49 protein-coding genes (1 of these 49 cut by a window edge) are annotated in these 56,503 nt (G+C 73.9%); 33 read left to right on the top strand and 16 right to left on the bottom strand.

The annotated features are described in order from the left end of the window. Positions 1 to 857 carry the 3' portion of an acetyl-CoA C-acyltransferase gene (locus H9623_RS05750; protein ID WP_193719108.1) on the top strand. It extends 304 nt beyond the left edge of the window, so 857 of the gene's 1,161 nt are visible here — the last part of the coding sequence; its start codon lies off the left edge, out of view; the stop codon is at positions 855 to 857. Positions 858 to 948: 91 nt separating this feature from the next. Here H9623_RS05750 and H9623_RS05745 read toward each other — a convergent pair whose 3' ends face one another. Beyond that, positions 949 to 3,825: a lysylphosphatidylglycerol synthase transmembrane domain-containing protein gene (locus tag H9623_RS05745; RefSeq protein ID WP_227748238.1), complete on the bottom strand. Its 2,877-nt coding sequence runs from the start codon at positions 3,823 to 3,825 to the stop codon at positions 949 to 951. A 126-nt stretch (positions 3,826 to 3,951) separates the two neighbouring features. On the opposite strand from H9623_RS05745, the gene H9623_RS05740 reads away from it, so the two are divergent. The 5 genes from H9623_RS05740 (at position 3,952) to H9623_RS05720 (ending at position 10,896) form a co-directional block, all read left to right on the top strand. Then, complete coding sequence (locus H9623_RS05740) at positions 3,952 to 4,971, top strand: HdeD family acid-resistance protein (protein ID WP_193719107.1); 1,020 nt, start codon at positions 3,952 to 3,954, stop codon at positions 4,969 to 4,971. A 252-nt stretch (positions 4,972 to 5,223) separates the two neighbouring features. Then, positions 5,224 to 6,861 (top strand): ABC transporter substrate-binding protein, encoded by a 1,638-nt coding sequence (locus H9623_RS05735; RefSeq protein WP_193719106.1) that lies wholly within the window; start codon positions 5,224 to 5,226, stop codon positions 6,859 to 6,861. Between the two features lie 147 nt (positions 6,862 to 7,008). Continuing rightward, entirely contained in the window at positions 7,009 to 8,121 is a 1,113-nt protein-coding gene (locus tag H9623_RS05730; RefSeq protein ID WP_193719105.1) for an ABC transporter permease, read from the top strand. A gap of 1 nt (position 8,122) precedes the next feature. After that, the gene (locus H9623_RS05725) at positions 8,123 to 9,172 is read left to right on the top strand and encodes an ABC transporter permease (RefSeq protein WP_227748237.1); all 1,050 of its coding nucleotides are present in this window, start codon (positions 8,123 to 8,125) and stop codon (positions 9,170 to 9,172) included. Then, positions 9,169 to 10,896, top strand: a complete 1,728-nt coding sequence (locus H9623_RS05720) for a dipeptide ABC transporter ATP-binding protein (protein ID WP_193719104.1) — start codon at positions 9,169 to 9,171, stop codon at positions 10,894 to 10,896. Before H9623_RS05725 ends, H9623_RS05720 begins: the two co-directional genes overlap by 4 nt. Before the next feature lie 106 nt (positions 10,897 to 11,002). Here the strand turns inward: H9623_RS05720 and H9623_RS05715 are convergent, their stop codons facing one another. Next, positions 11,003 to 11,878 carry a CPBP family intramembrane glutamic endopeptidase gene (locus tag H9623_RS05715; RefSeq protein ID WP_407671845.1) on the bottom strand — a complete coding sequence of 292 codons (876 nt, stop codon included), beginning with the start codon at positions 11,876 to 11,878 and terminating at the stop codon, positions 11,003 to 11,005. Positions 11,879 to 11,994: 116 nt separating this feature from the next. Between H9623_RS05715 and H9623_RS05710 the strand changes: the two genes are divergently transcribed. The 7 genes from H9623_RS05710 (at position 11,995) to H9623_RS05680 (ending at position 17,840) form a co-directional block, all read left to right on the top strand. Continuing rightward, positions 11,995 to 13,158 carry a hypothetical protein gene (locus H9623_RS05710; RefSeq protein ID WP_193719103.1) on the top strand — a complete coding sequence of 388 codons (1,164 nt, stop codon included), beginning with the start codon at positions 11,995 to 11,997 and terminating at the stop codon, positions 13,156 to 13,158. A gap of 229 nt (positions 13,159 to 13,387) precedes the next feature. After that, positions 13,388 to 14,125, top strand: a complete 738-nt coding sequence (locus tag H9623_RS05705) for a hypothetical protein (protein ID WP_193719102.1) — start codon at positions 13,388 to 13,390, stop codon at positions 14,123 to 14,125. After that, a complete protein-coding gene (locus H9623_RS05700) occupies positions 14,118 to 14,423 on the top strand; it encodes a transcriptional regulator (RefSeq protein ID WP_193719101.1) in 306 nt (101 codons plus the stop codon). Before H9623_RS05705 ends, H9623_RS05700 begins: the two co-directional genes overlap by 8 nt. A 56-nt stretch (positions 14,424 to 14,479) precedes the next feature. Beyond that, on the top strand, positions 14,480 to 15,607 hold the full coding sequence (locus tag H9623_RS05695) for an ABC transporter ATP-binding protein (protein WP_227748256.1): 1,128 nt from the start codon (positions 14,480 to 14,482) through the stop codon (positions 15,605 to 15,607). After that, positions 15,604 to 16,407, top strand: coding sequence for an ABC transporter permease (locus tag H9623_RS05690; RefSeq protein ID WP_193719100.1), 804 nt, complete (start codon positions 15,604 to 15,606; stop codon positions 16,405 to 16,407). Before H9623_RS05695 ends, H9623_RS05690 begins: the two co-directional genes overlap by 4 nt. Before the next feature lie 183 nt (positions 16,408 to 16,590). Further along, entirely contained in the window at positions 16,591 to 17,541 is a 951-nt protein-coding gene (locus H9623_RS05685) for an SPFH domain-containing protein (RefSeq protein WP_193719099.1), read from the top strand. Further along, complete coding sequence (locus H9623_RS05680) at positions 17,538 to 17,840, top strand: hypothetical protein (protein ID WP_193719209.1); 303 nt, start codon at positions 17,538 to 17,540, stop codon at positions 17,838 to 17,840. The genes H9623_RS05685 and H9623_RS05680 overlap by 4 nt, the downstream gene beginning before the upstream one ends. A gap of 102 nt (positions 17,841 to 17,942) precedes the next feature. Here H9623_RS05680 and H9623_RS05675 read toward each other — a convergent pair whose 3' ends face one another. The 3 genes from H9623_RS05675 to H9623_RS05665 form a co-directional block, all read right to left on the bottom strand. Then, positions 17,943 to 20,576, bottom strand: coding sequence for a heavy metal translocating P-type ATPase (locus H9623_RS05675; protein ID WP_227748236.1), 2,634 nt, complete (start codon positions 20,574 to 20,576; stop codon positions 17,943 to 17,945). A gap of 264 nt (positions 20,577 to 20,840) precedes the next feature. Continuing rightward, positions 20,841 to 21,209, bottom strand: coding sequence for a heavy-metal-associated domain-containing protein (locus tag H9623_RS05670; RefSeq protein ID WP_193719098.1), 369 nt, complete (start codon positions 21,207 to 21,209; stop codon positions 20,841 to 20,843). Between the two features lie 26 nt (positions 21,210 to 21,235). After that, entirely contained in the window at positions 21,236 to 21,577 is a 342-nt protein-coding gene (locus H9623_RS05665) for a metal-sensitive transcriptional regulator (protein WP_193719097.1), read from the bottom strand. A gap of 222 nt (positions 21,578 to 21,799) precedes the next feature. Between H9623_RS05665 and H9623_RS05660 the strand changes: the two genes are divergently transcribed. Then, positions 21,800 to 22,387: an HdeD family acid-resistance protein gene (locus H9623_RS05660; RefSeq protein WP_193719096.1), complete on the top strand. Its 588-nt coding sequence runs from the start codon at positions 21,800 to 21,802 to the stop codon at positions 22,385 to 22,387. A gap of 129 nt (positions 22,388 to 22,516) precedes the next feature. Here the strand turns inward: H9623_RS05660 and hemL are convergent, their stop codons facing one another. The 6 genes from hemL to hemE form a co-directional block, all read right to left on the bottom strand. After that, entirely contained in the window at positions 22,517 to 23,887 is a 1,371-nt protein-coding gene (hemL, locus tag H9623_RS05655) for a glutamate-1-semialdehyde 2,1-aminomutase (RefSeq protein ID WP_193719186.1), read from the bottom strand. Positions 23,888 to 23,892: 5 nt separating this feature from the next. Then, positions 23,893 to 24,855: a porphobilinogen synthase gene (hemB, locus tag H9623_RS05650; RefSeq protein WP_407671850.1), complete on the bottom strand. Its 963-nt coding sequence runs from the start codon at positions 24,853 to 24,855 to the stop codon at positions 23,893 to 23,895. Positions 24,856 to 24,887: 32 nt separating this feature from the next. Next, positions 24,888 to 25,880 (bottom strand): uroporphyrinogen-III synthase, encoded by a 993-nt coding sequence (locus tag H9623_RS05645; protein ID WP_193719094.1) that lies wholly within the window; start codon positions 25,878 to 25,880, stop codon positions 24,888 to 24,890. Then, a complete protein-coding gene (gene hemC / locus H9623_RS05640; protein ID WP_193719093.1) occupies positions 25,880 to 27,031 on the bottom strand; it encodes a hydroxymethylbilane synthase in 1,152 nt (383 codons plus the stop codon). Before hemC ends, H9623_RS05645 begins: the two co-directional genes overlap by 1 nt. Positions 27,032 to 27,191: 160 nt before the next feature. Further along, entirely contained in the window at positions 27,192 to 28,688 is a 1,497-nt protein-coding gene (locus tag H9623_RS05635) for a protoporphyrinogen/coproporphyrinogen oxidase (RefSeq protein ID WP_193719092.1), read from the bottom strand. A gap of 54 nt (positions 28,689 to 28,742) precedes the next feature. Next, on the bottom strand, positions 28,743 to 29,852 hold the full coding sequence (gene hemE, locus H9623_RS05630; protein ID WP_193719091.1) for a uroporphyrinogen decarboxylase: 1,110 nt from the start codon (positions 29,850 to 29,852) through the stop codon (positions 28,743 to 28,745). A 49-nt stretch (positions 29,853 to 29,901) separates the two neighbouring features. On the opposite strand from hemE, the gene H9623_RS05625 reads away from it, so the two are divergent. Next, entirely contained in the window at positions 29,902 to 31,311 is a 1,410-nt protein-coding gene (locus tag H9623_RS05625; RefSeq protein ID WP_193719090.1) for a glutamyl-tRNA reductase, read from the top strand. A 50-nt stretch (positions 31,312 to 31,361) separates the two neighbouring features. Here H9623_RS05625 and H9623_RS19950 read toward each other — a convergent pair whose 3' ends face one another. Beyond that, positions 31,362 to 31,787 carry an NUDIX hydrolase gene (locus tag H9623_RS19950; RefSeq protein ID WP_193719089.1) on the bottom strand — a complete coding sequence of 142 codons (426 nt, stop codon included), beginning with the start codon at positions 31,785 to 31,787 and terminating at the stop codon, positions 31,362 to 31,364. Between the two features lie 273 nt (positions 31,788 to 32,060). On the opposite strand from H9623_RS19950, the gene H9623_RS05615 reads away from it, so the two are divergent. The 4 genes from H9623_RS05615 (at position 32,061) to H9623_RS05600 (ending at position 35,879) form a co-directional block, all read left to right on the top strand. Next, positions 32,061 to 33,290, top strand: a complete 1,230-nt coding sequence (locus H9623_RS05615) for an SHOCT domain-containing protein (protein WP_193719088.1) — start codon at positions 32,061 to 32,063, stop codon at positions 33,288 to 33,290. A gap of 10 nt (positions 33,291 to 33,300) precedes the next feature. After that, positions 33,301 to 34,617 (top strand): TFIIB-type zinc ribbon-containing protein, encoded by a 1,317-nt coding sequence (locus H9623_RS05610; protein WP_193719087.1) that lies wholly within the window; start codon positions 33,301 to 33,303, stop codon positions 34,615 to 34,617. A gap of 5 nt (positions 34,618 to 34,622) precedes the next feature. Next, on the top strand, positions 34,623 to 34,892 hold the full coding sequence (locus H9623_RS05605) for a hypothetical protein (protein ID WP_193719086.1): 270 nt from the start codon (positions 34,623 to 34,625) through the stop codon (positions 34,890 to 34,892). A 63-nt stretch (positions 34,893 to 34,955) separates the two neighbouring features. Beyond that, on the top strand, positions 34,956 to 35,879 hold the full coding sequence (locus tag H9623_RS05600; RefSeq protein WP_193719085.1) for a Ppx/GppA phosphatase family protein: 924 nt from the start codon (positions 34,956 to 34,958) through the stop codon (positions 35,877 to 35,879). Positions 35,880 to 35,944: 65 nt separating this feature from the next. Here H9623_RS05600 and H9623_RS05595 read toward each other — a convergent pair whose 3' ends face one another. Continuing rightward, positions 35,945 to 37,387: a DUF2252 domain-containing protein gene (locus H9623_RS05595; RefSeq protein ID WP_193719084.1), complete on the bottom strand. Its 1,443-nt coding sequence runs from the start codon at positions 37,385 to 37,387 to the stop codon at positions 35,945 to 35,947. A gap of 199 nt (positions 37,388 to 37,586) precedes the next feature. Between H9623_RS05595 and H9623_RS05590 the strand changes: the two genes are divergently transcribed. Beyond that, on the top strand, positions 37,587 to 38,954 hold the full coding sequence (locus H9623_RS05590) for an FAD-binding oxidoreductase (protein WP_193719083.1): 1,368 nt from the start codon (positions 37,587 to 37,589) through the stop codon (positions 38,952 to 38,954). A gap of 139 nt (positions 38,955 to 39,093) precedes the next feature. Here H9623_RS05590 and H9623_RS05585 read toward each other — a convergent pair whose 3' ends face one another. After that, positions 39,094 to 40,761 (bottom strand): glycoside hydrolase family 10 protein, encoded by a 1,668-nt coding sequence (locus H9623_RS05585; RefSeq protein ID WP_227748233.1) that lies wholly within the window; start codon positions 40,759 to 40,761, stop codon positions 39,094 to 39,096. A 261-nt stretch (positions 40,762 to 41,022) separates the two neighbouring features. Between H9623_RS05585 and H9623_RS05580 the strand changes: the two genes are divergently transcribed. Then, positions 41,023 to 41,421, top strand: coding sequence for a PadR family transcriptional regulator (locus tag H9623_RS05580; RefSeq protein ID WP_193719082.1), 399 nt, complete (start codon positions 41,023 to 41,025; stop codon positions 41,419 to 41,421). Further along, positions 41,418 to 42,467, top strand: a complete 1,050-nt coding sequence (locus H9623_RS05575; protein ID WP_193719081.1) for a hypothetical protein — start codon at positions 41,418 to 41,420, stop codon at positions 42,465 to 42,467. The genes H9623_RS05580 and H9623_RS05575 overlap by 4 nt, the downstream gene beginning before the upstream one ends. An 87-nt stretch (positions 42,468 to 42,554) precedes the next feature. Here the strand turns inward: H9623_RS05575 and purB are convergent, their stop codons facing one another. Further along, positions 42,555 to 44,027: an adenylosuccinate lyase gene (purB, locus tag H9623_RS05570; RefSeq protein WP_193719080.1), complete on the bottom strand. Its 1,473-nt coding sequence runs from the start codon at positions 44,025 to 44,027 to the stop codon at positions 42,555 to 42,557. A gap of 175 nt (positions 44,028 to 44,202) precedes the next feature. Between purB and H9623_RS05565 the strand changes: the two genes are divergently transcribed. The 6 genes from H9623_RS05565 to H9623_RS05540 all read left to right on the top strand — a co-directional run bounded on the left by H9623_RS05565 (position 44,203) and on the right by H9623_RS05540 (position 50,284). Then, positions 44,203 to 44,490, top strand: coding sequence for a hypothetical protein (locus tag H9623_RS05565; RefSeq protein WP_193719079.1), 288 nt, complete (start codon positions 44,203 to 44,205; stop codon positions 44,488 to 44,490). After that, on the top strand, positions 44,487 to 45,983 hold the full coding sequence (locus H9623_RS05560) for an alpha/beta fold hydrolase (protein WP_193719078.1): 1,497 nt from the start codon (positions 44,487 to 44,489) through the stop codon (positions 45,981 to 45,983). Before H9623_RS05565 ends, H9623_RS05560 begins: the two co-directional genes overlap by 4 nt. A gap of 180 nt (positions 45,984 to 46,163) precedes the next feature. Next, the gene (locus tag H9623_RS05555; protein ID WP_193719077.1) at positions 46,164 to 47,120 is read left to right on the top strand and encodes an ABC transporter ATP-binding protein; all 957 of its coding nucleotides are present in this window, start codon (positions 46,164 to 46,166) and stop codon (positions 47,118 to 47,120) included. Then, complete coding sequence (locus H9623_RS05550) at positions 47,117 to 48,121, top strand: ABC transporter permease subunit (RefSeq protein ID WP_193719076.1); 1,005 nt, start codon at positions 47,117 to 47,119, stop codon at positions 48,119 to 48,121. The genes H9623_RS05555 and H9623_RS05550 overlap by 4 nt, the downstream gene beginning before the upstream one ends. A 64-nt stretch (positions 48,122 to 48,185) precedes the next feature. Further along, positions 48,186 to 49,610, top strand: coding sequence for a sensor histidine kinase (locus H9623_RS05545; protein WP_193719075.1), 1,425 nt, complete (start codon positions 48,186 to 48,188; stop codon positions 49,608 to 49,610). Then, positions 49,607 to 50,284 carry a response regulator transcription factor gene (locus tag H9623_RS05540; protein ID WP_193719074.1) on the top strand — a complete coding sequence of 226 codons (678 nt, stop codon included), beginning with the start codon at positions 49,607 to 49,609 and terminating at the stop codon, positions 50,282 to 50,284. Before H9623_RS05545 ends, H9623_RS05540 begins: the two co-directional genes overlap by 4 nt. A gap of 58 nt (positions 50,285 to 50,342) precedes the next feature. Here H9623_RS05540 and H9623_RS05535 read toward each other — a convergent pair whose 3' ends face one another. After that, positions 50,343 to 50,732: a phage holin family protein gene (locus H9623_RS05535; RefSeq protein WP_193719073.1), complete on the bottom strand. Its 390-nt coding sequence runs from the start codon at positions 50,730 to 50,732 to the stop codon at positions 50,343 to 50,345. A 164-nt stretch (positions 50,733 to 50,896) separates the two neighbouring features. Here H9623_RS05535 and hisC point away from each other — a divergent pair, with 164 nt between their 5' ends. The 5 genes from hisC (at position 50,897) to H9623_RS05510 (ending at position 56,407) form a co-directional block, all read left to right on the top strand. Next, the gene (gene hisC / locus H9623_RS05530; protein WP_227748251.1) at positions 50,897 to 51,970 is read left to right on the top strand and encodes a histidinol-phosphate transaminase; all 1,074 of its coding nucleotides are present in this window, start codon (positions 50,897 to 50,899) and stop codon (positions 51,968 to 51,970) included. Positions 51,971 to 52,025: 55 nt separating this feature from the next. Then, positions 52,026 to 52,307, top strand: coding sequence for a DUF805 domain-containing protein (locus H9623_RS05525; RefSeq protein WP_193719071.1), 282 nt, complete (start codon positions 52,026 to 52,028; stop codon positions 52,305 to 52,307). Between the two features lie 355 nt (positions 52,308 to 52,662). Then, the gene (gene pdhA / locus H9623_RS05520; protein ID WP_321575312.1) at positions 52,663 to 53,841 is read left to right on the top strand and encodes a pyruvate dehydrogenase (acetyl-transferring) E1 component subunit alpha; all 1,179 of its coding nucleotides are present in this window, start codon (positions 52,663 to 52,665) and stop codon (positions 53,839 to 53,841) included. Further along, positions 53,838 to 54,842 (top strand): alpha-ketoacid dehydrogenase subunit beta, encoded by a 1,005-nt coding sequence (locus tag H9623_RS05515; protein ID WP_193719069.1) that lies wholly within the window; start codon positions 53,838 to 53,840, stop codon positions 54,840 to 54,842. Before pdhA ends, H9623_RS05515 begins: the two co-directional genes overlap by 4 nt. A 68-nt stretch (positions 54,843 to 54,910) precedes the next feature. Beyond that, positions 54,911 to 56,407, top strand: a complete 1,497-nt coding sequence (locus H9623_RS05510; RefSeq protein ID WP_193719068.1) for a dihydrolipoamide acetyltransferase family protein — start codon at positions 54,911 to 54,913, stop codon at positions 56,405 to 56,407. Positions 56,408 to 56,503: the final 96 nt, after the last annotated feature.

The following is a 56,503-nucleotide window of genomic DNA, read 5'->3' as shown; positions in this document are numbered from 1 at the left end:
CGGGCGAGGCGCAGGTCGTGGTGGCCGTGGGGCAGGAGTCCATGAGCCTCGCGCCGCACGCGTGGGTCGGGTCCCGTGCGGGCCGGAAGCTCGGCGACGTGACCCTCGTCGACACGCTCGCGCACGACGGGCTGCGTGACGCGTTCGAGCAGGACTCGATGGGCCTCAGCACCGAGCGGCACGGCGAGGGGCTCGCGATCAGCCGTGAGGCGCAAGACGCGTTCGCCGCGTCGTCGCACGCCCGCGCCGCCGCCGCGGCCGACTTCCTCCGGGGCGAGATCGCGCAGTTCCAGGTGCCCGGGCGGGGCGGGAGGCTCGTCGAGGCCGACGACGGCGTGCGCCCCGACACCACGGTCGAGGGCCTGGCACGGTTGCGCCCCGCCTTCCGCGAGGACGGCACCATCACGGCCGGGAACGCCTCGCAGATCTCCGACGGCGCCGCAGCACTGGTGCTCGTGAGCGACGAGGAGGCCGCACGGCGCGGACTGGCGGGTGCCCGCATCCTGGGGCACGCCCTCGTCGCAGGACCGGACGTCTCGCTGCACGCGCAGCCCGCCAACGCGATCCTCGCGGCCTGCGCGCGGGCCGGGCTCGGCGTCGACGAGCTGTCCGCGATCGAGATCAACGAGGCGTTCGCCGCGGTGGCCCTCGCGTCCGTGGACGCGCTGGGCGTCGACCCCGCGATCGTCGACGCCCACGGGGGCGCCATCGCGCTCGGCCACCCCATCGGGGCGTCCGGGGCGCGGATCGTCGGGCACCTGGCTCGGCGGCTCGCGGCCCTCGGCGACGAGGCCGTGGGGGCGGCGGCGCTGTGCGGCGGCGGCGGGCAGGGCTCGGCGGTGGTGCTGCGCGCGTAGGGCCGACGACTGCGGCGGGTGCGGGCCTCCGGGACCGGGGGGCCCGACGCTCAGGCGCGCCTGGCCGGGGGCCGGCTGAGGGGAGGGCGCGCTACAGGTCGCCCTTGCGCTGCAGGTACCGCATCGCGGCCCAGCCGATCGGGATGCGCGCCCAGTACGTCGCGACGCGGAAGAGGATCGTGGCCGAGGTGGCGAGCGGGCTCGAGACGCCGGCGGTCGTGAGCCCCAGGATGAGGGCGGTCTCGATCGCGCCCAGGCCACCGGGGGTGGGGACCGCAGCACCTGCCGCGTTGCCGACCAGGTAGATCACGGCGACCTCGATGAGGGTCAGGTTCACCCCGAACGCCGCGAGCGCTGCGTCGAAGGCCAGCACGTAGCCCAGCGTCATGACGATGTTGCCGCCGACGCCCACCGCGAGGCGGCCCGGCTGGCTCAGCATCTCGGACAGGCGGGGCCACACCTGCTGGAGCATCGGGCGGAGCTTCGCGACCGCCCACCGGCGCACGGCCGGGACGAGGAGCGTCGCGACCACGGCCAGGGCCACCCCGGTGATGGCGATCAGGACCGTCGTCGAGGGCAGGTTGACCAGGCCGCCCGAGCCGGTCGAGACCGACAGGATCGCCAGCAGGAGGATCGTCACGACGAACTGCGACACCTGGACCAGGGCCACGGTCGCGACCGCCATGGGCGTCGAGACGCCGCGCTTGGTCAGCATCCGCAGGTTGAGCGCCGCCGGGCCGATCCCCGCGGGGGCCGCGAGGGCCACGAACGAGCCCGCCATCTGGGTCAGCGTCGCCCGCACCATGGGGAGGTTCACGGGCGAGAAGGCCACGAAGGTCAGGGCCGCACCGAACCACGTCAGGACGCCCAGGGCGAACGAGACGACGGCCCACCAGGGGTTGGCCGAGCTCACGGCCTCGGCGATCTCCTGGAAGTTGATCGTCGTGACGACCACGGTCACCGCGACGATCGTCAGGGTCAGCGTGATGATCGTCCGGGCCCCGAATCGCGTGATGCGCTGGGGCTCGACGTCGGTCTCCGGCAGTCGCTCGACGAGCGCTGCGCGCAGGTCCTTGAAGAGCTCCTTGTTGGCGCGCATCTCCTCGCGCGTGCTCACGGGCAGCGCGATCGACTGGAGCAGGGGGCCGATCGCCGCGATGTCCTCGTTGGGCAGCACGCTCACGGCCGAGGCCACGGCGCGCTGGGCGCCCACGCGCAGCGCGAGCAGCGCGACCATCTGTGTGAGGTCCATGCGGCGCGAGAGCTCGGAGGACGCGATGTCGCCCTGCTCCCAGCCGGTCAGCCAGACCTTGACCTCGGAGTCGTCGGGGCCGACCGCCGGGTCGTCGGGGTCCGCGGGCGCGGTGGACCCCTCGGCGGTGCCCGCACCCGGACCGGTCCCGGCGGGGTGGGTCGCGGCGCCGCCGGGCTCGCCCCGGCTGACGAGCATGACGTCGGAGGTGAGTGCCCGGTGCGAGAGCCCGGCGTCGTGCGCGAGCTGGATCTGGTGCCACGCCTCGGTGAGGACGGCGTCGGTGACCTCGTCGTCGGGCAGGTCGCGCAGCGACACGGCGCCCACGGCGTGCTCCTGGACGAGGATCATCGAGTCGTCGGCCTCGGCCACGCCGAGCAGCCGCGGCGTGCGGACGCCGGCCGCGCGGGCCGCGTAGGCGAGGAGGGCTGTGCGCTCGGCGACGGCCTTGAGCGAGATCGCGGCGCGGCCCTCGATGCCGCGCAGCCGGAGCGAGCGCCAGAACCGGGTGATGACGCCCACGACCTGCCGGTCGCCGTCGAGCACCACGACGTCGCGGCGCACGCCGTCCTCGGTGAACATCGCGTAGACGCGGTTGTCGCCGGACCGGGTGAGGGCGATCGCGGCGGGGTCCGACGGGGCCTCGGCGGGCTCGCGGACGCCCTCGCCGAGTGCTCCGGACAGGTGGTCGCCCGCGATCCGCGCGTCGGCGGTCAGGGCCGAGTCCTCGTCGGACCCGGCGATGCGGACCACGCCGACGTGCACCTCGCCCGTGATCTCGCCCTCGGCGTTGACCTCGGTGATGGGGTCCTCGGCGGCCTCGGCGAGCTCGGCCGGCTGGGACACGTCGCGCACGCGCACGAGCGCGGTGGGCGAGTAGCCGGCACGTCGTACGCCGTCGACCAGGTGGGGACCGTACGCGCGCTCGCTGCGCACGCCGGACACCCAGCGCACGGTGTTGCCCGCGATGCGGCCCAGCAGGAGGGTGATGATCACGCCGGGCAGCGAGACCTGGGCCGTGATGAGGACGACGCCGAGCGCGACGAACAGCAGGTTCCAGGACCAGGCGACCGTCCGGCGCCGGGTGCGGGGACCCGCTGCGGTCAGGAGCCCGCTGATCGCGGCGACGTACCAGGGGATGCTGATGGCCCAGACGCCCTGCTTGCGGACCGAGAGCCCCTGGATGAGGTCGTCGGACCCGAACGTCAGCACCGAGAAGGTGAGGGCGATGCCGAGCAGCATGCCGACGGCTGCCGCGGCGATCGACTCGACGACCTGGCGGCCGAGCTTGCGGATGCCGAGCTCGATGAGGACGGCCGTGGGGATCACGAGGGTCACGAGCCCCTCGAGGACCGCGACGGGGATGATGAGGATCGTGGCGAGGAGGTCGGAGAACCCCTGGACGTCCTCGGCGACGCCCGCGGTGGTGCCGTGCGCGTAGACCGACATGAACATGACGAGCGCGATGCCCAGTGCGCACAGCACGATCCCGACGAGGTCGCTGGGGTGGCGGACGCGCGACTCGGGGGTGTCGACGATCCGGACGGTCGGGTCGGTCCCGTCGCCCACGGGGCGCGGGGTCGTGAGGAACGCCCGGAGGGATCGGGGGTCGGGCGCGGCGGGCTCGGTGCGGCCGCGGGCACCGACCTCGTGGACCTGAGGGCCTGGCTCCGCCGCCGCCGCGGGTCCGGCTGGGTCGTGAGCGCGCGCGGGCATGCTTGCGAGTCTAGGGCGGGAGGTCCCGGGAGGCGCGGTATTTCGCCACTTTCGACGGGTGATTTGCCCGCTTGGTCCTGGTGTTCGGCGCCCTTCGGCGCGCGAGTGTGACCAACCTCCAGCACCATGAACCGCAGGCAGCGCTCCCACGCCGGGTCGCCCCGGCAGAGCGCACGACGCGGACGGCGGTGGCTCGTGGCACGAGGCAGGGCACGGAGCAAGGCACGGAGCGAGGACGCGGCGGGCCTCCCGGAGCAGCCCCACGCGTTCAAGAACGTCTGGTGGCTCCCGGTCGTGCGGGGCGTCGCCCTGGTGGTCCTGGGGCTGCTGCTCATGATCCAGCCGCTCGAGCAGCTCGAGACGCTGCGATGGGTGTTCGGCGCGTTCCTCGTGGTGGACGCGGTGCTCGTCGCGGCCCAGGGGCTGGCGCACCGCCGGCAGGTGGGGTGGCGGTGGTGGCTCGCGCAGGCGGTCGTCGACGTCCTGTTCGCGCTCGCGGTGACGTTCTGGCCGGACCTGAGCGTGGTCGCGCTCTACTACGTCCTGGTCGTGTGGGTCCTGGTGCTGGGGGTCACGGCGATCGTCGGGGCGGCGGGCCTGGTGCGCAACCGCGACCTGGGGTGGTCGTGGATGCTCACGTTCGGGATCGTGTCGGCGCTGTTCGGCCTGCTGCTCGTGACGCGCCCGGTCGACGCCGGAGACGTCCTGAGCCTGACGGTCGTGGTGTTCGGGCTGTACGCGTTCGTCGCGGGGGCGATCCACGTGGTCTCGGGCTTCGGGGTGCGGTCGGTCGCGCGCGAGCTCGCGGACCTGCGGGCCCGGGCGGTCGCGGCGGGGGTGGTCGTGACGGGAGGGTCGGTGCTGGGGGCGGGGCCGTCGGCACCGGTGGTCGCGGAGGCCGCGGCAGCGCCCGCCCCGGTCGGGGGAGGTCAGGCGGGCCCGACGGCGGAGATCACCCCGGGCGGCGAGGTCCAGGTCGGCGAGGTCCCGGGCGCAGCGGCGCCGGGGGAGGCGGCCCCGGGGGAGGCGGCCCCGGGGGAGGCGGCCGAGACGGGAGGCGTGGCCGCGCGTGACGTCGCGCCCGAGGAGGTGACCCGGCCGCCCGAGCCGGGGTCCGACGTCGGGCAGGGGACGTCCGGTCGGTGAGCGGCCCGCTCCGAACAGGGCGTGACGCACCGGAACGTACTCCTGGGTAACTTCACCCTGTGATCCGTCTCACCATGTGGAGGCGGGAGTTACGACCCGGTAACAACATGACCGGAACCGCACCATCTCGCCCTTCGGGGGTGCTTGACCGAAACAACGATGTGTTAGACATCACGCACCTTGGTCACAGTGCCAGGCCGTGGGAGCGCCACCGCGCCCCTGCCCCAGGACCCCGAAGAAGAGGTGTGACGGATGACGACCGTTTCCAGGAAGCGGCTCCTCGCCGCAACGGCGGGCCTCGCCGTCGTGACGTTCACGCTCACGGCGTGCGGCGACGGCGGCAACGACGACGGCGGCGGCAACGCGAGCGCGGGCGGCGCGCTCACCATCGGCACGACCGACAAGGTCACGACGCTCGACCCGGCCGGCTCGTACGACAACGGGTCCTTCGCGGTCATGAACCAGGTGTACCCGTTCCTCCTGAACACCCCGTACGGCAGCCCCGACGTCGAGCCCGACATCGCGGAGTCGGCCGAGTTCACCGCGCCCACCGAGTACACCGTCAAGCTCAAGCCCGGCCTGACGTTCGCCAACGGCAACGAGCTCACGTCCTCGGACGTGAAGTTCACGTTCGACCGGCAGGTCGCGATCAACGACGAGAACGGCCCCTCGTCGCTGCTCTACAACCTGGCCAGCGTCGCCGCGCCCGACGACACGACCGTCGTCTTCACGCTCAAGTCGCCCGACGACCAGGTCTTCCCGCAGATCCTGTCGAGCCCCGCCGGCCCCATCGTCGACGAGGAGGTCTTCGCGGCGGACGCCCTGACGCCCGACACCGAGATCGTCGCCGGCAAGGCGTTCGCGGGCCAGTACTCGATCGCGAGCTACGACTTCAACAACCTCGTGTCCTACGAGGCCTTCGCCGACTACCAGGGCGTCCTCGGCCCGGCCGCGACCGCCAAGGTCAACACCAAGTACTACGCCGACGCGTCCAACCTGAAGCTGGACATCCAGGAGGGCAACATCGACGTCGCCTTCCGCAGCCTGTCCGCGACCGACATCGACGACCTCCGGGGCAACGACAAGGTCAAGGTCGTCGACGGCCCGGGCGGCGAGATCCGCTACATCACGTTCAACTTCGACTCCCAGCCGTACGGCGCGAAGGCCGAGGGGGCGGACCCCGCCAAGGCGCTCGCCGTGCGCCAGGCCGTCGCAGACCTGATCGACCGCGACGCCATCGCGACCCAGGTCTACAAGGGCACCTACACGCCGCTGTACTCGTACGTCCCCGCGGGCCTGACCGGCGCGGTCGAGCCCCTCAAGGAGCAGTACGGCGACGGCCAGGGCGGTGCCGACGCCGACGCGGCCAAGGCGCGCCTCGAGGCCGCGGGGGTCACGGTCCCCGTGGCGCTCGACCTGCAGTACAGCAACGACCACTACGGTCCGTCGTCGGGCGAGGAGTACGCGCTCATCAAGGACCAGCTCGAGGAGAGCGGCCTGTTCGCGGTCAACCTGCAGACCACCGAGTGGGTCCAGTACTCCAAGGACCGCACGGCCGACGTCTACCCCGCCTACCAGCTCGGCTGGTTCCCGGACTACTCCGACGCCGACAACTACCTGACGCCGTTCTTCCTCCAGGAGAACTTCCTCGCGAACCACTACTCCGACCAGGAGGTCAACGACCTGATCCTCCAGCAGGCCGCCACGCCCGACGCGGCAGCCCGCACGGCCCTCATCGAGGAGATCCAGACCAAGGTCGCCGAGGACCTCTCGACCGTGCCGTACCTCCAGGGTGCGCAGGTCGCGGTCGTCGGAACGGGCGTCGAAGGGACCGAGGACACGCTCGACGCGTCCTTCAAGTTCCGCTACGGAGCCCTCTCCAAGGGCTGACCCCACAGCGCTCGGGGTGGTCCGGCCGACGGCGTCCGGCCCGCCCCGAGCACTCTCGCCGGGGCTCCCGTCACGGGAGCCCCGGGCCCGCGCAGCAGGACCGCAGGCCACCGAGCAGCGCGGCTCGGACCACGACGAACGGACGACATGACCACGACGACCGACCAGGTGACCACGGCCGACCCGCCGGGCACCGGGACCTCCCGCTCCACACCCCCGCGGAAGAAGACGTCCGGAGGAGGTGGGCTGGGGCGGTACGTCCTGGTCCGGTTCCTCCTCATCATCCCGACCGTCTTCATCCTCGTGACGACCGTGTTCGTCGTCATGCGATCGACGGGCGACCCCATCACGGCCGCGCTCGGCGGGCGCCTGCGGGCGGACCAGCTCGCCGAGCGCATCCACGAGGCCGGGTACGACCGTCCGCTCGTCGTCCAGTACCTCGAGTACCTGGGCGGGATCGTGCGCGGCGACTTCGGGACCACGATCAGTGACAACCGTCCGGTGTCCGAGGTCCTGACGACCTACGGCGCCGCGACGCTCGAGCTCGCGGTCTACGCGCTGATCATCGCGTTCCTGGTCGGCGTGCCGCTCGGGCTCGTCGCGGCGCACCACCGGGACCGGATCCCCGACGCCGTCCTGCGCATCTTCGCGATCCTCTGCTACGCGACGCCCGTGTTCTTCGCGGGCCTCCTGCTCAAGCTCGTCTTCTCGGTCGGTCTCGGGTGGTTCCCCGTCGCGGGCCGAGCGTCCACGGGCGCCGAGCTGCAGATGATGGCGCTGCCCGACCCGTCGGGCTTCTACGTCGTCGACGCGATCCGCACGGGCGACCCCGCGGTCCTGGGCGACGTGCTCCTGCACGCCGTCCTGCCGGGCGTGGCGCTGGGCCTGCTGACGGCGGGGGTGTTCCTGCGCCTCGTGCGCACCAACGTGATCGGCACGCTCGCGACCGACTACGTCGACGCGGCCCGCTCGCGCGGCGTCTCCGAGGGCCGGCTCGTCCGCACGCACGCGTGGCGTCCAGCCCTCATCCCGATCATCACGGTCATGGGCATGCAGATCGCGATGCTCCTGGCCGGGGCCGTCCTGACGGAGACCACGTTCGAGTGGAAGGGCCTGGGGTTCATGCTCGCGCAGTACCTCCAGGCCCGTGACTTCGTCGCGGTCCAGGGGATCGTCGTCCTGCTGGCCGTGATCGTCGCGGTCACGAACTTCCTCGTGGACGTCCTCGCGGCGCTCATCGACCCGAGGGTGAGGTACTGACATGGCCCGCCGACTCTCCTGGGGCCGCCTGCCCGTCGTCCACCAGCTCCGGCAGAGCGTGGGCCTGCAGCGCGGCATGCTCGTCGCGGGCCTGGTCGTCACGGCGATCTTCCTGCTCACCGCGATCGCCGCGCCGTGGCTCGCGCCGTACGGCTTCAGCCAGCTCCGCGCGGACGGTGTCCTGTTCGGGGCGCAGCAGCCGCCGTCGGCCGAGCACCTGCTCGGCACGACCGTGGGCGGGTACGACGTCCTGTCGCGCGTGATCTGGGGCGCGCGGACCGCCGCCCTGGTGATCGTGGTCGCGATCGCGGCGTCGATCGTGGTCGGGGTCCTGCTGGGCCTGGTCTCGGGGTACTTCGGGGGCTGGCTCGACCGCGTCCTCGTGGTCGTGTGCGACGCGATCTACGCGTTCCCGTCGCTGCTCCTCGCGATCCTGCTGGCGATCGTCATCAGCGGCGGCCAGTCGGACCTGTGGGGCGGCAGCCTCGCCGCCGCGTTCTCGATCACGGTCGTGTTCATCCCGCAGTACTTCCGCGTGATCCGCGCGGAGACGGTGCGGATCAAGGCCGAGGCGTTCATCGACTCGGCGCGCGTGATCGGGACGCCGCACCGCCGCATCATGGGCCGGCACGTGCTGCGCAACGCGACGCGCACCCTCCCGCTCATCGTGACGCTCAACGCGTCGGAGGCGATCCTCACGCTCGCGGGGCTCGGCTTCCTGGGCTTCGGCATCGAGCCGACGGCGGCGGCCGAGTGGGGCTACGACCTCAACAAGTCGTTGTCCGACGTGACGAGCGGCATCTGGTGGACCGCGCTCTTCCCGGGCCTCGCGATCGTGCTCGCGGTCCTGGGCATCACGCTCGTGGGCGAGAGCCTCAACGACCTGGCGGACCCGCGCCTGCGCAGCCGCCGGGCGGCCGCGGTCGGTGCGGGCGAGGTCGCGGAGACGTCGGTCGTGCCGGGCGGTGCGCTGACGGCCGGCCCCGCGGGGCTGGGCGGTCTGGAAGGTTCGGGGACGCTGGGCGACGAGGGAATCGAGGTGCGCCCGTGAGCGCGCAGGCACCAACCACCGGCCCGACGGCGTCGCGCGCCTCGGGTGCGGTCGTCACCGTCCGGGACCTCACGGTCTCGTTCGCGACCGACGCCGGACCGATCCTCGCCGTCGACGGCGTGGACCTCGAGGTGGCACCGGGCGAGGTGCTCGCGGTCGTCGGCGAGAGCGGCAGCGGCAAGACCGTGACCGCCAAGACGATCCTCGGCCTGCTCCCGGAGACCGCGACGGCGCGTGGCGCCGTCGTGCTCGCGAACAAGGCGGGGACGAGCGAGTCCGACGTCGTGAGCCTGAGCCGCTCCCAGCTGCGGGCCGTGCGCGGCACGGACGTGGCGATGGTCTTCCAGGAGCCGTCGGCAGCGCTCAACCCGGTCTTCACCGTGGGGTGGCAGATCGTCGAGGGGCTGCGGGCGCACCGGCGCGTGCGGCGCGCCGAGGGGCGCGAGCAGGCGATCGACGTGCTGCGCCGGGTCGGCATCCCCGACCCCGAGACGGCTGTGGACAAGTACCCGCACCAGTTCTCCGGCGGGCAGAAGCAGCGCGTCGTGATCGCGATGGCGCTCGCGCTCGACCCCGGGCTGATCGTCGCCGACGAGCCGACGACCGCGCTCGACGTGACCGTGCAGGCCGAGATCCTGGACCTCCTGCGGCGCTGCCGCGACGAGTTCGGGACGGCGATCGTCCTCATCACGCACAACATGGGCGTGGTCGCGGACCTCGCGGACCGCGTGGCCGTGATGTACCAGGGCAAGGTCGTCGAGCAGGCCGACGTCCGGACGCTGTTCGCGGACCCGCAGGCCGAGTACACGCGCACCCTCCTCGCGGCCGTGCCCCGCGTCGGTGGCGGCGTGGTCAACGCGGCCGCCCGCGTCGAGGCGCGTGCCGAGGGGTGGGCCGAGGGTGCGCCCGTGGTCGTGGCCCAGGGGCTGCGGATCGAGTACCCGGGCCGGTTCCGCAAGCCCGCGTTCCTCGCGGTCGACGACGTCGACCTGACGATCCGCCCCGGCGAGGTGCTGGGGCTCGTGGGGGAGTCGGGCAGCGGCAAGACGACCATCGGCCGGGCGATCGGCGGTCTCACACCCGTCACGGGCGGGTCGCTCTCGGTGCTCGGCGTGGAGATGTGCGGTGCGCGCGAGCGTGCCGTGCGGCCCGTGCGGCCGCGCATCGGGTTCGTGTTCCAGGACCCCGCGTCGAGCTTCAACCCGCTCCTCACGATCGCCGAGTGCGTGGCCGAGCCGCTCGTGGTGCACGGCCGGGCCGCTGACGCGGCGGACGCGCGCGGCCGGGTCGACGAGCTGCTCGAGTCGGTCCAGCTCCCGCGCTCGTACGGCGACCGGTACCCGCACGAGCTCAGCGGCGGGCAGCGTCAGCGCGCGAGCCTCGCCCGGGCGCTCGCGCTCGACCCCGAGCTGCTGGTCGCGGACGAGCCGACGTCGGCGCTCGACGTGTCCGTGCAGGCGCGCGTGCTCGAGCTGTTCGCCGAGCTCCAGCGAGAGCTGGGGTTCGCGTGCCTGTTCATCAGCCACGACCTCGCGGTCGTGGACCTGCTCGCGGACCGGATCGCGGTGCTCTACCGGGGCCGGCTCGTCGAGGAGGGGACGTCGGCCGAGGTCCTCGGGGCGCCGCGGCACACGTACACCAAGCAGCTCCTGGCGTCGCTGCCCGTGCCGGACCCGGTGCTCCAGGCCGAGCGCCGGGAGGAGCTGCGGGCGCTGCGGGTCTGAGGGCCCGCGCGCCCGCGCGCTGAGTGCGGAGCAGTTGCTGCCGAACAGGAGTTCTGACGACAACTGCTCCGCACTCGGCGGCGCGTGGGTGGCCTGGCGGCGGCGGTCAGCCGACGCCCAGCGCCTCGAGCCACTCGCGCGGCAGCAGGGCATAACCCACGAACGCGACCACGTCGAGGAGCGTGTGGGCGATCACGAGCGGCACGACCCGGTGCCGCCCCCACCTGCTCGTGTAGAACCACGAGAACACGACGCCCATGACGACGTTCCCGATGAACGGTCCGATGCCCTGGTACAGGTGGTACGAGCCGCGCAGCAGCGAGCTCCACACGACGAACTTCACGCGTCCCCAGCCCAGGTCCTTGGTGCGCTCGAACAGGTACGCGACCGCGATGACCTCCTCGAGCAGCCCGTTCTGGAGGGCCGCGAGGATCAGGATCGGCACCGTCCACCAGTAGTCGGCGAGGTTGGCGGGGTTGACCTGGACCGTGATCCCCAGCGCACGGCCGGCCACGTACAGCGCGAGCCCGGGGATGCCGATGACCGCGGCGAGCGCGAACCCCCAGCCCGTGTCGCGCCACGGCCGGCTGCCGTCGAGCCCGATCGCCCGGGTGACCGACCGGCCGCGCGCCGAGAGCAGGTAGAGCGCGAGCGCGACCGGCACGAGCGCGAAGCCGATGCTGAGGATCTGGTAGGTCAGGTCGAGGTAGGGGCGGGGTGACTGGCTGTTGTTGATGCTCGCGCTCTGCTCGGCGAGCGGGGTGCCCTCGGTCAGCCGCGCGACGATGTTGACGACCGCGTACACGCCCGAGCGCCCCAGGCTCAGGCCCAGCAGGATCCAGATCTCGGCACCGATGCGCCGGCGGGTCTCGGGGCGGTCGGCCGTCGTCGGGGCCCAGCGCGAGCGCCTGCCGTCGGCCGACGCTCCGGGGGTGGTGTCTGTGCCGGCGGCCGTGCCGGGCGGGCCGGGGGGAATGGTCACCTCGTCGTTATAGCACCGGTTGATGCCGACTGCCGCACGGTCTTCACAGAATCCTCGTCGGCTGGCCAAGGGGCGTACGAGCGGCCTGCAGACGACCTTCCTACCCTGGAAGGACCGTGACTTCTCAGACTCCTCCCTCCATCCGCCCGACCGCCCCGGACGCCTCGGCGTCGAACGACCCCGACGACGACCTCGACGAGAAGCCGCCAGGCCTCTCCGTCACGCAGGTCGTCGCGAGCGCGCTCGCCGCCGTGAGCTCGACGGTCCTGCTGTCGTACCTGGGGGTCGCCGGGACGATCATCGGTGCGGGCGTCGCCTCGGTCCTGACGGTCGTCGGGAACAACCTCTACACGCGCTCGATCCTCAAGACGCGGCGCCAGATGAAGGCTGCGCTGCAGGCGGGCGTGGTGCTGCCGGTGGGCAAGAACGGGCGCAAGGTCCTGCGGCCGACGCTCGCGCCGTCCCGGTCGACGGGCGGCTCGTCGGGCTCCGACGGGGACGGGCGGACCGACGACACCCTCGAGAGCACCGCGGTCCTGCCCGCGGTCGACGGCACGCACGACCCGGACAGCACCGTGGTCCTGGACCCGACGGACCTCGACGGCACGCCGCTGGGCGACCTGCACACCGCGGCGGCCGACGGGCCCGACGGCGTCGCGGACGGTGGGCAGGACGGCGACGGCCCGGACGAGGGTGCGGACGGCGACGAGGCGGACGGTGCGACCTCGCGTCGCCCGAGCCGCAAGACCCTGATCCTGTCGGCCGTCGGCGTCTTCGCGGTGATCCTGCTGGGCGTGACCCTGGTCGAGGTGATCGCGGGGCGCCCCCTGAGCGAGATCCTGCGCGGCGAGGAGGGCTCGGGCACGTCGATCAGCCACGTCGTCTCGCGTGCGCCCGCGTCGACCGACGACACGACGGGGGACACGACGGGCGACACGACGGGCGACACCTCGACCGACTCGCCGGGCACGGGCAGCACGCCCGCTCCGAGCGAGTCCGTGCCGGCCCCGGCCCCGAGCGACCCCGCGACCACGGTCCCGGACCCCGAGCCGACCGCGCCGGTGTCCCCCGAGCCGAACCCGACGCCGGGGACCGGTGAGGAGTCGGGCGGCACCGGTTCCGGTGCGGGGACGGACGGCTCGGGCGCGGGCGCGGGCTCCGGCTCGGGAGCCACCGACCTCGAGGAGCTGCCCGGTACGGGAACCGGCAGCGGCACGGGGAGCGGCACAGGTGCCGAGAGCCTGCCGGGCGGCGTCTCGGGGGCGGGGGCCGCGCACTAGGCCTGGGCTCCGGCACCCCGGGTTCGACGCTGCTCCTGACGGTGCCCCCGGCGCGACGCGCCCCACGACACGAGAGGCGTCCTCTGCGGAGGGCGCCTCTCGTCGTCTGCCCGGCCATGTCTGCCTGGCCGTGCCCGTCCGACGGATCCCGGTCGACCCCTTGCGCAGACCCCGCTCCTGCTGTCAGGCTACAAAGTAGTTTGCAGTACAAACCTCAGGAGGAGCCGCCGTGCCTGCCCAGACGCCCGACCAGACCGCCGGACCCACCCAGGGGTCCGACGACGACCTGCCGCTCGACCCTGCCGAGAGCCTGCGACTCATCGCGGCCCAGCAGGAGAAGGCCAAGGACGTCGAGCCCGACGGCCGCGTCCTCTACGGGGTCTGGGGGCTGGCCTGGGTGCTGGGCTACACGACGCTCTACGCGAGCTCGCTGCGCACGGCGGACGCGGCAGCGACGGCGACCGGAGCGGCCGGGCCGGGCGGCGCCGTCGGGCAGCCCGAGCCCTGGGCCTTCCTCGCCTTCACGTTCCTCATCGTCTCGGCGGTGGCGGTCACGATCGTGCACGTCCTGACCCGCACCAGCGGGCTGCGCGGCACGGGTGCCCGCTCGGGCGCGCTCTACGGCTGGGCCTGGTTCATCTCGTTCGCAGCCATGAGCATGGTCCTCGCCGGCCTCGCCCGTGCGGACGCGAACCCCGAGGTCATGGCGCTCGCGAGCAACTCCCTGTCGTGCCTGGTCGTCGGGATCATGTACCTCGCGGGCGGGGCCATGTGGCAGGAGAGCCGCCTGTACGTCCTGGGCGTGTGGATCCTGATCGTCGCCGGAGCCGCGACGATCGTGGGCCTCCCGGGCCTCTACCTCGTCATGGCTGCCGCAGGGGGAGGCGGGTTCCTGCTCATGACCCTCGTCGAGCAGGTCCTGCGCGTGCGGACCCGCCGCCGGATCGCGGGAGACGTCCGTGCCTGACGTCGAGCTCGACCCGGTCATCCACGCCCAGTCGCGGCTGCGCGTCGTCGCGACCCTCGCGGCCCTCGGCACGGGCGACCAGATCGCCTTCCCCCGGCTCCGCAAGCTCCTCGACATGACGGCGGGCAACCTCTCGACGCACCTGCGCAAGCTCGAGGACGCCGGGTACGTGACCGTCACCAAGACGCACGAGGGCCGCACCCCGGCCACCTACATCAGCCTGACCCCTCGCGGGCGACGCGCCTTCGAGGTCTACACCGAGTCCCTGAGCATGCTCCTGAGAGGAGCCGGATCGTGACCAGCCAGCAAGCCGACGCCGCAGAGGGCGCCCGCGGGGAGCCCTCAACCCCGTCGCTGTCCAGCCAGGCAGCACCGCGCACGGCGCTCGTCTCCGTGCAGCACGTGACCCGACGCTTCGGCGACGTCGTCGCGCTCGACGACGTGACCCTCGAGGTCGGGGCCGGTGAGCTCGTGGGCCTCCTGGGCCCCAACGGCGCCGGGAAGTCGACGCTGCTCTCGCTCGTGAGCGGGCAGCGCAAGCCCGACACGGGCGTCGTCCGCCTGTTCGGCGGCGACCCGCGCGACGCCTCGTCCCGCCAGGGGCTCGGCCTGACACCCCAGGAGACCGGCCTGCCCGCGACGCTCAAGGTCCGCGAGGTCGTCGACTTCGTCGGCAAGCACTACGCGAACCCGGTGCCCACGGGAGAGTTGCTCGAGCAGTTCGGGCTGTCCGAGCTCGCGGGACGCCAGACCGGGGCCATGTCCGGCGGGCAGAAGCGCCGCCTCGCGGTCGCGCTGTCGCTCGTCGGCCGGCCCCGGGTCGTCCTGCTCGACGAACCCACCACGGGCCTCGACGTCGGTGCGCGGCAGGCGCTGTGGGCCGCGATCCGCGAGTATCACGCGAACGGCGGGACCGTGCTGCTCACGAGCCACTACCTCGAGGAGGTGCAGGCGCTCGCCCAGCGCGTCGTCGTGATCGACCAGGGCGTCGTCAAGGCCGACGACACGCTCGACGCGATCCTGCGCCGCGTCGGGCTGCGGCGGGTCGTCGTGCGCAGCACCGCGGACCTGGGGACGGACCTGCCGGGCGTCGTGCGGTCCGAGCGGACCCCCGACGGCCCGGCGGCCAGGACCGCCGGGGCCCCGGACGCCGTCGGTGGCACCGCGGCGGCAGGGGCTGCCGGGTCCGCCGGGTCCGCCGGGTCTGCCGGGGGCTGGCGCTACGAGCTGTTCACGGCCGACGCCGACGAGCTCGTCCGCACGCTCGTGACCTCGGGACTGCCGTTCCACGGCCTCGAGATCCGGGGCGCGAGCCTCGAGGAGGCGTTCGAGCAGATGGTCGCGCGCGCCCCCGCGGGTACCGCTCCGCCCGGCGCCCGACCTGGCGCGACCACCGCACCCGGTGGGGCGCCGACCCCGACGGGCGCGACGCCGTCGGGCACCCTGGACCGGCGGACCTCCGAGGAGGAGAGCGCGCGATGAGCACCCCCGACGCAGTCACCACGACCCCCGGCGTGAGCGGACGCCCGCCCGGCGCCGCGACCCTCACCTGGATCCACCTCAAGTACCAGTTCCTCGAGACCGTGCGTGTGCCCATCGCGGTCCTCGGGAACCTGCTCTTCCCGGCGCTCGCGATGTTCTTCTTCGTCGTGCCGCAGCCGACCGTCGCGGGCGACCCCGTCGCGGCGACCATGGCCGTCGCGTCGCTCGGGCTGTTCGCGATCTGCTCGGCGAGCCTTTTCACCTACGGCCTGGGCGTCGCGGAGGACCGTGCGCTGCCGTTCGACCCGTTCCTGCGCTCGCTGCCCGCGGGCCCCGCGCCGCGCATGATCGCGCGCATCCTCAACGGCGGGATCTTCTCGCTGTTCGGGCTCGTGCCGCTCATCCTCATCGGGTGGCTGTTCACCGCGGCCTCCGTGACGTGGTCGCAGCTCCTCGCGGGCGTGGGGACCGTGCTCCTCGTGTCGGTGCCGTTCGTGCTGCTGGGCATCGCGATCGGCTACTCGCTCTCGGCCAAGGCCGCGCTGCCCGTGGTGCAGGTCATCCTGTTCCCGCTCGCGTTCCTGGGCGGGTTGTTCGTGCCGCCGTTCCTGTTCCCCGACTGGCTGAACACGATCTCCGAGGCCACCCCGACGCGCGCGGGCCGTGACCTGATGATCCAGGCGCTCACGGGAGAGCCGGCCTACGGGCTCGCGTGGGTCGTGCTGCTGGGGTGGACCGTGGTGTTCGCGGCGCTGGCGGTGTGGGCGTACCGGCGGGACGAGGGGCGCCGGTTCAGGTAGGCGCGTCTCGTGGTGTCGAGAACGAGGTTGCGGTCGTCGTCCGGTGGATGGCGACCGCAACCTCGTTCTCGACGGGGCGCGAGCGGGACGACCGTCCTCTCGCTTCCACCCGTCGGGGTAAATGTGATATCACTTTGATAGATGCGGGACGCGAGGCGCCGCAGCCCGACGAGAGGAACCGTCATGAGCGACACCACCGTCCCCCCGCAGGAGTCCGTGGGCGGCGAGCCGAGCGGGCGCCCCGTCGGCCACGACGGCACACGCGTCGACGTGACCGAGCGCCCCGCCTGGTCGACCGGTGCGGGCGGCGCCCTGGTCGCGCTGCTCGGCGTCGCGCTGCTCGCGGTCGGCGCGGTCGCGCTGTTCGCCGTGGGAGAGGGGCCCGCGGTCCTGGGCGGCGTCGTCGTGTCGGTCCTCGCGATCCTGCTGCTCACCGGGCTCGGCGTCGTCAACCCGGGCCAGACGCTCGTCGTGCAGCTCTTCGGCCGCTACCTCGGCACGATCCGCCGCACGGGGCTCGTCTTCACCGTGCCCCTCACGACGCACAAGCGCGTCTCGGTGCGCGTGCGCAACTTCGAGACGAGCGAGCTCAAGGTCAACGACGCCGACGGCAACCCCATCAACATCGCCGCGATCGTCGTCTGGCAGGTCGCCGACACCGCGAAGGCCACGTTCGCCGTCCAGGACTACCAGGACTTCGTCCGCGTCCAGTCCGAGTCCGCGCTGCGCCACGTCGCCATGTCCCACCCGTACGACCAGGCCGAGGAGGGCGAGGAGTCCCTGCGCGGCGCGACCGAGCTCGTGTCGGCGGAGATCGCTCAGGAGGTCGCGGCGCGCGTCGTCATCGCCGGTGTCGAGGTCGTCGAGGCCCGCATCTCCAACCTCGCGTACGCCCCCGAGATCGCGCAGGCCATGCTCCAGCGCCAGCAGGCCGGGGCGATCATCGCGGCCCGGTCGAGGATCGTCGAGGGCGCGGTGTCCATGGTCGAGGACGCTCTCCAGCGTCTCGAGGCCGAGTCGATCGTCACGCTCGACGACGAGCGCCGCGCCGCGATGGTCTCGAACCTGCTCGTCGTGCTGTGCAGCGACAGCCGTGCGACCCCCGTCGTCAACGCGGGGTCGCTGTACTCGTGACCCCCGAGGTCCCGGCGCCCGCTCCGGGCGGGGAGCCGGGGGACGGCGTCCCGGAGCCCGACGCCGCCGCGTCCGCCGCGGGGACGGGTGCGGCCCGGCGGGCGCGGACCGAGCGGAAGCAGGTCCTGCTGCGCCTCGACCCGGCGGTGCACGACGCGCTCGCACGGTGGGCGTCGGACGAGCTGCGGAGCGTCAACGCGCAGATCGACATGGTGCTGCGCCGCGCCCTCGACGCGGAGGGCAGGTTGCCGCGCGACGTCCGTCCGGCCCGGCGCCCGGGGCGTCCTCCGGCGGAGTAGCCGCCGGCGCCTGGCCCGCCCCCCGTGCCGAGAACGAGGTTGAGGTCGCCATCCCGGGGATGACGACCTCAACCTCGTTCTCGACCGCGCGGAACGTCGGGTTCAGCCCGCCCGGCGCAGCCGCAGCGAGTTCCCGACCACGAGCACCGAGCTCATGGCCATCGCGGCCCCGGCGATCATGGGGTTGAGCAGGCCTGCCGCGGCGAGCGGGATCGCCGCCACGTTGTAGGCGAAGGCCCAGAACAGGTTCTGCTTGATGACGCGCAGCGTCTGGCGCGAGAGCCGGATCGACGTCGCGGTCGAGCGCAGGTCGCCGCGCACGAGCGTGATGTCGCTCGCCTCGATCGCGACGTCGGTGCCCGTGCCCATGGCCAGGCCGAGGTCGGCCCCGGCCAGCGCGGCGGCGTCGTTCACGCCGTCCCCGACCATCGCGACGACGCGGCCCTCTGCGCGCAGGCGGGCGACGACGTCGACCTTGTCCTGCGGCAGGACCTGCGCGATCACGTCCTCCTCCGCGATGCCGACCTGGCGGGCCGCGACCCGGGCCGCGCCCGCGTTGTCGCCCGTGAGGAGGAGGGGGCGCAGGCCGAGCTCGCGGAGCTCGGTCACGGCCTGGGCCGAGGTCTCCTTGACGGGGTCACGGAGCACGAGGACGCCCTGCGCGGCGCCGTTCCAGGCGACGACGACGGCGGTCGCGCCCGTGGACTCGGCCTCGTCGAACGCGCGGCGCAGGTCCGTCCCGCCCGCGGAACCGTCCGACGCGTCGAACGCGATGCCCTGCTCGGCGAGCCAGGTCGGGCGACCGACCAGGACCCGCTGCGCGTTGAGCGCCCCGTCGGGGGACAGGCCCGAGTGCGCGGTGCGGACCAGGCCGCTCACGCCGCCGCCGGGTGAGCTCACGAAGTCGAAGACCTGTGCCGAGCCGATGACGACTCCGTCGGCCCCGGTCTCGACGGTCGCGGGCTGCGCCGCCGTGTTCTCCGGCGTGGCCGACCCCGTGGCCGACCCCGCGACCGACCCTGCGGTCGACCCCGCGACCCGGGCCGCGGCCGCCGCGACGGCCTGCGCGATCGGGTGCTCGCTCAGTCCTTCCACCGCGCCGGCGAGCTGCAGGGCGTGGTGCGCGGCGCCGTCGGGCCCGGGGGCGGGCGACGCCAGGTCGAGCGAGCCCTCGCGCGTGACCACGCGCTCGAGCGCCATGCGGCCCTGCGTCACGGTGCCGGTCTTGTCGAGCACGATCGTGTCGACGCGGCGCGTGGACTCCAGGATCTCCGGGCCCTTGATGAGGATCCCGAGCTGCGCTCCGCGGCCCGTGCCGACGAGCAGGGCGGTCGGCGTCGCGAGGCCCAGGGCGCACGGGCACGCGATGATGAGCACGGCCACCGCGGCCGTGAACGCGAACTGCGTGCTCGCCCCCGCGAGCAGCCAGCCGCCGAGGGTCAGCACCGACAGCACGAGCACGATCGGTACGAACACGGCCGAGATCCGGTCCGCGAGGCGCTGCACGGGCGCCTTGCCCGTCTGCGCCTGGCTCACGAGGCGCCCGATCTGGGCGAGCGTCGTCTCCTCGCCCACGCGCGTCGCGCGGACGAGCAGGTGGCCGGAGGTGTTGACGGTCGCGCCCGTGACGTCGTCGCCCGGCGTCACGTCGACGGGCACGGGCTCGCCCGTGAGGAGCGAGGTGTCGACGGCGGAGCTGCCCTCGACCACGACGCCGTCGGTCGCGACCTTCTCGCCCGGGCGGACCGTGAACAGGTCGCCCTCGCGCAGGGCGGAGACGGGCACGCGCTCGGTCACGCGCTGACCGTCGGGGTCGGTCGTGACACGCTCGGCGTCCTTGGCGCCCATCGCGAGGAGCGAGCGCAGCGCGTCGCCGGCCTTGCGGCGCGAGCGGTGCTCGGACCAGCGGCCCGCGAGGAGGAACGTCGTGACGACCGCAGCGACCTCGAAGTAGAGCTCGGGCATGGAGCCGTGCTCGCGCGAGGGCAGCAGCGAGACGGTCATGCGCATCCCGATCTCGCCCGCGCCGCCCAGCAGCAGCGCCCACAGGGACCACAGGGTCGCGGCGATCACACCGATCGACACGAGCGTGTCCATGGTCGAGGCGCCGTGGCGGGCCGCGCGGAACGCCGCGGTGTGGAAGGGCCACGCGCCCCACGTCACGACGGGCAGGGCCAGGGCCGTCACGACCCACTGCCAGCCGGGGAACTGCAGCGCCGGGACCATCGAGAGCAGCACGACGGGCAGCGTGAGGATCGCGGCGACCTTGAGGCGGCGACCGAGGTCGGCGCCGCGGTCGCGCGTGGGGGCCGAGGTGTCGGCCGCGTCGGGCGCCGGGGCGGTCGGGGGTGCGATCGAGGGGGCGGGCCGGGTGTCGGGCTGGTCGTCACGACGAGTGGTCGCCTGCGGGCTCGCAGGTCCTGCCGCGGGTGCGGGTGCGGGGGCGGCGGCGCCCGCGGCCTTCGCCGCGACGGCCGGGGTCGCGGCGCGGCGCCCGGTCACGCGTGCCTGGTAGCCGGCCTTCTCGACGGCGGCGACGAGCTCGGCGTCGGTCACGCCCTCGGGCAGCACGACGTGCGCGCTCTCGAGCGGCAGGTTCACGGTGGCCTCGACGCCGTCGACGCGGTTGAGCCTCTTCTCGACGCGCGCGACGCACGACGCGCACGTCATGCCCTCGATCGCGAGGTCGACCTCGACGAAGGTCGGGCCGGCGGTCAGGCCGGTGGGGGTGGTCATCTGTGCTCCTCGGAGGTCCGGTGGTGCGTCCGGCGGGTCCCGCCGGGGTGGGGTCTCCGCCGCGGTCCGCTGTGCGCGGGCGGGGGCGGTGGGCGCACTCCGGGTGGGGGGGTGCGCGGCGCGGGCGGCCTGGGTCGGCGGCGTGAGGGGCGCGGCTGAGGTGTCGGCAAGCGGCCTGCGGGGTGGAGCGGTGCCCGACGACGGGGCGTGGGCCGGGAGTCCGGCCGGTGCTCCGTCGTCGGGCGGGTGCGTCGGTCGAGGTGGTCAGGCCTGCGGGACCTGGAGGTCGTACGTCTTCTGGGCCGGCGCGGCGTCCGCGGCGGAGTCCGTGCCGCAGCCGCAGCCGCAGTTGTGGGCCTTGCGGTCGGCGGCCTGCTCGGCGGACTGCGCGGCCTGCGCGTTCAGCTGGACCTCGTAGCTCGCGACCTCGTAGCCCGCCTCGTCGACGGCCTCGCGCAGCGCGGCCTCGTCGAGCGGCTCGTCGGAGAACACGGTGACCTCGGAGGCGCCGCCGACGTTGAGGTCCACGGTGATGTTCTCCACTCCGGGGACTGCGCCGACGTCCTTGGTGACGTGCGAGACGCAGTTGCCGCAGGTCATGCCGGTGACGCCGAGGGTGGTGACGGTGCTCATGGGTGCTCCTTGGGAGGGGTGGGGTGTCAGCTGCGGACGAGACGGGCGATGGCTTCGGACGCCTCGCGGACCTTGGCGGCGCCCTCGGCCTCGGAGGACCGGGCGGCGTCGACGACGCAGTGACCGAGGTGGTCCTCGACGAGTCCGATGGACACCGCCTGCAGGGCCTTGGTCACCGCGGAGACCTGGGTGAGGATGTCGATGCAGTAGACGTCCTCGTCGATCATGCGGGCGATCCCTCGGACCTGGCCCTCGATGCGGCGCATGCGCTTGAGGTAGGCCTCCTTGTCGGAGGCGTACCCGTGCGGGCCGGTGTGGGCAGGGGTGGCGCCCGGCTCGACCGGGTGCTGGGTGGTCGTGTCGCTCATGCTGGGCCTCCGTGATCGCTCGCTCGGATACCCCTGTGGGGTACCACTGGTCCAAGGTACCCCCGAGGGGTATGCGGTTGTCAAGAGGGCGAAGGTCCTGCCACGAATGCGCCGTTCGCCACGACATGGAGGCGTTTCGGGTGTTCGATGAGAATCGAACAGCCCGCACGGACGGTGCTCCAGCGTTCCCGGCGGGACACGACCCGACGGCAGGAGCCCGCCATGGCCACGCAGGACCCGATCCTCACCGCCTTCTCCACGACCGCCAAGCAGGTCTGGTACTGGCCCGTGATCCGCGGCCTCGTCGCGATCCTCTTCGGCATCGTCGCCCTCGTGTGGCCGGAGATCACGGCGGTCGTCTTCATCTGGATCGTCGCGATCTTCACGCTCGTCGACGGCCTCTTCGAGATCGTCGAGGGCATCCGCCGCCGGGGGACCGGCGGCACCGCGGCGCTCGTCACGGTCGGCCTCGTGAGCGTGGCGGTCGGCGTCGTGCTCCTCGTGTGGCCCGGCAAGACGGCCGAGGTCCTCGTGTGGATCGTCGGTCTGTGGGCCGTGGTCCTCGGGATCTTCCAGACCGTCGCGAGCATCGAGCTCCGCAAGGTTCCCGGCAGCGGCTGGGGCTGGGGGGTCTTCGCGGGCCTGCTGTCCCTCGTGTTCGGTCTGCTGGTGCTCTTCAACGTGGGCGCGGGCGTCGTGTCGATCGTGTGGATCCTCGCGATCCTGGCCCTCGTGTGGGGTGTGTCGCTCGTCCTGTTCGGCTTCCAGATCCGCAGCCTGGGCCGCAAGGTCGGGCAGATCAGCTACTGACCGAGCCGAGCCGCCCGCCGAGCCGTTCGCCACGGCGCGGTCGGGCGTGAGGTGAGCGGCGCCGTCGGGCACGGAGGAAGGTGCCCGACGGCGCAGCTCACGCCGCCGGGACACCTCGCCCCGCGCGGGCTAGCGCTGGGCTCGCGCGGCCGCCCTCGCGCCCGCGGGCAGGGCCGCGAGGATGCGCTCGACCGCGGTGTCGTCGTGCGCGGACGACACGAACCACGCCTCGAAGACCGACGGCGGCAGGTTGACCCCGGCGTCGAGCATCGCGTGGAAGAACGCCTTGTAGCGGAACACGTCCTGCGCCTGGGCCTGCGCATAGTTGCGGACCCCGGCTGCGGCGGCGAAGTCGCCGAACATGATCGAGAACAGGTTGCCCGAGCGCTGCAGGGCGTGCGGGACCCCCTCCGCGGCCAGGGCCGCGCTCGCGGCGTCCCCCACGACCTGGGCGACGTGGTCGACGCGGGCGTACACGGCGTCGTCGGCCAGGCGCAGCGTCGCGAGGCCCGCCGCGACCGCGACCGGGTTCCCCGAGAGCGTGCCCGCCTGGTAGACGGGGCCGGCGGGTGCGAGCTGGTCCATGATCGTGGCCGGTCCGCCCAGGGCCGCGACGGGCATGCCGCCGCCGACGACCTTGCCGAACGTGAAGAGGTCGGGCGTGTACTCGGGGGTGTCGCCCGAGGCCGCCCCCGACTCCAGGCCCCACCAGCCGCTCGGGCCCACCCGGAAGCCCGTGAGGACCTCGTCGAGGATCAGCAGCGCGCCGTGCTGGGACGTGATGCGGCGCAGGCCCTCGTTGAAGCCGGGCCCGGGCGGCACGATGCCCATGTTCGCCGGGGCGGCCTCGGTGATGACCGCGGCGATCTCCGAGCCGCGCTCGGTGAACGCCTCCTCGACGGCCTCGAGGTCGTTGTACGGCAGGACGAGCGTCTCGGCCGCGCTCGCCTCGGTCACGCCCGCCGAGCCGGGCAGCGCGAGCGTCGCGACGCCCGAGCCCGCCTCGGCGAGCAGCGCGTCGACGTGCCCGTGGTAGCAGCCCGCGAACTTGACGACCAGGTTGCGGCCCGTGACGCCTCGCGCGAGGCGCACCGCGGTCATGGTCGCCTCGGTGCCCGTCGAGACCAGGCGCACGCGCTCGGCCGCGGGGACCCGGCGCCGCACCTCCTCCGCGAGGTCGACCTCGCCCAGCGTCGGGGCGCCGAACGACAGGCCCCGCGCCGCGGCGTCCTGCACGGCCGCGACGACCGCGGGGTGCGCGTGGCCCAGGAGCGCGGGGCCCCACGAGCACACGAGGTCCACGTACTCGCGGCCCGTGACGTCGGTGACGTACGCGCCGCGTGCGCTCGCGATGAACCGAGGGTCGCCGCCGACCGAGCCGTAGGCCCGCACGGGCGAGTTCACGCCGCCAGGGATCGCGCCCTGGGCGCGCACGAACGCCTCGTGGTTGTCGTGGAGGGTGGTCGCGTGCGCCGGCGAGCCGGCGGGGTGGATCGTCATCGGTGTCACCGAATCCATTCTGCGATCTCGAGGGCCCAGTAGGTCAGGATGATGTCGGCGCCCGCCCGCTTGATGCCGAGCACGGACTCCAGGACGGCACCGCGCCGGTCGATCCAGCCGTTCGCGGCCGCCGCCTCGATCATCGCGTACTCGCCCGAGACCTGGTAGGCGGCGACGGGGACGTCGCTGCGCTCGGCCACGGCCGCGAGCACGTCGAGGTACGAGCCCGCGGGCTTGACCATGACCATGTCGGCGCCCTCGGCGAGGTCCAGATCGGCCTCGCGCAGGCCCTCGCGGAAGTTCGCGGAGTCCATCTGGTAGGTGCGGCGGTCGCCCTGGAGCGTCGAGTCGACGGCCTCGCGGAACGGGCCGTAGAACGCGCTCGCGTACTTGGCGCTGTACGCCAGGATGCTCACGCCCGTGTGCCCGGCGTCGTCGAGGGTCTCGCGGATCACGGCGACCTGGCCGTCCATCATGCCCGACGGCGCCACGACCTCCGCGCCCGCCTCGGCCTGGGTCAGGGCCATCGAGGCGTAGCGGACGAGGGTTGCGTCGTTGTCCACGACCAGGTCGCCGTCGGGGCCGGCCGTCAGGACCCCGCAGTGCCCGTGGTCAGTGAACTCGTCGAGGCACAGGTCGGCCATGACGACGGGGCCCGGCCGGCCCGTGCCCGCGGCGGCGTCCCGGGCGGCGTCGCGCGCGATGCGGATCGCGCGGTTGAGGATCCCGTCGGGGGCGTCGGCCTGCGAGCCGGTCGCGTCGCGGTGCTCGGGGATGCCGAACAGCATGACGCCGCCGACCCCGGCCGCGGCGGCCTGCGCGACGGCCTCGGCGAGGCTCTCCTCGGTGTGCTGCACGATGCCCGGCATGGAGCCGAGGGGCTTGGGCTCGGTCAGGCCCTCCTTGACGAACAGGGGGAGGACCAGGTCGGCGGCGTGCAGCCGGGTCTCGGCGACGAGCCGGCGCATCTGCGGGGTCGAGCGCAGGCGGCGGGGACGGATCACGGGTGGTTCCTGCCTTCTGTCGGGGATGCGAGGTCGGCACGGGCACGGCCCGGGCCGGGTGGTGCGGGCGAGGTGGCGGCGACGCGCAGCACCGCGGCGGCCAGGGCGTCGTCGGTCGCCTGCTCGGCCACCGCGTCGACCCGCAGCCCGACCGCGTGCGCGGCCTCCGCCGTCGGCTCACCGATCGCGACGCCCGCGACGCGCGGGTCCGTGCCGAGCTGGGCCGCGACCTCGCGCGCCACGCTGCCCGACGTCAGCACGACCACGTCGACCGTACCGGCCTGCCACGCCTCGACGACGTCCGGGGAGAGCGCGTGCGCGACGGTCCGGTACGCGGTCACGACGTGGACGTCCCCGCCGCGCTCGCGCAGGCCCTGGGACATGGTGGGCTTCGCGAGGTCGCCCTGGGGCACGAGCACGCGCCACGGGGCGCACGGGGCGGGGAGCGCGTCGAACGCCGCGAGCAGCCCGCGGGCCGAGTTCACGGGCGCCTCGAGGTCCACGTGGACCCCCGCGGCCTCCAGCGCGCGCCGCGTCGCCGGACCGACCGCGGCCCACCGCGTGCCGGGACCTGCGGGACCGCCAGGCCGTGCCCGTCCCGACAGCTCGGCGAGCGACAGGCCACGACGGGCGGCGCTCGCGGCCAGCTCGTCGATCGCGTTGACGCTCGTCACGACGACCCACGCGAACTCCCCGAGGTCCGCGACGGCGACGTCCATCGCGGCCGTGTCCTCGATGGGGGCCCGTTCGATCGCGGGGCTCACGAGCACGGTCGCCCCGGCGGCGCGCAGCCGTGCCGCGAGGGCGGCGGCCCGCTCGGGGGAGCGGGGCAGCAGCACGGTCTTCCCCCGCAGGGGCAGGGCGCCGGTGTCCGCGCGGTTGCCGTCGGGCCCGACGGCGTCGCTCGCCGGGGCGGCGTCCGTCACGGGGGCCGGCGGCAGCGAGGGCAGGTCCCGCCCGCGCTGCGGGTCGCGCAGCCGCCCGGGCATCAGCGCTGCTCCGGGTCCACGGGGGCGTCGGTGCCGCCGGCCGTCAGCGGCTCGTCGGTCCCGACCCCGCCGTCCGTCGGGGCCGTGCCGGGAGCCCAGAGCGAGTCGGTGCGAGCGCCCGGCCCGGTCGCGCGCAGCGGTGCGAGCTCGGCGGCCCCGCCGGCGAGGAGCGCGTCGGCGACCTGGACGCCCAGGCCCCGGGCGAGGGAGTCGGCCGTGCCGGCGTCGCCGTGCGTGCCACCGGCTCCCGCCCGGCCTGCGGTCGAGGGCAGCGAGACCCGGGCCGCGTGCGTGAGGACCTGCGCCCCGTCGAGCCGGGCGACGACGGCCGAGAGCCGGATCTCGTCGTCCTCGACCACGGCGTGCGCGCCGACGGGCGCTGCGCAGCCGGCCTCGAGGCGGGCGAGGAGCGCGCGCTCGGCGAGCACGGCGAGGCGGGTCGGGAGGTGGTCGAGGCCCGCGACGACGTCGGCGAGGTCGAGGGGGCGGTTCGTGCCGCCGTCGGGCAGCAGGTCGAACGAGGACAGCGGCGAGAGGTCCGCGGTCCTGACCTCGACCCCGAGCGCGCCCTGCCCGGGCGCGGGGGCCATGACGCGTACGTCGATGACCTCGGTCACGGCGTCGAGGCGGCCCAGGCGGGACAGTCCCGCGTAGGCGAGGACGACGGCGTCGAGGTCGGCGTCGGGGCCGAGGGCGCGGGCGAGGCGCGTGTCGACGTTGCCACGGATGTCGAGCACCTCGAGGTCGGGGCGGACCGCGAGGAGCTGGGCCGCGCGCCGGGGCGAACCCGTGCCGACCCTGGCGCCGCGTGGCAGGGTCTCGAGCGTCCGGCCGTCCCGTGCGCACAGGACGTCCCGCGGGTTCTCGCGCTCGGGGGTCACGAGGGTCAGGCCCTCGGCGGCCCCGGTCGGGAGGTCCTTGAGGGAGTGGACGGCGACGTCGCAGCGACCGTCGAGCAGGGCCTCGCGCAGCGCGGTCACGAACACCCCGGTGCCGCCCATCTGGGCGAGCGAGCCGGTGCGGACGTCGCCCTCGGTGCGGATGCGCACGATCTCGACCGGTTGCCCGGTCAGCGTCTCGATGCGCCGGGCGACGAGACCCGTCTGGGTCGTCGCGAGGGCGCTGCCACGGGTTCCGACACGAATGCTCACGGTCCCAGTGTCCTCTGCGGGTGGGGCAACCCGAAATGCGCACGCACCCGTTCGGTGCGGCTTTCCGGGGAATTGTCCCGGGAGTGACATTGACCTGACATCACGTCATGACGAGAAGACGAATTGTCAGCACGTCCGGAATGGGTCCCGGAACAATTGTTCAGAGCTGCTCCGCGCACTCCTGGGCGTGCCCCACGATCGCCGCGAGGCCCGTGCCCGCGATCCATCCGCCCGTGACCCCCAGGCCGTCCACGTGCGAGACCCGCTCGACGAACGCCGCGACCTCGCGCCGGTACACGGGCGTGGGCGGGGGGAGCGACCCGTTCCAGCGCGTCGACAGGTGCTCGCGCACCTTGCCCTCGAGGTCCACGCCCAGCAGCACCGACGCGTCACGCACCACCTGCTCCAGGGACGGCTCGACCGTCTCCCCGATGCGCCCGTAGCTCAGCCGCACCACGTGGTGCCCCGGGCCGACGGCGCCCGCCACCCGGGCGGCCAGCCACGGCCACTTCGCGGTCGAGTGGGTCAGCGCCTTGGCCTGGACCGGGTCGTGCGCGCCCGCCCGGTGGTTCTCGTCGCGCGTCGACCACGTACGGGGCTTCGGGGCCACGAGCATGCCGCTGCCGCGCGGGGCGCCGTCGAGCTCGGGGGCCTCGAGCAGGAGCGTCACGAGCCGGATGTCCGCTCCCGGCTCGGGGTCCGGGACCGGGTCGGCCGTGCGGCCCGCGAGCGGGGACACCAGGTCCACGACCGCGGGGGTCGTCACGAGCAGGCGCGGGGAACGGAAGGTCACGGGACCGCCGGGGCCCTCGGCCTGGACGGCCCAGCCCCCGTCGGGGGCGTGCTCCAGGCCCACCACCTCGTGGCGCGTCCGGAGCTCTCCGGCCGGGCCGACGCCCCCGGCCGGAGCCGCGCCGTCGGGCCCGTCGCCCGTCACGGCCACCGTGAGCTCCTCGACCAGGCGGTGCATGCCACCCTCGATGCCGCGGACCGCGGAGCCCGCGGGGGCCTGGGCGCGCAGCGCCGCGACGGCCTTGCTCAGCGAGCCCTCGCGGGCGTAGGCGTCGCGCAGGCCCGGGGCGACGGCGTCGATGTCCAGGCGCTCGAGCGGCGCCGAGTGCACGCCCGCCGCGACCGGCGCGACCAGACGCTCCGCGACGCGGCGGCCCAGGCGCGAGCGCGTGAACGTCTCGAGGTTCTCCTCGTCGACCCAGCGGCGCGGCTTGATGCGGTCCAGGCCCGCGCGCAGCGCACCGGGCCAACCGACGGCGCGGCGCACGTCGGCCGCGAACGGGTGGGCCGGGATGCCCATGATCCCGGCCTGCGGCAGCGGGAACGCACGGCTCGCGGCGTAGCCCCACGCGCTGATCGGCGCAGGCTCGACGACGGTCAGGCCCAGTCCCTCGACGAGGTCGCCGACCGCGGACCCACGGGCTGCGAAGGACTCGGCGCCCACGTCGACGGACAGCCCCGTCGAGCCCAGCTTGTCGCCGTGCACGGGGCCACCTGGGCGGTCGGCCGCCTCCAGGACGAGGACCCGCAGGCCCCGACGGCGCAGCGTGCGCGCGGCGGTGAGGCCGGCGACGCCGGCGCCCACGACGACTGCGTCGTACGTGGTGGAGGACGGGCCGGACGATCCATCAGCAACGGGATGCACACGTCAAGTGTGCCCCCGCCGCGAGGGTGTGTCAGACCAGGCGCGAGCCCGGGGTCACGCTGGTTCTGACGCGTTCCGGACGGAATGGACCAGCTCGACGACCCGGGTCAGGACCGTCGGGTCGGTCTCGGGCGGCACGCCGTGCCCCAGGTTGACCACGTGCCCCGGGGCAGCGCTCCCACGACGCAGGACGTCGCGCACGTGCGCCTCGAGCACGGGCCACGGCGCGGCCAGCAGGGCCGGGTCGATGTTGCCCTGGACCGGCACGTACCCGCCGAGCGTGCGGGCCGCCTCGTCGAGCGGCGTGCGGTAGTCCACGCCCACGGTCGGGTGGCTCACGCCTGCCTCCGTGAGCACGTCCCGCATGGCCCCCAGCAGGTGCCCGGTGCCCGTCCCGAAGTGGATCGCGGGCACCCCCAGGTCGCTGACCTGCGACAACGCGGCAGTGCTGCCCGGCTTGGCGCCCACGAGGTAGTCCTCCAGGGACAGGCTCCCGGCCCACGAGTCGAACAGCTGGGCAGCGCTCGCCCCCGCCAGGACCTGCGCCCGCAGGAACGCACCCGTGATCTGCGCCGTCCACGCCGTCAGGCGGGCCCACGACTCCGGGTCGGCGTGCATGAGCGTGCGCGCCGCGAGGTGGTCGCGCGAGGGCCGCCCCTCGACCAGGTATGCCGCGAGCGTGAACGGGGCCCCGGCGAACCCGATGAGCGGCGTCGACCCGAGCGCCGCGACCGTGAGCGCGACGGCCTCCGTGACGGGCGCGAGCGACTCCGGGGTGAGCTCGTGCTCGACCAGGCGCGCGACGTCGTCGGGCGTCCGGTAGGCCTGCCCCATGACCGGGCCCACGCCCGGGACGATGTCCACCTCGACCCCCGCGAGCCTGAGCGGGATCACGATGTCCGAGAAGAAGATGCCCGCGTCCACGCCGTGGCGGCGGACCGGCTGGAGCGTGATCTCGCTCGCCATGTCCGGGCGCAGGCACGAGTCGAGCATCCCGACGCCCTGGCGCAGCTCGCGGTACTCGGGCAACGAGCGGCCCGCCTGGCGCATGAACCACACCGGGGCGGTCTCTGGCCGCTCTCCGCGCAATGCGCGCACGAGCGGGGAATTCGTCGTCCGACCGTCGACGAGAGGATGGTTGTCGGAAAGCGCGGTGAACGTCACAAGAACCGATTCTGCCCCGCACAGGCAGCAATGATTGAATCGGAGCACTGTGGTTCTCCTGTCGATGACTGCAAGTCACCACGAGCTGGACATGTCCACCCTCGAGCTCCTGTCCACGGGCGCCGGGTCGGTCGGACGGACGGCCGTCGCGACCTGCGAAGCGATCACCGGTGCCGTCGTCGTCGCGACGTGCAACCGGTTCGAGGTGTACCTGGACGTCGACTCGCCCGTCGACGGCTGGGGCGTCCAGCACGCCGCGCACGAGGTCGCGCGCCTCGTCGCCGCCGCCTCGGGAGTCGCGGAGGACGTCGCCGTGCGGGCGTTCTCGACCCGCACCGGGCCCGACGTCGCGGCTCACCTCTTCGAGGTCGCCGCCGGCCTGGACTCCATGGTCGTCGGCGAGCGCGAGATCGCCGGGCAGGTCAAGCGCGCCCTCGAGGAAGCCCGCGAGGGCGGCGTCACGTCGTCCACGCTCGAGCTCCTGTTCCAGACGGCCTCGCGGACCTCCAAGAAGATCAGCAACGAGACCACCCTGGGCGGGAACGGCCGGTCGGTCGTGTCCCTGGGGCTCGACCTCGCGAGCGCCGAGCTGCCGCCGTGGCGCCAGGTCCGCGCCGTGCTCATCGGCACGGGCTCCTACGCCGGGGCCTCGCTCGCGGCGCTGCGAGCCCGCGGCTGCGACGACGTGCGCGTGTACTCGGGATCAGGGCGAGCCGAGCAGTTCGCGGCAGACCGCGGCGTCGAGGCCGTGACGGACCTCGTGGAGGCGCTCGAGGACGCCGACCTCGTGGTCTCGTGCAGCGGGGCCCGCGGACGGGCGCTCGCCGCCCGGGCCGAGGCGCTGCCCGCCGAGGGGGACGTGCTCGCGGGGGGCGGTGACGCGCTGGGGCACGTCCTCGACGCGGCCGCGGTCGTCCGTGCCCGCTCCCGCGCGGCAGAGGCCGCCGGGGACGAGGCCCCGCACCGCCCCATGGTCGTCCTCGACCTGGCCCTGCACCGCGACGTCGACCCGCGGGTCGCGGACCTCGACGGGGTCCTGCTCTACGACCTGGCCTCCCTCAAGGCGCACTCACCCGCCCTGGGGTCGCTCGTCGTCGGGCAGGCCCGGAGGATCGTGGACCGGGCGACGCAGGACTTCGAGGAGACCCGCCTGGGACGCGCGGCCGACACGGCGGTCGTCGCACTGCTCGACGACGCCGACCGGCGCATCGCGGACGAGGTCGCCGAGCGCGTGACCGAGAGGCGTGCGGCCGGGGCCCGGGTCGAGGAGGCCGAGGAGGAGGCGCTCGCCCGGTCCGTCCGGCGGCGCGTGCACGCCGAGCTCCACGACGCGATCGTCGCCGCCCGGTCGTCCGCGCTGGCCGCAGCCCGCGAGGAGGCCTCGGCAGTGGTGGCCGACGCCGAGGCGGTCCTGGGCGCCGAGGCCGCGGGGCGCGACGAGGTGCGCGCAGGACGCTGAGGCGCCGCTGCCCGCTGCTGCCCGCTGCTGCCCGCCGGCGAGCAGACGAGCTAGGCCGCCAGGACCCCTGCCTCCACCAGCCGCTCCAGGACGATCCGGCCCGCGGGCGGGACGCGGTGCGCGTCCCGCGCGCCGATCCAGGTGAGCTCTCCGATCTCCGCCTGCGGGGCGGCGTCCGGGGAGCCGGGCAGCGGGTCCGCGTAGAAGCAGTGCATGCGCACGAGCCTGCCGCTCAGGCCGTGCCCGGGCGCCTCGGCGACGAACCCGGACCTGACCGTGGCCGGGTCGAGCAGCACGCCGAGCTCCTCCTCGATCTCGCGCACGAGCGCCTCGGCGTCGCTCTCGCCGGGGTCGAGCTTGCCGCCCGGCATGAAGAACAGCTCGTTGTCACGGCTGCGGACGACGAGCAGCCGACCGTCCCGGACGTGGATCCAGCCGACGGTCCGGAGGGGGGCTGCGGGGGTGTCGTGGGGCACGACGCCATTCTTCCACCGAGCCGCCCGCCGCCTCGCCCCCCCCGGTGAGCACCACCGGTGAGCACCACCGGGTGCGGGCGTCGTGCCACCGGTGCGGCCTGGTGCTGGGACGCCGATGTCCGCACTGCGAGAGCAGAAGGCCCCATAGCGGCCGAGCGTGACGTTCCAGGGCGAAACTCGATACTGTGCCCATCGCGGACGGTCCACGACGGCCCGGACGCGAAGACGACAGGTCACGCGCGGCACCGTCCGCCCGATCGGACGGAGAGCTCGATGGGTTTCATCAAGGCCTTTGCCGGTGCCCTCGGCGGCACCCTCGCGGACCAGTGGAAGGACTTCCTGACCCCGCCGCCGCACCTCGCGCCGACCGCGGCCCTCTTCCCGGCCGTCGCGCAGGGGCAGAACGCGGGGCGCAGGTCCAACACCAAGGGCTCGGCGAACATCATCACGAACGGCAGCCGGTTCGTCGTCCCCGAGGGCTACGGGCTCCTGACGTTCCAGGACGGCGCGCTCACGGGCTTCGTGGCCGAGCCGGGCGGGTACGTGTTCACGTCCGACGACCAGAACTCCCAGTCGATCTTCGCCGACAACGGCTTCCTGAGCCCGCTCGTCACGACGTCCTGGGAGCGGTTCAAGTTCGGCGGGCAGCCCGGCTCGCAGCAGCTCGGGTTCTACGTGAACCTCAAGGAGCTGCCGAACAACCGGTTCGGCACGCAGTCGGAGATCTACTGGGACGACGCCTACCTGGGCGCCCAGGTGGGCGCGATCACCCGCGGCTCCTACTCGCTGCGCATCGTCGACCCGATCCTCTTCGTCAAGCAGTTCGTGCCGCTCACGTACCTCGGGGCCGGCGCGAAGGTCTTCGACTTCTCGGACCTCGACAACGACGCCGCGAGCCAGCTCTTCACCGAGGTCGTCGGGTCGCTCGCGGCCGCGTTCTCGAACTACACGAACGACCCCGACAAGGGGAACCGGATCACCCGGATCCAGAGCGACTCGGTGGGCTTCGCGCAGTCGTTGGCGGGCGCGGTCGAGGAGGGCTACCAGTGGACCTCCTACCGCGGCCTGTCGATCGTCAAGGTCGCCCTCGCCGCGATCGAGTACGACGAGGACACGCGGGCGCTGCTCAGCGACGTCAAGAAGGCCGACGCGCTCGCCGGGGCTCGCGGGAACTCGTTCCTCCAGCAGGCCGCGGCGCGCGGCATCCAGGCCGCGGGGGAGAACCCCGGAGGCGCAGGAGGCGGGGCGAACATGGCGATCCTCGGCATGGGCATGAACGCCGCGGGGGGTGCGATGTCCGGGCTGCAGCAGCCCGTCGTGCCCGTCCAGCAGGTGCCGGTCCAGCAGGCGGCGCCCGCGGAGCCCGCAGCACCCGCGGCGCCCGCCGCCCCGGCGGCCGAGGACCCCGTCGCGAAGCTGACCCAGTTCAAGTCGCTGCTCGACCAGGGGCTCATCACCCAGGCGGACTACGACGCCGCCAAGGCCAAGGTCCTCGGGTTCTGAGGGCCCGACGATGACCGTTCACGAGCCGGACCCGGTCGCGCCGCCCCACGCACCGTCCCAGGGGTCGCCGCCCCCGGAGACCCGCGCGGCCGGGGCCGGCGGCCCGCACCCCGGGGCGCCGCAGACGGGAGGCCAGACCGGGGGCCCGACCGTGGTGCGCACCGACGCCGGTGCGCAGGACGGCCTGGTCAAGTGCATCCGGTGCGGGGCGACCGAGATCGCGTACGACATCGCCAAGGCCACCCTGCGCTGCGGGTTCTGCCGGTACGAGTGGGTGAGCGCCGTGACGCTCGCCGACCTCGGGCTCGACGGGGACATCGGGTCGCTCAAGGGCGTCGTGCTGGGGTCGGGCAGCACCGACATCGTCCCCTCGTCCGACGAGGTCCTGACGTTCCGGTGCACGGGGTGCGGGGCGGACGTCGTCGTCGACACGGCGCACGGCACCCAGGCTCGCTGCCACTGGTGCCGCAGCGTCCTGTCGGTCAACCAGCAGATCCCGAACGGTGCCGTGCCCGACGTGCTGCTTCCGTTCCGGCTGCCGCAGGCCGACGCGGTCGAGCGGGTCAGGGAGTTCGTGGGCAAGCGGCAGTTCTACGCGCACCCACGGTTCCGTGCCGAGTTCGTCCCGGAGAACGTCGTCGGCGTCTACATGCCGTACCTCGTCGTCGACCTCAACGCCAAGGCCCGGCTGGAGGGGCAGGGCGAGCACCTCGTGCGCAGGTACACCGTGACGATCAAGGACGCGAACGGCCAGGAGCGGTCGGAGACGCGCTACGACGCCGATCTGTACGACGTCGTGCGCGAGTTCGACCTGCACGTCGACGACCTGACGATCGAGTCGTCGGCCGACCGGCGCGACCACGGCGCCGGGGCCCGGACGAACAACGTCATCAACACGATCCTGCCGTTCGACGTCGAGAACGCGGTGCGCTACGACTCCGGCTACCTGTCGGGGTTCACGGCCGAGCGGCGCGACACCGACGTCGACGGCGTGCGTGAGCCCGCGTTCGCCCAGGCCAAGGAGATCGCCCGGTTCCGGGCCCGGGACATGGTCGAGTTCTACGACCGCGGCGTCCGGTGGGACCACGAGCGGCTCACGGTCGTCGGGCAGCGCTGGGTCGCCGCGTACCTGCCGGTGTGGTTGTACTCCTACAACGAGGTCCGCCGGAACGGGAGCTCGCGCCTGCACTACGTCGCGGTCAACGGCAGGACGGGGGAGACCATGGGGTCGGTCCCGGTCAACCACCGTCGGCTGCTCGCCGTGTCCGTGGTCGTGGAGGCCGTGGCGGCCGTCGCGGCCCTCCTCCTCGTCGTGATCGGACTCTGATGCACGTGCTCGCCCTGGAAGCGCTCACCGTCGTCGCCGACTCCTCGTCCGGCGAGGAGGGGGCCGTCAAGGCGGTCGTCGTCATCGCGCTGCTGCTCGCCGGTCCCCTGTTCTACGGGCTCACGTGGGGGCGGTACCGCAACACCGGCAAGCGCCACGACCACCGCCGCGACACCCGGTCCGCGACCGCGGCCGAGCGGGGTGCGGACACGCACGTGCGTCGCCTCGTCGGCCGCACGAACCGCACCATGCACGGCGCGAACCACGAGTCCTAGGCGGACGGCGCGCCTGCCGTCCCGGCGCGCCCGTCCCGGACGGGTGACCGCTACCGTGGCCTGATGCGACTCGGGGTGCTCGACATCGGTTCCAACACGGTCCACATGCTCGTCGTGGACGCCGAGCGGGGCGCGCGCCCGGACCCGGCGGCGTCCGGCCGCTCGGTCGTCCGGCTCATGCGCTACCTGCAGCCGGACGGCTCGATCTCGGCCGAGGGTGTCGACGCGCTCCTGGTCGCCGCCGACGAGGCCGCTGCCCTGGCCCGCGAGTACGAGGCCGAGGAGTCGTTGGCCCTCGCGACCTCGGCGCTGCGCGAGGCGACCAACGGCGCGGAGGTGCTGGCCGCGATCGAGGAGCGCGTCGGTGTCCCGATCGAGGTCCTGTCGGGGCCCGAGGAGGCACGGCTGACGTTCCTCGCCGCGAGGCGGTGGCACGGGTGGGTTTCTGGCCGCCTCATGGTGCTCGACATCGGTGGGGGCTCGCTCGAGATCGCGTCGGGCCTCGACGAGGAGCCCGACGTCGCGGTCTCGGTCCCGCTCGGCGCCGGTCGGATGACGATCGAGTTCCTGCCCGACGACCCGCCCTCGGCCAGGCAGGTCGCCGCGCTGCGCGCGCACGTGCGGGAGGTCCTGGCGGGGGCGCTGGGTGAGGTCAAGGCGTTGCCGCGCCCGGACCACGTGGTCGCGACGTCCAAGACGTTCCGGTCGCTCGCGCGGCTCGCGGGCATGAAGGTCGCGGTCGTGGGGCCGGAGGAACGGTGGCGCATGGAGCGCTCGCAGCTCGCGGACTGGGTGCCGCGCCTCGCGCGCATCCCGGCGTCGGGCCGCACCGAGCTCCCGGGCATCACGGCCGAGCGGACCTTCCAGATCGTCGCGGGCGGCGTGGTCGCGGAGGAGACCATGAAGGCGCTCAAGGTCGCCGAGGTCGAGATCTGCCCGTGGGCCCTGCGGGAGGGGGCGATCCTGCGTCGCCTCGACCAGATCTGACGCCCGCGCGGCCGGGCGCGTGAGGCGAGCGCCGCCGTCGGGCACGTTCCTGGCGAGGGCCGGCCTCAGACGCCCGTGACGGCCTCGACGTCCCCTGCGGCGATCGCGTCGAGCAGGGCACGGTGGTCGAGCTCGTTCTGGTCGGCGTAGCGGGTCGCGAACTCGGCGAACGAGCGGTCGGCGACGTCGCCCTTGCCGAGGTAGCTCCCGATCGCGAGCGCGTTGCCGGACCGGGCGTGGCCGCGCGCGAGGACCCACGCGCACATCTGCGCGTACGCGGCCATGGCCTCGGGAACCATCGAGTCGAGGTCGGCCGACACCTTCCAGTCCCAGAGCTGGCGGAAGTAGTAGTCGTGCCGACGGTCGTCCGCGCCCTGCACGGTGTTCCACCCGAGCAGGGCGTCGCTCGTGGCCTGGAGCAGGTGCTGGCCCTCGACGACGCGCCGCCCGTTCTCGGGGTACGGGCTGGGGGACGTGTACGCCTCCAGGACCGACGGCTCGGCTTCCTTGACCTGCAGGAACAAGGGGTCGTCGTTGTCGCGGCCCACCAGGAGCGCGACCCAGCACCGCGTGCCCACGCTCCCGACCCCGACGACCCGCCGTGCCAGGTCCACGAGCCGGTAGCGCTCGAGCAGGACGCGACGGGCCCCCGTCAGGGACTCGCCGTAGTCGGACAGCGCACCGACCACGACCTGGAGCAGGCGCGACTGCTCGTCGTCGTCGAACAGCTCGCGCACCGGGACGAGCAGGGGCGGGTCGCTGCGGAAGCGCAGCTCGCCGTCGTCGTCGACCCGGGTGAGGCGGCGGCGGGCCTTCTGCCGGTCCTTGGTCCGTGCCTTGCGCAGGGCCTTGCCCAGGTTGTCGACGACGCTCCGCGGGACGGAGTCCCGCCACTTCTCGACGACCTCCGTGCCACGGAGCTGGACGTGCCACACGTCGAGGTGGCCCATGTCCCCGAACGTCCGGAGCGTCTCCCGGTAGGCGCGCGCGGCCGCCAGGACGATCTGCTGCCTCGCGGCCGGGGGCAGGTCGCGGTGGCGGCCCGCGATCTCCAGGCTGGCCGCGAGCCGTTGCACGTCCCACTCGAACGGGCCGTGGTGGGTCTCGTCGAAGTCGTTGACGTCGAACACGAGGGAGCGCTCGGGGGACGCGAAGCCGCCGAAGTTCGCGAGGTGCGCGTCGCCGCATAGCTGCACGGTCAGACCGGAGCGTGGTCCGGTGCCGAGGTCGGCGGCCATGACCGCGGCCGCGCCGCGGAAGAACGAGAACGGGGTCGCGGCCATGCGGCCCATGCGCAGCGGCACGAGGTCCGGGACGCGGCTCGCGTTCTGCGCGGTGAGGATCCCGACGGGGTCGCGACGGTCGGCGGGCGGCTCCCAGGTCGCGGTGGTGCTCCGGGGCAGGAGCGTGCGGGCCGCACGGCCCTCCTGCCGGCGGAGCTCGGGCGGGGGCGTGCCGCGCAGCGGGGCGACGGGGGTGGGCTGGGGGTGGTCCGTGGGGTGGGGCATCGTCGCTCCTCGGCTCCGGGGGCGTGCGCGCGCCCTTGCCCATCATGGCGCGGCTCCACGGGGGGCGCCTCCGCGTGGCGCGCACGACCCGTGGGAGGACATTTCCGTCACCCGCGGCGGGACTGTCACCGGAAGCGCTCCCAGTCCTCCCTCTCTGATAGCGCTGCTCCGCGCCACCATCCTGCGAGAGGTACTTCCCATGACTGCCCACGAGACCACTCAGGACGTCGTGCTCGCCGCGCTCGGACAGAGCGTCACCGGCCGCGTCCTCGCCGGGACGGACCCCGATGCCCGGCTCTCCGGCATGAACGTCGCGGTCGAGCACCACCCCGACTACGTCGTCCACGCCACGTCCCCCGAGGACGTCCAGGCGACCGTCCGCACCGCCAAGCTCTTCGGGCTGCCCGTCACGGTGTTCAGCACGGGCCACGGGTTCGCGCGGGGGATCGACGGCGGGATCGCGCTCAGCACCGCGGGCCTGACCGGGGTCGAGGTCGACGAGCCCGCACGCACGGCCCGCATCGCGGCGGGGACCCGCTGGCGGGACGTGCTCGACGTCGTCACCCCCCTCGGGCTCGCGGCCGTCACCGGGTCGTCGCCCGACGTGGGAGCGGTCGGCTTCCTCCTCGGCGGCGGGATCGGTCCGCTGGCGCGCGAGGTCGGCTTCGGGTCGAGCTACCTCGTCGAGGCGGACGTCGTCGCGGGCGACGGCGAGCTGATCCACGTCGACGAGGCCCACCACCCCGAGGTGCTGCGTGCCCTGCGCGGCGGCAAGTGGGGGCTCGGCGTCGTGACCTCCGTGACGGTTCGCCTGCTGAACCTGGAGACGGTCACGGGCGGGAACTTCTTCGCCCTGGGCGACGACGCCGCGACACTCTTCCGCACCTACGCCGACTGGGTCGCGACGGCGCCGTCGGACATCACGACCTCGGTCGCGCTGCTGCGCCTGCCGCCGCTCGAGCTCGTGCCCGAGCCGCTGCGCGGCCAGTACGTCGCGAACGTCCGCGTGGCCTCGACGCGGCCGCTGTCCGAGGTCCTGCGGGCCATCGCGCCGCTGCGCACGACCGTGCCGATCGTGATGGACTCGATCGCCGAGATCCCCTACGCCCAGATCGGGGGGGTGCACGCCGACCCGACCGATCCCATGCCGTTCCTCGACGGGTCGACCCTCCTGCACACGTTCGAGCCCCGGACGGCCGACGCGGTGCTCGAGTTCGCCGGACCCCAGACGCAGACCCCGCTCATGATGACCGAGATCCGGCACCTCGGCGGGGCGCTCGCCGACGGCACGCACGGCCCCGACTCCGTCACGGGCCGTGACGCCGCGTTCGCCCTCTTCACGATCGGCCTCCCCGTCCCGGAGCTGTTCGCGGAGGCGGTGCCGGCGGCGATCAACGGCCTGCTCGAGGCCGCACGCCCCTGGTCGCTGGGGCGCACCCAGGCGAACTTCGCGGGGGCGATCAGCGAGGCCGCGCCGTTCGACCTGTGGTCGCCGAGCGACCAGGCGCACCTCGCGACCGTGCGCCGCGAGCTCGACCCGGACGGGCGGTTCGCGCTGCCCGCGTGAGGCCGCGCGTGCCGCAGGTGCCGCGAGGACGCGCCGCGGGAGGACGGGAGCACGAGGCGGGACGTCCCGCCGTGCGCCGCCGTCCTCCCGTGCCGCCGTCCTCCCGTGCCGCCGTCAGGCGGCGAGGGCAGCGGGCGCGTCAGACCCGGCGCACCCCGCTGGGCCGCGACTCGTTCCACAGCCGGTCGAGCGCCGTCACCGCGTAGGTGTAGCGGCGTCCGGTGAGCGCGGTCTCGTCCACCCAGTCCTGCACGACGTGCCCCGAGGTGCGGACCGTCGCGACGAGGTGGGTCGCGTCCTCGATGTCGATGTGGCGGGCGTCGCCCTCGACCCGGTAGACCGCGAAGGACGTGGCCCGGGTCCGGCGGGGGCCCGTGTCGTTCCAGTGCAGCCGGACGCCCTCGGGGACCCGTCGGGCGTTGGCGAGGACCGGGACGCGCAGCGGCGAGACCCCGAGCCGGGGCATCGCGGGCACGAGCGCTGGGTGACGGTAGTGGTCCTCGAGGACCCGGGTCATGGAGCCCTGCGGGTCGGCGGGGACGTGCTTGGCCGAGAAGTAGACGTTGCCCAGCACGGGCGCGACCTCGGCGTCGACCTGCTGCGTGAAGGTCAGGTGGTTCGACATCTCGGCAGGGTCGGTGAAGACCCCCGACGTGACCTTGTAGAGCGCCTCGCCGACGAAGAGCTGCGTGCCGGACTGTGCCGCGACCTCGGCCCACCACGGCACGAGCCGGGCGTAGTCCGCGACGGCGAGCCCGATCTGCCAGTAGATCTGCGGGTTGATGTAGTCGAGCCACCCCTCGGTGACCCACTTGCGCGTGTCGGCGAACTGCATGTCGTAGGACTGCGAGCCGCTCGTGGCCGAGCCGCGAGGGTCGGTCGAGGCGTTCCGCCAGATCCCGAACGGGCTGATCCCGAACTTGACCCACGGCTTGACCTGCTTGATGCGCTGCGAGATGGACTGCACGAACGTGTCGACGTTGTGGCGGCGCCAGTCCTCGACGGTCGCGAAGCCCGCGCCGTGCGTCGCGTAGGTGTGCGCGTCGGGGATGGTCTGGCCCGCGACCGCGTAGGGGTAGAAGTAGTCGTCGAAGTGCACGCCGTCGAGGTCGTAGTTCTCGACCGAGTGCAGGATCGCCCGCTGGATGTGCTCCTGGGCCTCGGGCAGGCCCGGGTCGAAGTAGAGCTTGCCGCCGTAGGCCCACACCCACTCGGGGTGCCGGCGGGCGGGGTGCTCGGGGACGAGCTGGGCGGGGTCGGCCTGCATCGAGACGCGGTACGGGTTGTACCAGGCGTGGATCTCGATGTTGCGCTTGTGCGACTCCTCGACGACGAACGCGAGCGGGTCGTAGCCGGGGTCCTTGCCCTGGGCCCCGGTCAGGTACTGCGACCACGGCTCGTGGGGGCTGGGCCAGAACGCGTCGGCCGTGGGCCTGACCTGCACGAACACGGCGTTGAGGCGGTGCTGCTGGGCGACGTCGAGCCAGTGCAGGTACTCGGCCTTCTGCTGCTCGGCGCTGAGCCCGGCGGCCGAGGGCCAGTCGATGTTGACGACGCTCGAGATCCACATGGCGCGCAGCTCGCGCTTGCGCGGCAGGGGGCCCGACGGCGCAGCTCCCGTCGCGGGGACGGGTGCGGTCGCGGCTGCCGCGGGGGACAGGGAGCCGATCGTCACGCTCAGCGTGCTGGCCGCGACGCCTGCGGTCGCGAGCGTGAGGAAGCCGCGGCGGCCGAGCCCGCTGGGTGTGGGGGTGCCGGGCACGGGGGTGGCCTCGTCGGGGTCGGTCGGGTGGTGCGTCATGTCCATGCCTCCATTGGTACGGGTCCGATGCATGGAAGAGAGTTTCATAGTTCTCACAGTTTGTGAAGGTTTGCGCCATGTCGCTCGTGGGTGCGCAGGGGCGGTCTGGCCGGTCGGCCGCTGCCGAGGACGGGGTTGAGGTCGCCATTCGACGGATCGCGACCTCAACCCCGTTCTCGGCGCGGAAAAGCGGGTGCGAGCGCTCGAGGGGGCGCGGCCCGGCGTGTCGGATTCCGATGGATTCGTGACGAGAGTATGTTCCTCGGCATGGCATCCAAACCGCTCCAGGAACCCGCGTTCCTCGTCCTGTCGGCGCTCGCGACCGGCCCGCTGCACGGCTACGGCATCGCCAAGGACGTCGAGGCCAGCTCGGAGGGCCGCATCACCCTGCGCGTCGGGACCCTCTACGGCGCGATCGACCGGCTCGTCGCCGCAGGGCTCGTCGAGGTCGACCACGAGGAGGTCGTCGACTCCCGCCTGCGCCGGTACTACCGGCTCACGACCGAGGGCGGGGTGCGGCTCGAGGCCGAGGCGCACCGGGCCGAGGCCCAGGCCCGCCGCGCCCTGGAACGCCTGGGCGCCCGACGCAGCCCACGAACCGCCGCGCCCGGACGCACGACGGGGGCGGCGCCGTCGGGCCTGGGTGCAGGACCGGTGCCCGCATGACGGCCGCCGGCGCCGAGCACGGCCAGACCGACCAGGCCCTGCCCGTCGCGCCCGTGCTCGTCCGTGACTACCGCCGCCTGGTGCGTCTCTTCCCGTTCGCCTATCGCCGCGACCACGGCACCGAGGTGCTCGGGCACCTGCTCGACGGCGCCGCGCCGGGCCAGTCCCGCCCGACACCGGCCGAGCGCACCGACCTGCTGCGCGCCGCCGCGAGGGAGTGGCTGCTCGCGCCGCTCGGATCGACCGCCCGGCAGCGCCGCGCCGCGACCGGCCTGCTGACGGTGCTGCTCCCGGCGGTCCTCGGGATCCATGCGGCGAGGGCTCTCGCCCACGCCGCCTGGACCCTGGGTGGCGACGGCGCACCGCTCCTCCTGCAGGTCGCGCCCCTGGCGCCGACCTGGGCGGTCTGGTGCGTCGGGGTCGTGGCGGTGCTCGCGGGCCTCGCCCGCACGGGCCGCGCACTGGTCGCGGCCGCGGCCGTCGCGGGGCTCGTGACGCTCGTGGTGCTCGTGGGGTCGGGGCGCGAGCACACCGCCTACCTCGAGGCCGGGTGGGTCCTCGGGCTGGTCGCGCACGCGGTGGTCGTCGCGGAGCACGACCGTCGCCTGGCACCTGGGCGCCGGTGGGGCCGAGCGGCCGGGACGGCGGGGGCCGTGGTCGGCGCCCTCGGCGCGTACGTCATGGTGATCGCGCCCGACAACGCCTGGAACGGCGCCCCGTGGTGGGTGGCTCCGTACGGGAGCGCGTGGACCCTCGGGGGGTTCGTCGCACCGGTCGTCGCCGTCCTGGCCGGCGCGGCGCTCTGGTCGCGGACCCGGCAAGCCGTTCCCGTCCTGCTGGGGGGAGTCGTGGGTGTCGGGCTCGGGCGTTCAGGGCTGTTCTGGTCGGGGAACGTGAACGCCGAGGCCGTGGACGCGGGCAACGTCCTCGCCCTGGTCGGCTGCGCGCTGCTCGCGGTCGTCGCCGCGCGCTGGGTCGTGAACCGGCTCGACGAGCTCGCCGAGGTGCGCGCCGCGCACCGCGCGCTGCTCGGCACGCCGACCTGACCGGTCGCCCGCGGACGAGAACGGGGTTGAGGTCGCCATTCGACGGATCGCGACCTCAACCCCGTTCTCGGCACCCGGGTACCCCGGTCAGTCCAGGTACTCGCCCACGAGCTGCTCCGCGATGCCCGTGTACGTGCCCGGGGTGAGGTCCGTGAGGCGGCGCGTGACGTCGTCGGGCAGGCCGAGGCCCTGGACGAACTCCCGCATCTCCTCGCCCGTCAGGCGGTGCCCGCGCGTGAGGTCCTTGAGGCGCTCGTACGGGTTCTCCATGCCGGGGACGCCCGCGACCGACGCCGCGCGCATGGCCGACTGGATGGGCTCACCGAGCACCTCCCAGTTGGCGTCGAGGTCCGCGGCGAGCAGGTCCGCGTTGACCGCGAGGGCGCGCAGGCCGCGCGAGACGTTGTCCACCGCGAGCAGCGAGTGGCCGAACGCCGGGCCGATGTTGCGCTGCGTCGTCGAGTCCGTGAGGTCGCGCTGGAGGCGCGACGTCACGAGCGTCGAGGCGAGCGTGTCGAGCAGCGCGCAGGAGATCTCGAGGTTCGCCTCGGCGTTCTCGAAGCGGATCGGGTTGACCTTGTGCGGCATGGTCGAGGACCCCGTCGCGCCCGGTACCGGGATCTGCTTGAAGAAGCCGAGCGAGATGTACGTCCACACGTCGGTGCTGAGGTTGTGGAGGATGCGGTTGAAGCGGGCCATGTCGCTGTAGAGCTCGGCCTGCCAGTCGTGCGACTCGATCTGCGTCGTCAGCGGGTTCCACGTCAGCCCGAGGCTCTCCACGAAGGACTTCGAGACGGCCGGCCAGTCGATGCCCGGGACGGCGACCGTGTGCGCACCGTAGGTACCCGTCGCGCCGTTGAGCTTGCCGAGGTACTCGGCGCCCTCGATGCGGCGCAGCTGGCGGCGCAGGCGGTGCGCGAGCACTGCGAGCTCCTTGCCCAGGGTGGACGGCGTCGCCGGCTGGCCGTGCGTGCGGCTCAGCAGCGGGACGGCCGCGTGCTCGCGCGCCATGTCCGCGAGCTGGTCCGTGAGGGCCGTCGCGGCGGGCAGCCACACGTCGCGCACCGCGCCCTGCACCATGAGCGCGTACGACAGGTTGTTGATGTCCTCGCTCGTGCACGCGAAGTGCACCAGCTCGCCCGCCGACGGCAGGACCGTGCCCTCGCCCAGGACGCCCGGGGCGGCCTCGAGGCGACGCTTGATGTAGTACTCGATCGCCTTGACGTCGTGCACCGTGACGCGCTCGATCTCCCCCAGCTCGGCGATGCCCGCGGCGTCGAAGTCCGTGACGATCGCGCGCAGGTACGCCTTCTCGGCGTCGCTCAGCGTGGGCGCGCCCGGGACCACGGGGCCCTCGGTGAGACGGATGAGCCACTCGACCTCGACGTGGAGGCGCTCGCGGTTGAGCGCGGCCTCGCTCAGGTGGTCGACCAGGGGCGCGACGGCGCCGCGGTAGCGCCCGTCGAGCGGGCCCAGGGCGATGGGCGGGGTGATGTCGGCGAGCGTGGCGCGCTGGGTGGTGGTCACAGGCGCGGCGGAGTCGGCGGAGTCCGTAGGCATGGCGCCATTCTCCCACGCGTGCCCGACGGCGGAGCGGGCGTCTCGCGGTCGTCTCCCCGCCCTGCCACGGGCCGTGGCGGACCTGGCCGTGCACAGGCCCAGCACGCGATCCTCCCGCCCACAGGCAGGTGCGCGGGCTGCCAGGACGTGGTCGGCACGCCCTACGGTCTGCGGCATGTCGACCCTCGCCTCGTCCCCCTCCTGGCCCTCCACGCTCGACGCCGCCGATCCCCGCCCCGAGCTGCAGCGCGCGGCGGACCAGGCGGCCCAGGCCGTCGCGCTGGTGCGCAGGAGCGCCGACGTCGCGTGGAAGGGCAAGGCGTCGGACGGGTACCGCGACCTCGTCGCCGATGCGGTGGACGCGCTGCGCCGGGCGGACATCGAGGCCGACCGGGCCGTCGGGGCGGCCGTCCGGTACCTCCGGGCCGTCGACGCCGCGAACGCCGAGGCGAGCCTGCGATGAGCCGCCCGCCGGACCCGACCGCGGGGATCGTCGTCTCCGGGGGAGTGACGAGCGTCGAGACGGCCGACCTGGTGGCGGCCGCCGCGGTCGTGACCGAGGCCGTGCTGCGGGTCGAGGCCGCCCTCGCTCACGGCCGACGCGCGCACGGGCTGGTCAGCGGGATCCTCGACCCGCCGCCGTCCTCGGTGGCCTGGGCGGGCGGGAGGGCCGCGTGCCACCCGTCGCTCGACCCGGGGCTCCCCGCGTCGTGGACCCCCGTCCCGCCGGAGGTTGCCGCGGCCCGCTCCGCGCTGCTCGAGGAGATCGCCGCCTGCACCGACGCGCTGCTGATCGCCGGACGCCGGCTCGACGGGCTGGTCGACAGGCTCCGCAAGGCCGCAGGGATCTACGAGGAGAGCGAGTCCGGCGTCGAGGGCTTCCTGTCGTGGGTCGCGCGCGTACCGGGCACCGGGGTCGTGCTGGCCGTGGGCGCGGGGCTGGTGGACGTCGCGGTGTGGGCAGCGGCAGGGCAGGGCGTCCGCTGGGAGCGGTTCGTCCGGGGCTCCGCGGCCTACCACGACGAGGCCGTCCGTGACCTGAGCACCTTCCTCGCGCGCGTGAACCCGGTGCCCGACCTCGAGGACCGCTCGGCCGTGGGAGAGGCCGCCGGGATGCTGCGGGGCATGACCGAGTCCTACCGGCGGAGGTTCGCCCCGGCCGTCGTCACGACCGAGCTGACCGGCGAGGCCCTGCCCGCCGGCTTCAGCAAGCCCGTCGCGCACAGCGCCGAGGACCTCCTGTCCGGGATCGACGTGGTCTACGGCAAGGGCAACGGCCTCCCGGACTCGGTCGTGTCGGTCGAGAAGTACGTCGACGAGGACGAGAAGGCCACCTGGGTCGTGACCGTGCCGGGCACCCAGCTCGGCAGCGCGACGACGCCGTTCAGCATGACCTCCAACTTCGACCTGGTGCAGGGGGACGACGCCGACAGCACCGCGCACGTCCTCGCCGCGATGCGTCAGGCCGAGATCCCCGAGGGGGAGGAGGTCGTGCTCGTCGGCCACTCGCAGGGCGGCATGGTCGCGATGGCCGTCGCGGCCGCGGCGACCGGGGCGGGAGCGGGCCGCGCGGGTGGAGGCCCCCGCTACGACGTCCGGCACGTCCTGACGGCCGGCGCGCCCGTCGGCGGGGCGACGCTGCCCACGACGGTGCGCGGGACGCACGTCGAGATCGAGCAGGAGGTGATCTCCCAGCTCGACGGCACCGACAACCCGGTCGGCCCCGACCGCGTCACGGTCCGTGCGGACCTCGACGCCGCCGGGGCGCCCGAGACCAGGGCAGTGGTCCCGCACGGCGTGCCGTTCCACGTCGACGTCCTGGGCCGCGCCCGCGAGGTCGGCCAGCCAGGGCTCGCGGACAACCTCGACGCGATCGAGCGAGCGGTCTCCGGGAGGCGCGTCGAGGAGCGCTACTTCCGCGGGGCGCTCGCCCCGCTCGCCGTCGCACCGCCGTGACGTCGCCTCCGCTGCGGGCGTCGGCCCGCAGGGAGGCGCGGGGCGGGGCGGAGGCGGGACGGTCCGTGAGGGTCCTCCGAAGGGAGGACCCTGCGCGCCGCGGGATCTCGTCCCTGTGGACGTCCCGGGCAGGGGGCTGCGCTCCTACGTTGAGGAGGTCACCGACGGAGGAGCACGCACATGATCCAGGCAGCAGGCCTGACGAAGAGGTACGGGGAGAAGACGGCGGTCGACGACGTCTCGTTCACGGTCCGGCCCGGGGTGGTCACCGGGTTCCTGGGGCCCAACGGTGCGGGGAAGTCGACGACCATGCGGATGATCGTCGGGCTGGACCGGCCGACGGCCGGGACGGTCACGGTCAACGGCGCACCCTACGCACGGCACCGCGCCCCGTTGGGGGAGGTGGGCAGCCTGCTCGACGCGCGGGCGGTGCACCCGGGAAGGTCGGCCAGGGACCACCTGCTCGCCCAGGCGAGGACGCACGGGCTCGGGCGCCGCCGCGTCGAGGAGGTGATCGAGTCCACGGGGCTCGGGCCCGTGGCACGCAGGCGTGCGGGGACGTTCTCGCTCGGCATGGGGCAGCGCCTCGGGATCGCGTCGGCGCTGCTCGGTGATCCTCGGACGCTGATCCTCGACGAGCCCGTCAACGGGCTGGACCCCGAGGGCGTGCTGTGGGTGCGCACGCTGCTGCGCGGTCTGGCGGCCGAGGGGCGGACCGTGCTGCTGTCCTCGCACCTCATGAGCGAGATGGCGCTCACGGCGGACCACCTCGTCGTCCTCGGCCGTGGCCGTGTGATCGCCGACGCCCCCCTGGCGGAGATCGTGGCCCGGGCCCAGACGGCCACGGTCAGGGTCCGGACGCCCATGACCGCGGAGCTCGAACGGGAGCTGCGTCGTCGCCCGGGGGTGGGTGTCACGTCCGTGGAGCGTGACGTGCTCGACGTGACGGGGTGCACGGCCCCGGAGGTGGTCGCCGCCGCGGCGACCGTCGGGGTCGCCGTCCACGAGCTCGCCCCCGTGCGGACCTCGCTCGAGGACGCCTACCTGCGCTTGACCGCCGACGCGGTCGAGTACCGCTCGACCCCCGTCCCCGGCGCTCCCGCGCCGGGCCGCGCCAGCCTCGGAGGCTCTCGATGACCACGCCCGCCACCAGCGCGTCCGCCACCAGCGCGTCCGCCACCAGCGCGCCCGCCGGACCGACGACCCTCGGCCCGGCTGGGTCCGCCACCAGCGCGCCCGCCGGACCGACGACCCTCGCCCCGGCCGCGCCCGGCCCGGCCGCGCCCGCCCCCGGGGGGCCCGCCGCAGGACCCGCCAGCACACCGTCCCGGCTCGTGCCCGTCCGCCCCGCGACCTTCGGCCGGCTCGTCGCGGCCGAGTGGACCAAGCTCCGTTCGCTCCGGTCGAGCTGGTGGGTCCTCGGCGTCGGCCTGCTGTTCCTGCCCGCGCTCGCCGCGTCGCGGATGACGAGCATCGCCCAGGTCCCGGAGGCGGTCGGGAGCCCGGGCCTGGTCGGGGCCGTGTACGTGACGTCCGGGGTGGTGCTGTCCCAGCTCGCGTTCTGCACGCTGGGCGTGCTCGCCGTCACGGGGGAGTACGGGACGGGGCAGATCCGGTCGACGCTCGCAGCCGCGCCGGCCCGCGTCCCGGCCCTGGGGGCCAAGCTCGTGGTCACGGTCGGCGCCGTGGCGGCGGCCTCGCTCGCCGGGGTCGCGCTCGCGTGGGCGGCCGGCGCCGCGTGGTTCGACGCGACCGGCATGTCGGTGGACCTCGCACGGGCGGAGGACGCCCGGATCGTCCTGGGCGTCCCGCTCTACCTGGCGGCCGTGACGGCGCTCGCGTTCGGCATCGGCACGATCGTGCGGAGCTCGGCCGGGGGCATCACGATCGTGCTCGGCCTCCTGCTCGTCGTGGAGAACGGGCTCGCCGCGATCCCGTGGGGACCGGTCCAGACGTTCGTCACGTACCTGCCGTCGAGCGCGGGCAGCCGGTTGCTCCAGTCGGAGGCCGTCGGTTCGGTGATCACCACGTCGAGCAGCACGGCGCTGTCCCCCTGGGGCGGCTACGGTGTACTGCTCGTGTGGGTCGTCGTGGTGCTCGCCGTCGCCGGGGTGCTCCTGCGTCGTCGGGACGCCTGAGCGTGGTACCCGCCCCCAGCGCGGCACCGCCCCCGGGCGGGTGGCTCGTGGTCGAGGAGAGAGCATGAGCAACGAGACGTCTGCACCGCCCCCGGTCTTCACCGAGCTGTCCGCGCGCCGGCTGGGGCCGGTCCGCCGGTACCTGGTGCGGCACCCGGTCGTCGTGGACGTGCTGCTCGTCGTGTGCTTCGCCGCCTGGGCGTCGCTCATGGGCCTGGGCGCGGACTCGATGTACGTCCTGCACGCCTACCTGGGCGGGGAGCAGGTCCTGCAGATGCAGCTCACGTCGCTGGCGCTCACGGTGTGCGGGGCGGTGGCGCTGTGCTGGCGGCGTCGCCGTCCGGTTCTCGTGGCCGTGGTCATGAGCGTCCTGGGCGTGGCGGCGCTCGCGGCCACGGGGGCGACGTCGGGCTTCGAGGTGGGGGTCGCGATCGCCCTGTACGCGGTCGCGCGGTCGAGGCGGCCGGTCGTGACGTGGGCCGTGTGCGCCGCGTCGGTGGCCGCCCTGCTGGTCGGTGCCCGCCTGCTGCCCCTGGCGACGACGGTGGGCGCCATCAGCATGGGGCTCGACCCGGGGGACGCCGCCGAGGCCGCGGCCGGGCGGGTGGGGGCCTTCCTCCAGAGCGCGGTCTGGTACCAGACCGCGGTCCCCGTCCTGGTGCTCGCGCTCCTCGCGGTCGCGCTGGGGACGAGCGTGCGCAACCGTCGGCTGCACGTCGCGGCGTTCGTGGACGCCGCCAACGCGCTCGCGCGGGACCTGGAGCAGCGCGAGCGGCTGGCGCAGGCGGCGGAGCGGGCGCGCATCGCGCGCGAGATGCACGACGTCGTCGCGCACAGCATCTCGGTCATGGTCGCGCTCGGCGGGGGTGCGGCCGCCGCGATCGACTGGGCGCCCGACCGGTCACGCACCGCGCTCGACGAGCTCGTCGCGACGGGACGCTCGGCGCTCGGCGACATGCGGCGCGTCCTGGACGTCCTGCACGACGACGACGGCGACGGTGCCGACGGGCCGGTGGCCGCTGCGGGGACGCCGGCGAGCGACGTGGGGACGCCGGCGAGCACCGTCGGAGGCGCGCCGCTCGAACCTCAGCCGGGCACCCCCGACCTGACCGCGCTCGTCGAGCGCTTCCGCACGGCCGACCTGCCGGTCACGGCGTCGGGCCTGACCGACGCAGGCCTCGACGGCCTCGACGCGAGCATGCAGCTCGCCGTCTACCGGATGGTCCAGGAGGCCTTGACCAACGTGCTGCGGCACGCGCCGGGCACGCCTGCGGTCGAGGTGGGGGTCACCCGGGGCCGGGAGCACGTCGAGGTCATCGTGACCGACGGCGGCCCCACGGTCCCCGTCGAGCCGGCCCACGGGGCGCAGCGCGGGCTCGTCGGGATGCGTGAGCGCGCCGCGGTGTTCGGCGGGACGGTCGAGGCGGGGCGGAACGGGGCAGGATGGCAGGTCCGTGCGGTCCTGCCGCTGAACGAGGGAGTCGCATGACGAAGGTCCTGCTGGTCGACGACCAGGCGCTGGTCCGCATGGGCTTCCGGCTCCTGCTGGAGAGCGCGGAGGGTGTCGAGGTCGTCGGCGAGGCGGCCGACGGGGGGAGCGCGGTCGACCAGGTCCGGGCGTTGCGGCCGGACGTCGTCGTCATGGACGTGCGCATGCCCGGCGTCAACGGCATCGACGCGACCCGGGACATCGTCGCGGAGCATCCCGGCGTCCGGGTCCTCGTCCTGACGACGTTCGACCTGGACGAGTACGCGTTCGCGGCGTTGCGTGCCGGGGCGAGCGGCTTCCTGCTCAAGGACGCGGGTCCGGCCGAGCTCGTGACGGCGGTCCGGACGGTGGCCTCGGGGGACGCCGTGGTCTCGGCGCGGGTGACGCGGCGCATGCTCGAGCTGTTCGCCGACCGGTTCCCGGAGTCCGGCGCGGCCCCGGCCGCCGGCGCGACGCATCCCCGGCTGGCGGGTCTCACGCCGCGCGAGACGGACGTGCTGCACTGCATCGCGGAGGGCCTGTCGAACGCTGAGATCGCCGACCGGCTCTTCCTGTCGGAGACGACCGTCAAGACCCACGTGGGGCGCATCCTCGCCAAGCTCGGGGTCCGCGACCGGTTGCAGGCCGTGGTGCTCGCCTACGAGTCGGGGCTCGTGCGCGCGCGGACCGACTGACCGGCGGGCCCGCACGGTCAGGCCGCACGGTCAGGCCCGCACGGTCAGGCCCGCACGGTCAGACTCGTGACTTGGGCGCGACGACCGCGGAGATCGCGAAGTTCAGCACGCCGATGATGAGCGCGGCGAGCAGCGCCCACCAGAACCCGCCCTCGATGCGGATGCCCCAGTCGGTCTGCTCGGTGATCCACGCCGTGAGCATCAGCATCAGGGCGTTCACGACGAGCGTGAACAGGCCGAGCGTGAGGATGTAGAGCGGGATCGAGATGATCTGCACGATCGGCTTGATGATCGCGTTGACGAGCGAGTAGATGAGGGCCACGGCCAGGACGATGACGATCTGGCCGCCGACGGTGTCGGAGCCGACGATCGCGAAGTGGTCGTCGATGAACAGGCTCGTGAGCCAGATCGCGATGCCGGTGACGATGACGCGGATGACGAAGCTCATGCATGTCATCCTGCCATCCCTGTCCACGGGACCGCGGGGCCACGCCGTCGAGGGGTGGGTCGTGCCCGGCGCGCACCGCGCTCCCCGGGCCGGTGCGTGGGCCCGGGAGGTGGGCGGCGCCGTCGGGCGGCGGGGGACAGTGGCATCCTGGGGGCGTGACCGAGCTGCCACCCCAGACCTCCCGTGTCCCCCTGCGTCCCGCCGTCGCCGCGCTGCCGGCCTACGTGCCGGGGGCGCGGCTCGCGCCGGGGTCGAGCGCGTTCAAGCTGTCGTCCAACGAGAACCCGTACCCGCCGCCCGCCGCGGTGGTCGCGGCGGTCGTCGACGCGGCGGCCGACACCAACCGCTACCCCGACATGTACGCGACCGACCTGACGGAGGCGCTCGCCACGGACCTGGGGGTCGACGCGTCGCAGGTCGTCGTGGGCAACGGCTCGGTGGCCGTGCTCGCGCACATCCTGTCGGCCGTGGTCGACGCGGGCGACGAGGTCGTCTACCCGTGGCGCTCGTTCGAGGCGTACCCGATCGCGGTCGCGGTCGCGGGCGGCACCTCGGCGCGCGTGCCCGTGACGCAGGACGGTCGCCTCGACCTGCCCGCGATGGCCGCGGCGATCAGCGACCGGACCCGCGTGGTCCTGGTCTGCACGCCCAACAACCCGACGGGCCCGGTGGTGCACGCGGGCGAGCTCGCGACGTTCCTCGCGTCCGTGCCGGGCGACGTCCTGGTGGTCCTCGACGAGGCCTACCTCGAGTTCGTGCGCGACCCGCAGGCGCCCGACGGCCTCGCGGTCCTCGCGGCGCACCCCAACGTGGTGCTGCTGCGCACGCTCTCCAAGGCCTACGGCCTGGCGGGGCTGCGCGTGGGCTACGCGGTCGCCGAGCCCGCTCTCGCGGCGGGCGTCCGCGCGGTGTCGACGCCGTTCGGCGTCTCGCACGTCGCGCAGCGCGCGGCCCTGGCGGCGCTGTCGGTCAAGGACGAGCTGCTCGAGCGCGTCGAGCACCTGGTCTCGCGGCGCGAGCGCCTGGTCGAGGGGCTGCGCGACCAGGGGTGGGACCTGCCGGAGACGCAGGCGAACTTCGTGTGGTTCCCGCTGGGCGGCCCGACGGCGGAGCTCGCCGCGGGCGCTTCGGCCGCCGGGCTGCTGGTGCGTCCTTTCGCGGGCGAGGGCATCCGGGTGAGCGTGGGCGAGGAGGAGGCGACCGAGGCGTTCCTGAAGGTCGCGGCGGGCTGGCGCTGACGGGTACCGGTCGCCACCTGTTGCCGACGTGTCCGCCCGGGAGAAGACTCCCGGTATGGACACTCCCACGGTCGACGAGATCCCGGACGAGTACGCCTGGTTGTTCGGCACGGCGGGCCTGATCCTGTGGGCCGCCGTCGCCGTCATCTTCCTGATCGCGTACATCCAGATCATCCGCAAGGCCGGGTACTCGGGGTGGTGGGTCCTGGTCGGGATCGTGCCGCTCCTGAACATCGTGATGTTCCTGGTGTTCGCGTTCTCGACGTGGCCCGTGACGCGGGAGCGGGACGCGCTGCGTGCGCGCGGGGGTTACCCCGGGGTGTACCCGCCGGGGTGAGCGCGAGGCCGGGAGCGGGCGGGCGCGCGTCCTCGTCCGGGGCGCGGGATTCTGACGGGTTGCGCCAACCGATCCGTCCGTGACGCCCTGGTTCGTGGGGAGACGCGGACGCTCGCTTGGAGGGAACCTCCAAAGACGTGCGGGGAAGGTTTGTCCTCCAATGGCGGAGGAGCCGAGGGCCTCGTAGCCTACGCTTGCGTAAGCTACGGTGTCGTAGGTTCGGTTGGAGACGACCGAGGACCGCCCCCGAGCGACCCGGGCTCACGCCTCGGGCCGCACCGAAGGAGAACGCGTGAACCAGCAGCACACCGCCCCCGCGGCCGACCTCGCAGCCGAGCCTGCCGGCGACCCGCTCGTGGGCTCGCCGGACACCGGGGCGGACCTTCCCGTCGACGCGGACCTGCTCCAGCTCCTGACCCCCGCCGGGGTGCGGGTCGAGACCCCGGACAACGCGGCCTACCGCGAGCGGGTGGCTCACCTCGACGCCGACGCCCTGCGCGGCCTGTACCGCGACATGGTCCTGACCCGCCGCTTCGACGACGAGTCGACGTCGCTGCAGCGCCAGGGCGAGCTCGGGCTCTTCCCCCAGGCGCTCGGGCAGGAGGCCGCGCAGATCGGCTCGGGTCGCGCGCTGGCCCCGCAGGACTACGTCTTCCCGTCCTACCGCGAGCACGGGGTCGCCTGGACGCGCGGCGTCGACGTGGCCGACATCCTGCGCCAGTTCCGCGGCATCGACCACGGCGGCTGGGACCCGGAGGCGCACAACTTCCACCTGTACACGCTCGTGATCGGCTCGCACACGCTGCACGCGACGGGCTACGCGATGGGCATCCAGCGCGACGGCCTCGTCGGCACGGGGGACGCGACCAAGGACGCCGCGGTCGTGACCTACTTCGGCGACGGCGCCACGTCCCAGGGCGACGTGAGCGAGGCCCTCGTCTTCGCCGCGGTCAACGAGTCCCCGGTCGTCTTCTTCTGCCAGAACAACCAGTGGGCCATCTCGGAGCCCACGACCAAGCAGTCGCGCGTGCCCATCCACCAGCGCGCGCACGGGTTCGGCATCCCGAGCCTGCGCGTCGACGGCAACGACGTCCTCGCGTGCTACGCCGCGACGGCCGAGGCGCTCGAGCGGGCGCGGTCGGGCGGCGGTCCCACGTTCATCGAGGCGTACACGTACCGCATGGGCGCGCACACCACCTCGGACGACCCCACGCGCTACCGCACCTCCGAGCAGGAGGCGCTGTGGCGCCGTCGGGACCCCATCGACCGCATGCGCCTCCTGCTGGAGGCCGAGGGCGCGTGGGACGAGCAGTGGGCCGCGGACCTCGAGGCCGAGGGCGACGCCCTGGGCGAGCGGCTGCGGACGTTCGTGCGCGGCCTGGGCCGCCCGTCGACCGAGTCGATGTTCGAGCACGTGTACGCGACCGAGCACGCGGTCGTCACGGCCGAGCGCCGGTGGTTCGAGGAGTACGAGGCGTCCTTCGCGGACGACGGCGCGTCGCGGACGCACGACCAGCACGGAGGAGCACGATGAGCGCGCCGACCACCACCACCGCGACCCGGCTCACGCTGGGCAAGGCCGTCAACGAGGGCCTGCGCGCCTCGCTCGCGGCCGACCCCAAGGTCCTGCTCATGGGGGAGGACATCGGGAAGCTCGGCGGCGTCTTCCGCGTGACCGACGGTCTGCAGGCCAGCTTCGGCGAGGACCGCGTGGTCGACACCCCGCTCGCCGAGTCCGGCATCGTCGGGACCGCGATCGGCCTGGCGCTGCGCGGCTACCGGCCCGTGTGCGAGATCCAGTTCGACGGGTTCATCTTCCCGGCCTACGACCAGATCACGACGCAGCTCGCCAAGATGCACTACCGCTCGCGCGGACGCCTGAACCTGCCCGTGGTCATCCGCGTGCCGTTCGGCGGCGGGATCGGCGCCGTCGAGCACCACAGCGAGAGCCCCGAGGCGCTGTTCGCCCACACCCCGGGCCTGCGCGTCGTGTCCCCCTCGACGCCCCAGGACGCCTACACGATGATCCGCGAGGCCATCGCGTCCCCGGACCCCGTGCTGTTCTTCGAGCCCAAGGGTCACTACTGGGACAAGGGCGACGTCGTGCTCGACGCCCCCGTGGCGGACGCGACGCTCAACTCCGCGGTCGTGCGGCGCGAGGGCACGGACCTGACGCTCGTCGCGTACGGCCCCACGGTCGCGACCGCGCTCAAGGTCGCCGCCGCCGCAGCGACCGAGGGCCGCTCGATCGAGGTCGTGGACCTGCGCACCATCTCCCCGCTCGACACCGCGACGGTCGTCGCCTCGGTGCGCAGGACCGGGCGGTGCGTGGTCGTGCACGAGGCCGCGACGTTCCTCGGCTCGGGAGCCGAGATCGCGGCCCGCGTGACCGAGGAGTGCTTCTACGAGCTCGAGTCGCCCGTGCTGCGCGTCGGCGGCTTCCACACGCCGTACCCCGTCGCGAAGCTCGAGCACGAGTACCTGCCGAGCCTCGACCGCGTCCTCGACGCCGTCGACCGCGCCCTGGCGTACTGAGGCCCCCCAGCCCAGCGGGTCCTCGACCCACCGACCTTCCCGACCACAGTTCACACGAGGAGCAGGCAGTGCCCACCTTCGAGCAGTTCAAGCTCCCTGACGCCGGCGAGGGACTCACCGAGGCGGAGATCGTGCAGTGGCACGTCGCCGTGGGTGACGAGGTCACGGTCAACCAGACGATCGTGGAGATCGAGACGGCCAAGTCCCTCGTCGAGCTCCCGTCGCCCTTCACGGGCGTCGTCACCGAGCTGCTCGCGGACGAGGGCGTCACGGTCGAGGTCGGCGTGCCGATCATCGTGATCGACACCGACCCGACGGGCGCGCCGTCCGCGTCGGCTCCCGCCGCGGCTGCGGCGCAGTCCCCGGAGGCCGAGCTGTCGGAGGGGAGCGGTGCGGTCCTCGTCGGTTACGGGGTCGCCGAGCAGGCGAGCGCGCGACGCCCACGCCGCGGCGCGATGGCCGCGGCACCCGCAGGCCCGACGGCGCAGCGCACCGCCCCCGCCGCCGCACCGTCCGTGCAGCCCGCCCCGGCACCCGACCCGAGCCGGGGGACCGCGCCCGCCTCTGCACCCGCCGCACCCGCGCAGCAGGCCCGGCCGGCGCCGTCGGGCCCGATCCGCGCCCTGGTCTCCGCCGCGACGACCGGCCGGACCGTCCTCGCCAAGCCCCCCGTGCGCAAGCTCGCGCGCGACCTGGGCGTCGAGCTCGCGTCCGTGCCCGCGACCGGGCCTGGCGGGATCATCACGCGCGAGGACGTGCTGTCGTACAACGCGCGCTCCGAGCCGCGCACGCTCGCGACGTACGCGGGCGACGACTCGCCCTGGCTCAACGACGCGGGCGCGGGGTCCACCGTGACCCCGGACGGGCGCCAGACGCGCGTGCCCGTGAAGTCCGTGCGCAAGCGCACGGCCGAGGCCATGGTGCAGAGCGCGTTCACGGCGCCGCACGTGACCGAGTTCCACACGGTCGACGTCACCAAGACCATGAGGCTCGTCGCGCGCCTGCGCGAGGACCGCGAGTTCAAGGACGTGCGCGTCACGCCCCTGCTCATCACGGCCCGCGCGCTCCTGCTCGCCGTGCGCCGCCACCCGGAGATCAACGCGAGCTGGGACGAGGCCGCCCAGGAGATCGTCTACAAGCACTACGTGAACCTGGGGATCGCGGCCGCGACGCCCCGCGGGCTCGTGGTGCCCAACATCAAGGACGCGCACCGCCTCGACCTCAAGGGCCTCGCGCAGGGGCTCTCGGACCTCACGGCCACGGCTCGCGCCGGGAAGACGTCGCCCGCCGACATGTCCGACGGGACCATCACCATCACCAACGTGGGCGTGTTCGGGATCGACACCGGGACACCCATCCTCAACCCGGGCGAGGCCGCGATCCTCGCGTTCGGCGCGGTCCGCGAGCAGCCGTGGGTCCACAAGGGCAAGATCAAGAAGCGCTGGGTCACGCAGCTCGCCCTGAGCTTCGACCACCGCCTCGTCGACGGCGCCCTGGGCGCGTACGTCCTCGCGGACGTCGCGAAGATCCTCGAGGACCCGGCGCAGGCGCTCGTCTGGGGCTGAGCGCCTCGCGGTCGTGGCCAGGCGCCGCACGGCCACGCGCACCCCGTAGCGGGACCGGCCGACGACGAGGGGTGGCGAGCCGGACCGGCTCGCCAC

Origin of the sequence: Oerskovia douganii (genome assembly GCF_015142735.1) — a bacterium.
GTDB classification, from domain to species: domain Bacteria; phylum Actinomycetota; class Actinomycetes; order Actinomycetales; family Cellulomonadaceae; genus Oerskovia; species Oerskovia douganii.
Note: the sequence above shows the minus strand (reverse complement) of the source record. Positions and strands in the feature narration are given on the sequence as shown.

Excerpts from the sequence above, each read along its gene's own strand:
- H9623_RS05660 (WP_193719096.1), top strand. The coding sequence starts at position 21,800 with ATGGCCACGCAGGACCCGATCCTCACCGCCTTCTCCACGACCGCCAAG.
- H9623_RS05675 (WP_227748236.1), bottom strand. The coding sequence starts at position 20,576 with ATGACCACCCCCACCGGCCTGACCGCCGGCCCGACCTTCGTCGAGGTC.
- H9623_RS05545 (WP_193719075.1), top strand. The coding sequence starts at position 48,186 with ATGAGCAACGAGACGTCTGCACCGCCCCCGGTCTTCACCGAGCTGTCC.
- H9623_RS05550 (WP_193719076.1), top strand. The coding sequence starts at position 47,117 with ATGACCACGCCCGCCACCAGCGCGTCCGCCACCAGCGCGTCCGCCACC.
- H9623_RS05610 (WP_193719087.1), top strand. The coding sequence starts at position 33,301 with ATGACCGTTCACGAGCCGGACCCGGTCGCGCCGCCCCACGCACCGTCC.
- H9623_RS05745 (WP_227748238.1), bottom strand. The coding sequence starts at position 3,825 with ATGCCCGCGCGCGCTCACGACCCAGCCGGACCCGCGGCGGCGGCGGAG.
- H9623_RS05735 (WP_193719106.1), top strand. The coding sequence starts at position 5,224 with ATGACGACCGTTTCCAGGAAGCGGCTCCTCGCCGCAACGGCGGGCCTC.
- H9623_RS05665 (WP_193719097.1), bottom strand. The coding sequence starts at position 21,577 with ATGAGCGACACGACCACCCAGCACCCGGTCGAGCCGGGCGCCACCCCT.
- H9623_RS05600 (WP_193719085.1), top strand. The coding sequence starts at position 34,956 with ATGCGACTCGGGGTGCTCGACATCGGTTCCAACACGGTCCACATGCTC.
- hemL (WP_193719186.1), bottom strand. The coding sequence starts at position 23,887 with ATGACGATCCACCCCGCCGGCTCGCCGGCGCACGCGACCACCCTCCAC.
- H9623_RS05575 (WP_193719081.1), top strand. The coding sequence starts at position 41,418 with ATGACGGCCGCCGGCGCCGAGCACGGCCAGACCGACCAGGCCCTGCCC.
- H9623_RS05580 (WP_193719082.1), top strand. The coding sequence starts at position 41,023 with ATGGCATCCAAACCGCTCCAGGAACCCGCGTTCCTCGTCCTGTCGGCG.
- H9623_RS05685 (WP_193719099.1), top strand. The coding sequence starts at position 16,591 with ATGAGCGACACCACCGTCCCCCCGCAGGAGTCCGTGGGCGGCGAGCCG.
- H9623_RS05515 (WP_193719069.1), top strand. The coding sequence starts at position 53,838 with ATGAGCGCGCCGACCACCACCACCGCGACCCGGCTCACGCTGGGCAAG.
- purB (WP_193719080.1), bottom strand. The coding sequence starts at position 44,027 with ATGCCTACGGACTCCGCCGACTCCGCCGCGCCTGTGACCACCACCCAG.
- H9623_RS05590 (WP_193719083.1), top strand. The coding sequence starts at position 37,587 with ATGACTGCCCACGAGACCACTCAGGACGTCGTGCTCGCCGCGCTCGGA.
- H9623_RS05565 (WP_193719079.1), top strand. The coding sequence starts at position 44,203 with ATGTCGACCCTCGCCTCGTCCCCCTCCTGGCCCTCCACGCTCGACGCC.
- H9623_RS05730 (WP_193719105.1), top strand. The coding sequence starts at position 7,009 with ATGACCACGACGACCGACCAGGTGACCACGGCCGACCCGCCGGGCACC.
- hemB (WP_407671850.1), bottom strand. The coding sequence starts at position 24,855 with ATGCGCCGGCTCGTCGCCGAGACCCGGCTGCACGCCGCCGACCTGGTC.
- H9623_RS05725 (WP_227748237.1), top strand. The coding sequence starts at position 8,123 with ATGGCCCGCCGACTCTCCTGGGGCCGCCTGCCCGTCGTCCACCAGCTC.
- H9623_RS05555 (WP_193719077.1), top strand. The coding sequence starts at position 46,164 with ATGATCCAGGCAGCAGGCCTGACGAAGAGGTACGGGGAGAAGACGGCG.
- H9623_RS05645 (WP_193719094.1), bottom strand. The coding sequence starts at position 25,880 with ATGCCCGGGCGGCTGCGCGACCCGCAGCGCGGGCGGGACCTGCCCTCG.
- H9623_RS05690 (WP_193719100.1), top strand. The coding sequence starts at position 15,604 with ATGAGCACCCCCGACGCAGTCACCACGACCCCCGGCGTGAGCGGACGC.
- H9623_RS05535 (WP_193719073.1), bottom strand. The coding sequence starts at position 50,732 with ATGAGCTTCGTCATCCGCGTCATCGTCACCGGCATCGCGATCTGGCTC.
- H9623_RS05595 (WP_193719084.1), bottom strand. The coding sequence starts at position 37,387 with ATGCCCCACCCCACGGACCACCCCCAGCCCACCCCCGTCGCCCCGCTG.
- H9623_RS05560 (WP_193719078.1), top strand. The coding sequence starts at position 44,487 with ATGAGCCGCCCGCCGGACCCGACCGCGGGGATCGTCGTCTCCGGGGGA.
- H9623_RS05525 (WP_193719071.1), top strand. The coding sequence starts at position 52,026 with ATGGACACTCCCACGGTCGACGAGATCCCGGACGAGTACGCCTGGTTG.
- H9623_RS05540 (WP_193719074.1), top strand. The coding sequence starts at position 49,607 with ATGACGAAGGTCCTGCTGGTCGACGACCAGGCGCTGGTCCGCATGGGC.
- H9623_RS05585 (WP_227748233.1), bottom strand. The coding sequence starts at position 40,761 with ATGGACATGACGCACCACCCGACCGACCCCGACGAGGCCACCCCCGTG.
- H9623_RS05615 (WP_193719088.1), top strand. The coding sequence starts at position 32,061 with ATGGGTTTCATCAAGGCCTTTGCCGGTGCCCTCGGCGGCACCCTCGCG.
- H9623_RS05740 (WP_193719107.1), top strand. The coding sequence starts at position 3,952 with ATGAACCGCAGGCAGCGCTCCCACGCCGGGTCGCCCCGGCAGAGCGCA.
- H9623_RS05670 (WP_193719098.1), bottom strand. The coding sequence starts at position 21,209 with ATGAGCACCGTCACCACCCTCGGCGTCACCGGCATGACCTGCGGCAAC.